Here is a 57,671-nt window from a genome sequence, read left to right on the forward strand (position 1 = left end):
TCCGGCCCTGCGGTGAGCGTGATCTCCAGGCCCGACAGGTACCGGCCGGCGACCACGCCGCGGACCGGAGTGGCGATCGGCAGCGTGCGCTTGGTTTCGGCCCAGGCGCGTTCGTCGGCCGACGCGAGGTCGAGCGCTGCCCGGGTGAACTCGGCGGGCGGCCGGTAGCCGTGCCGGTCGACGTAGTGCGCGATCAGGGTCGGTGCGGCGTAGACGGCCCCGTCCGGCCCCTGCACGCGCACCTCCGCGCCGCCGAGCATCACCTCCCCCCGCTCCGCGGCTTCGAACGGCACGACCAGCGGCTCGGGATCGTCGCCGGGCTGCGGGTCGCAGAACTCGCACAGGTGGAAGCCCCTGGTGGTGTTGACCGGCCGGAACACCGCGAGCGCCAGCAACGCCGCGACCAGTCCCGGCTCGGGCTCTCCCACTCCGAACCGCGACCCGCGGCCCAGCCACCCGACGTTGAGCAGGGTGGGCGGGTCGCCCTCCTCCCGGAGGTAGGAGTACGGCGTCAGGTCTTCGAAAACGGCCACGTCGACAGCTCCTCAGCAGATGAACTCACGGCACGCGGCCCAGTGCGTCATACCCATGTCCGGGATGAGCAGCTCGCTGAGCGGCGTGGACCTGCCCACTGTGTACGAACCGCTCGCCAGGACCAGGTCACCCCGCGAGGGACCGAGTGTGTAATTCGGCACACGCATGCCGGGGCCGAACACCTCGACCGGCACGCCGCCGGTGCCCAGCTCGACGGCGAGCCCGGCGCTGTCCTTGATCCGTTCCCCCTCGTGGACGTACATGGCGATCGACGTGCCCTCGGGGACGGTCACCTCGCCCGCGCCCGGCCTCAGGACGCCGTGGCCCGCGAAGACGGTCTGGTTGTCCGGCCTGCCGCCCAGCTCGACCTTCTTCGCCGTGCTGTGCCCGGCCGCGTTCGAGATGGCCACGGACCCGCCGCCGCGCGAGGCGCCACGCGTCGCAACGCTCACCACGCCCTTGGCCAGCGGGCCGGCCACCAACGGGCCGAAGCCCATGATGCAGTCGCCGACCGCGCCCTCGCGCAGGCAGTTGACGATCTTGTCGGCGCCGGTCAGGCCGACCAGCAGGTCGCGGATCTGCTCGCGCATCGGCTTCTGCGCGGGCGTGGGCCTGGGCGGCGGGTGCGCCTTGTTGTAGGCGGCCCGCTCGGCGCGCGTCAGCGGGTCCGGTCCGACCGAGGGCCCCTTGGGCTTGGGCGGGACGCAGTTCGGCATCCAGGTGAACCAGATGGTGATCAGCACCGCGGGGATGTAGATCGGGATCTGCGGCCCGATGAACCACGGCACCCAAACCTTGACGTAGCCCCACTGGATGAAGATGTGCGCCTGCTGGTAGCGGCGCTTCGCGGTCACCTGGATGTCGTGCGCGGTCCCCAGCGCCTCGGCGATGCCGCCCTCGCCGACGCCGATGATGGTGAGCATCCCGGACGGGTCGCTGCGGGTGATCGGGTTGTTCTCCGCGTAGCTGTAGCCGCAGAGCTGGTCGGGGTTGCTCGGGTCGAGGATCGGGTCCACCGAGATGAACCTGCCGGTGGCGCTGTCGTACTTGCGCGCGCCGATGTCGGTCAGGCCGGTGTCCGCGCTGACCGGTTTGCCCAGGAAGCCCCGCGAGTCCGGCCAAGGCCCGTTCTCGACCGCGCCGATCTGGTTGCCGTACGGGTCCATCACGCGCCGGACGACGGCGAACGTCACCGAGTCGACCACGACCGTGGAGGTGCCGTGCTGGTCGGACACCACGTACTGCGGGTTGGTGTTGCCGACCCGCAACGCGACGACGACCCCGTTGTGGCTGTAATAGCGGGTGCCGGTGACGGTTCCGGTGTTCGTGTCGCGGCTCAACTCCTGGCCGGGCAGGTACAGCGTCACCTTGCCGGGATCGCTCCGGACGAGCTGGGCGCCGTCCGCGTCGTACAAGTAGCTCGTGGTGCCCCTGGGCGTCTTGACGGACTCCAGGCGGTTGTTGCGGTCCCACTTGAGCTCTTGCGCCCCCGACGGGACTTCCCGCGTGGTGGTGTTGCCGGACGCGTCGTAGCCGAACGTCGAGATGGTCGTGCCACCCGGTCCGGTGGTCGTCGTGCTCGCCAGCGCGTGCGGCTGGGCGCTCCCGCTGGTCGGGTAGTCGTACGTCGTGGTGGTGTCACCGCCGGTCGCGCCTGGCAGCGCGTGCCGGGTCTCGCTCTCCCGCAGCCCGCCTGGCTTGAACGTCCACGACGTCCAGTACGCGGTCGGACCGCCGACGTTGGCGCTCCCCTGCGTGTTCGACGGCGCGGCGGCGCAGCTGTCGGTCGCCGTCCACGCCTGTGACAGACGGCTGAACGCGTCGTAGGTGAAGCACTGGGTGCGCACCGGCGCCGAGTCCGGCTGCCCCTGCGTGTTGACCGACCTCGTGATGTTCCCCGCCGCGTCGTGGCTGTAGCGGGTGTCGTCGATCTGCGGGAACGCCTTCTGCGCCGACAGGTTGACGTTGGTGAGCCTGCGGGTCTGGGCGTCGTAGTCGTAGCTCAGCCACGCCGAGCTGGTCGACGGTCCCATCGTGAACTGGGAGTTCTCCCCGTACGGCGTGTACTTCGACGCGCTGACGTAGGCGTTGTAGCCCTGCGTGGTGACCGGTTTGCCGAACTTGTCGTTGGTGATGCCGATGACCTCGCCGGGCAGGCCGCCACCGGACGCCGGCTGGAACGTCGAGAGCTGACCCGTGCTGGTGTAGCCCATCAGCGTCGTGTAGTTGCCCGCCAGACCGGTCTCACCGGCCGGCACCTGGGTGATCAAACTGCTCGGCAGCCCCAGGCCGTTGTAGAGGCTCACCCCTGACACCCAGTTGCCGGTCGGCGTGTGCCGGGTCGAGTAGAAGAGCTTGCCCACGCCGCCCTGCGCACCGTCCCACACCCACGACGCGAGCTTCCTGCCCGCGGTGGATCCCTCGAACTCACCGGTCTTGCGGCCGAGTTCGTCGTAGGTGAAGGCGAGCACCTGCCCGCGCGCGTCCGTGGTGGACGTGACCAAACCGGTCAGGTCGTAGGTCGTGGAGGTGGTGCCGGAGTCCGGATCGGTCTGCCTGGTCCGACGACCGAGGAAATCGAAGCCGTAGGTCCAGGTGTTGCCTGCCGGGTCCGTCAGCTTTTCCGCCAACCCGATGTCGGTGAAGTGGTACCGCGTCGTGTCGTGCTGCCCGCCCGACACGACGCTGCCGTTCACCGTCGGCGGCGTGCTGTAGCGGTGCAGCTCCACGGTGCGGCCACGGATGTCGGTGACTGCCGTGGTGGTGACGGCGCCCTTGGGCGGGATCTCGGTCACCCGGTCGCCGCCGTAGACCGTGCGCGTCGCCCAGGTCTTCGTCAGTCCCTTGTACGCCTCGGACAGCACCGGCCGGCCGACACCGTCGTACGTGGTGACCGTGCGGTCGTCGACCGCGCTCGCGGCCACCGACACCAGCGACGTCGAAGGGGTGCCCGTGGTCAGGTAGCGGTTGTTGGTCACCCGCTCGCGACCGAGCGAGTCGTAGAACACGTCCTTGACCAGCCGTCCACCGTCGGTGGCATCGGTCTGGGTCTGCCGGAGCTGGCCGAACGAGTCGCGCAGCTCGACCGAGGTGACGTAGTTGGTGCCCGTGCCGTAGTCGACCAGCGCCTTGCTCGTGATGGCCAGCGGCCCGTCGGCGCGCAACACGTACTCGTGCAACGAGGACGCGGGGGTGCTGCCCTTGATCCGCCCCGGCTTCCACGCCGCGACCAGCCGGCCGAGCGCGTCGTAGTCGGCGTCGGTGCGCCGGCCCGCAACGTCGATCATCGTGGTCGTGTTGCCCCGGGCGGGCTCGACCTCGACGGTCTCCTTGTGCGCCTTGGCGTTCGTGGTGACCACCTTGGCGAGCACACCGCCGTCGGGCGGCGTGTACGCGACGGTGGAGCTGTACCCGCGGGCGTTGGTGGTGGTCAGGGAGCGGCCGGAGGCGTCGAACGTCGATTTGCCGGTCGTCTCGAAGACCAGCGTCCCGCTCTGGTTCGCGGTCGCGGTGTCGATGCGGGTCGCGTTGCCGGGGCCGGTGACGACGCCGAGGTCGGCGGAGCCGTCGTAGTAGGTGCGTACGGCGGCGACGATCTTCGTGGCGGTCGGGTCGCCTGTCGGGCACGCCTCGGTGGAGGTGGTGACCTGCTTGGCCCTGTCACGGACCCACGACGTGGTGTTGTCGGCGTACTGGGTGTGGACGCAGACGTCGGCCACACCGTCGCCGGAGTCGGTCTTGGCGACCAACCGACCCAGGTCGTCGTATCGGTTAGTGGTCGACGTCATCCGCGTGCCGCCCGCGGCCAGGTCGGTGATCTTGCGCTCCCGACCGGTCTTGACCACGTTCGCGGTGAGCGGGGGCAGGCCTGTGCGGTTGCGGGTGGCGGTGGTGGCCACCTTGACCGGGTCGTTGATCGCGGCCGAGACGCGGGGTCCTCCGTCGCCGTTGAACATCTGCGTCTCGCGGACCGAGCCCGCGAACACGTTGTCGTCCACGACGGAGTCGCCGAGGGAACTGCTCACCGACACCGAGCGGCGCCCACCGTTGGGCAGCGTGTCGCCGTCCATGCCGCGGAAGTACTTGGTGTGCACCAAGGTCCTCGCGTCCGGCACGCCGTCGATGGTGTGCGCCGTGTCGCCGGTGCGGGTTTCGACCTCGGCGTAGCCGCGGAACTGGCCGTAGGTGCGGTACTTCGGCTTGACGACCTCGTTGTCGTCGTAGTGCCACGCGGGCGCGCCGACGTAGTTGTAGTCGGTGACCTGCTTGGGGGCCAATGCGTTCGCGTCCTGCACCTCGACCCGCGTGATGACGTACTTGTGGAAGTAGTCGAGGATCGGGTCGCGGTTCAGCGGCAGCGTCCACCACACCGGGTAGCAGCGCTTGCCGTTGTCGGCCAGGTCGTTGTCGTTCGGCATCGAGCCGACGGCGCAGTCCGGCGTGCTGTAGGTGACCGAGATGACCGAGCCGGTGTCGGTGGTGATGTTGGTCAGCCGCCAGTGGGCCATCGCGGGCTGGTTGTTGTAACCGCTGACCCGGTTGGCGTACACCTGGCCGGTGAACTTGATCGGCGGCACCGCGATCGACGTGGTGCCCTGGTGCCCGGTGCGGGTGATCGAGTCGAGCCACAGCTCCTTGTCGGCGGCCGTGGGGAACTGTTGCGCCAGGTCGTAGGTGTCGACCTTCACCGGCCCCGCGCCGGTGTTGTACTGCGTGGTGATGTTCGTCAGCCGCTTGGTCGACCAGAACGTCGGGGCGTGGTTGTCGCACGGCTTGCCCGCGAGGCACTGCTGGTCCTGCGGGGTGTCGGGCCAGTGGCTGGCGTTCGCGGCGGTGAACTGCGCCGGGTCGCACGTGATCGCGCCGGACGGCGTGCAGCGCTCGGCTACCCCGAAGACGACCTGACCGGGCACGACCGCGCCGTACACGCTGTTGTTGGTCCTGCGGAGGCCGTAATCGATGCGCTTGAGCGTGCCGCCGCGCGTGTAGGCCACGCCCGTGGTGCCCTTGTTCGCGCCGTAGTGGTTGGTCTCGGGGCTGTAGTAGTAGGCGGTCGCGTTGCCGTGCGGGTCCTCGACGTAGTCCAGGTTCCAGCGCCAGGCCTGCGTGCACGACGACTGCGCGAAACCCGCCGGGTTGTGGCAGGGGTCGCCGGCGCGCGGTCCGTACACGGGCGCCGTCCACGCCGAGTTCGTCTGCTCCTGGTTCGTGTGGCCCGGCAGGCGGTTGAGCCCGAAGAAGTACTGGACGCCGTCGGTGGTAGTGACCTTCCAGTGCTCACCGTCGCGCGCGCCGTTGACCGCGTTCGACAGCTTCTCCACGCGCGCGCCGTTGTCGTTCGCCGAGCGCCAGGTCTTCTTGCCCTCGTCCCACACCAGCGCGGCGGTCTGGCCGCCGAGGCTCATCGTCAACACCGGGCCGGCCCAGCAGAGGTCGCCGGTCTGACTGGCCGCAGGCAGGTCCTTGTCGTCGGCGCACGCGCGGTAGGTGCGTTCGATGAAGCCCGGCTCGTAGTCCCAGCCCTGGCCGATCCACGACGACTGGTTGTTGGTCGCGGCGGTGCGGCCGTCGACGGCGGCCGAGTTGTAGCCCAGCGTGACCTTGGGCTCGATCGCGGAACCGGCCGAGGCGGGCGGCAGCTCGATCGGGTACGACCAGGTGAACGCGCCGGTGTTGCCGGTGACCGACCAGCTGCCGGACGGGGCGAGCGAGCTCGCCGCGAACTGACCGCCCGCGCCGCCCGAGTCGGCGACCGCGGCCAACACCGAGGCGGCCGATGTGACGTCGGCCGTGACCACCTGCTTGGCCCCGTCGTTGGTGGACGGCAGCGGGGTGCGGACGCGGCACTCGTCCCGTTCCGGCGTGGTCAGCGCGCAGGCGGGCAGTTCGACCAGGCGCAGCCGTGACCCGAACCCCGCGCCGACCGCGTCGCGGAACGTCGAGTAGTCGACGCCGACGGTCAACGGCCCGTCGCCCGAGCGGTCGGGTGTCACCGACAGCAGCACGCCGGTGACACCCGCGCGCTGGGCGGCGGCCTGGTCCGCCACCCGGACCCGCACCTTCGTGGCGTCACGCTTGCCGCGGGCGGCCACCTGCACCGGCAGCCCACCGGCACGGGTGCCCCCCGCGGCCAGCCGGGCGTCGGCGTCGCGCGAGGTCACCGGCGGCGTCGCGGCGGCCACCGCGACCTCGGCCTCGCCCGCCGAGGGCCAGGTGGTCGCGGTGGACGGCGCGCTCTGGGGCATCGACGGCGCCGCGACCCGCTCCAAGCGGTGTTCGGAGGTCTCCACGACCTTCGTCGGCGGCACCGCCGGCGCTCTCACCGGATCGGCGAGAGCGGGCGTGGCGGCCAACACGGACGCGGACAGCACGATCGCGACGCCCACGGCGGTGATCCGCCGGGAAAAGGGCGCGCGGGACCACCGCTCGGTGCGTGACAAGGCGATTCCCCCCAAGAAACCTGTGACCCACCTGAGAGCGGGCCCGCGAAAGGTAGCCAGGGAATCTTGTGGCGCGGAAGACGCCATTCGTCGCAGTCGCACCGCGATGGCGGCTGAGCAGGCCTTTCAAGGGAGAATCAGGTGATGGTCACGCTCGCATGCGGGCAAGGTGGTAAGCGGCGGCGCCGATGAGTTCCAGCGAGATCTGGAGGCGGTCCGGGCTCACGTTCTGGGCGATCGTGTCCTCGGGCGTGTGGTAGAGCGGTTCGAGCTGGTGGGGACCGCCCTCGCCGCGCCAGCTGAAGTTCGCGGCGGCGATTCCGCGCTCGTGGAACGGCACGTGGTCGCTGCTGCCGCGCGGCACGGGGCCGTGGACCTGGGCGCCGTAGCCGAGTCGGGTGGCGGCTGCGGCCACCTGCGCGGTGGTGGCGTTGTCACCGCCGTCCACGGACAGGAGCCAGTAGGCGGACGCGGGGCCGTGGCTGGTGGCGACCATGTCGTTCTGGAACACGCCCGCGATGCGCGCGGCCTCGGCGTCGGACAGCTGGTTGACGTAGTAGCGGGAGCCGAGCAGGCCCTGTTCCTCCGAGCCCCACAGCGCGAACCGCAGCGCCTTGTGCGTCGGGAGGTGGCGCAGCACGCGGGCCAGTTCGAGGGTCAGGACCGTGCCGCTGCCGTCGTCGTTCGCGCCGGGCGAGCCGGGGACGCTGTCGTAGTGCGCGGTCACCATGACCACGCCGTCGTCCTGGCCGGGGAACGTCGCAGGCCGGTCGGCGATGACGTTGTACGAGGTCAGGCCCGCGAGGTGGGTGGTGGACACGGTCACCGTGACGGCGCCGGCCGCCCGCAGCCGCTCCACGTGCACCTGCGCGACGCCCAGCACCGGCACGGCGACGTTCGCGGTCAACGCGGGCGAGAACGCGCCCGTCTTGCCCGCCGGCGGGACGGACACCCGGCCCACCAGCACGGCCGCCGCGCCCAGCCGCACCGCGTCCAGCACCGCGGTCGAGCCGGTCGGCAGGTTCACCAGCAGCGCGACCTTCCCGGTCAGGTCCTCGGGCAGCGTCGCGCCGTTGTCCAGGTCCACCACGGGTCCGGTGGCGGTGGCGCCGAGCGCGCCGAAGCGCGACGCGGCGGCGTTCCAGGTGTCCGACCCGACGGTCAGCGTGGACAGGTACTTGTCCGGCACGGTGAACGGCTGGAGCGTCACGTCGTACCGGAGGCCGCGCAGCACCGACGCGAGGTAGTCGCGGGCCCGGTGCTCGGACTCGGTGCCGCCGATGCGCTGGCCGATCCCCTCGCTGAGCGCCCGCAGGTGCTCCATCGCCTTGCGCGACCGCACGCGCCCCACCACGGGGTAGTCGCCGAGGGCCAGGTCGGGCACGTCCGACGCGCCGGGCCGCTGCGCCCGCGCCGCCGGGTTCAGGCCGACCGTGACCGCTCCCGCCACTGCCGCGGCACCGGTGAGGAGTGAACGTCTGCGCATGTCCGGACCCCCAAGCTCGTAGATCACACGAACCTAAGGAGAGGCCGGCACCCCTACAAGAGTGCCGTTGGCGGACAGCCATCCGCCAACGGCACCACGACGATCAGCGCTTACGCCAACGCCCCCGCACCGGCTAAGGCCCGGCGCGGGAGCGTTCGGGTCAGCGGGTGGCCGCTCGGTGGAGTTCCCGGAGGGCACGCACGGCGGCCACGGCGTGGTCGCGGTCGACGGCCTGGACCGCCATGATCGACACGTACTCGTCGTCGGGTAGTTCCAGGCGGGCCCAGGAGGCGCCGTCCGGGAACGAGACGTGCAGGACGTCCGCCCACGCGAACCGGTGCACGGTCGCCACGTTGCGCACCTCGACGCCCTCGGCGTCGGCACGGACGCGCGGCCGGGTCAGCAGCAGGATGCCGCACGCCAGCAGCACGCCCAGCAACACCATGGCGACCTGGTCGGACGTCCGGAAGATCACGCCGGTCGGCGTGTCGCCCAGCAGCAGGCCGACCACCGTGAACACGGCGACCAGGAACACCGCGCTGGTCCCGGCGACCCACCGGATCCTCTTCGGGCGGAACTCGACGGCTTCGGCGGTCATCGCGGCCCTCACGACCCCACCCGCGGCGACCCCGGCTGCGAGGAGCCCGGGTGCAAGGAGCCCGACCGGAGCCCGCGCAGCACGAGCGCCGTGTCCAACGCCGCCGCGCAAGCCTCGAAGCCCTTGTCCTCGGACGAGTCCGGGAACCCGGCACGCGCCAACGCCTGCTCCTCGTCGTTCGTGGTCAGCACGCCGTTGCCGACGGGCGTCGCCGAGTCCAGCGCCACCCTGGTCAGCCCGGCGGTCACCGCGTCGCACACGTACTCGAAGTGCGGTGTGCCGCCCCGGATCACGACCCCCAACGCCACCACGGCGTCGTGCGTCCGGGCCAGTTCCTGGGCCACCACCGGCAGTTCCACCGCGCCCGGCACCCGCACCACCGTCGGCGACACGACACCGGCCTTCGCGGCGGCGGCCAATGCCCGCTCGACCAGGTTGTCGGTGATCCTGGTGTGCCAGCGGGTGGCCACCACGGCCACCGTCAGCCCCGCCGCGTCCGGCACGGCGACCTCCGGCCGCCCCTCGCCGCTCATTCCGCTCCCTCCGTGCTCGACACCACCGCGCCGCCCTGCCCCAGCGCCTCGTACTGCTCCAGCTGGTGCAGCTCGTGCCCCATCCGGTCGCGCTTGGTGCGCAGGTACTGCAGGTTCTCCGGGTTGGGCGAGATCGGCAGCGGCACCCGGTCCAGCACCGTGAGCCCGTAGCCCTCCAGCCCCACCCGCTTGGCCGGGTTGTTCGTCAGCAGCCGCATCGACTTGATGCCGAGCGAGCACAGGATCTGCGCGCCGGTGCCGTAGTCGCGGGCGTCCGCGGGCAGGCCGAGGCCCAGGTTCGCGTCCACGGTGTCCGCGCCGCCGTCCTGCAACTGGTACGCCTGCAGCTTGTGCATCAGGCCGATGCCGCGACCCTCGTGGCCGCGCATGTAGAGCACGACGCCGCGTCCCTGCGCCGCGACCGCCGCCAGCGCCGCGTCCAGCTGCGGGCCGCAGTCGCAGCGCAGCGAGCCGAACACGTCGCCGGTGAGGCACTCGGAGTGCACCCGGACCAGCACGTCCTCGCCGTCGCCGATGTCGCCGTAGACCATCGCGATGTGCTCGATGCCGTCGAGCTTGCTGTCGTAGCCGACCGCGGTGAACGTGCCGTGCGCGGTCGGGATGCGCGCCTCGGCGACCCGCGCCACCTGGGTTTCCCTCCGCCGCCGGTAGGCGATCAGGTCGGCGATGGTGATCAGCACCAGGTCGTGCTTGCGGACGAACAGCTCCAGGTCGTCGCGCCGGGCCATGGTGCCGTCGGCGTTGGCGATCTCGCAGATCGCGCCGGCCGGGCGCAGGCCCGCCATCCGGGCCAGGTCCACCGCCGCCTCGGTGTGGCCCGCGCGCCGCAGCACGCCGCCTTCCTTGGCGCGCAGCGGGAACACGTGCCCCGGGCGGACCACGTCCTGCGAGGTCGTCGCGGGGTCGGCGAGCAGCCGGATGGTGCGCGCGCGGTCGGCGGCGGAGATGCCGGTGGTGACGCCTTCACGGGCGTCGACCGACACAGTGAACGCCGTGCCCATCCGCTCGGTGTTGTTCCCGACCATCAGGTCGATGCCCAGCCGGTCCAGCGCCTCGGGCTCCATCGGGGTGCACAGCAGGCCGCGGCACTCGGCCATGGTGAACGCCACCAGCTCCGGCGTGGCCTTCTCCGCGGCGAAGATCAGGTCGCCCTCGTTCTCGCGGTCCTCGTCGTCCACGACCACGATGGGCCTGCCCGCGGCGATGTCCGCGATGGCCCTCTCGATGTCGGCGAAGTCGTTCACCGGGCCTCCTCGGCGGCACGCAGGTGGGTGCCCTGGAGGTGAGGCGCTGCGAGCCGCTCGACGTACTTCGCGAGCACGTCCACCTCCAGGTTGACGTGGTCGCCCGGCAGGCGCCGGCCGAGGGTGGTGAGCTCCAGCGTGGTGGGGATGAGGCTGACCGAGAACTCGTGACCGGACCGGGCAGTCGTCTCGTTGCCGGCTCCGCCGGCGTCCGACACCGACACCACGGTCAGCGAGACGCCGTCCACGGTGATCGAGCCCTTCTCCACCACGTACCGGGCCAGGTTCGGCGGCAGTCCGATGTGGACGATCTCCCAGTGCTCGGCCTTCTCGCGGGCCAGCACCACGCCGGTGCCGTCCACGTGGCCCTGCACGATGTGGCCGCCCAGGCGCTGGCCGACGGCGGCGGCGCGCTCCAGGTTGACCTGCTCGCCCTCGGCGACCTTCGCCAGGCTGCTGCGGGTCAGCGTCTCGCGCATCACGTCCGCGGTGAACACGCCGTCCGCGACGTCCACCACCGTGAGGCACACGCCGTTGACCGCTATCGAATCGCCGTGCTTCGCGTCGCTCGTCACCAGCGGGCCCGCGATGGTGACGCGGGCCGCGTCCGGCAGGTCGGCTACCGCGACGACCTCACCCAACTCCTCGACGATCCCGGTGAACACCGTTCCTCCTCAACGCGCGGGGACTGCGGAAACCCGCACGTCCGGCCCGCACATGCTTACCTGCTCCACGACCAAAGCCACCGCGTCGGTGACGGTCGACACCCCCGCGTCCCCCAGGGCTGGCGGACCCGCGCCCAGGAACTTCGGCGCGAGGTACGCGAGCACCCGGTCGATGCGGCGCGCTCCGGCGAACGCACCCGCCAGCGTAGGCCCGCCCTCCAGCAGCACGTCGACCACGCCTCGTGCGGCCAGTGCGCGGAGGACCACGTCCGCGTCGTGCGTGCGCAGGTGCAAGGTCTCCGCCTCGTCGTCCAGGACGCGTGCGCCCGGCGGCAGGTCGCCGACGCCCACGACCACCCGCAACGGCTGGCGGACCACGTCGTGCCCGCGACGGGGGCCGCGCGCGGTCAGCCTGGGGTCGTCGGCCCGGACCGTGCCGGTGCCGACCACGATCGCGTCGACCTTGGTGCGGAAGTCGTGCACCTCGGCGCGGGACTCCTCTGAACTGATCCAGCGGCTGGTCCCGTCGGCGGCGGCGACCCGGCCGTCGAGGCTCGCGGCGTACTTCCACGTGACGTGCGGGCGGCCGGTGCGGGCGTAGTGCAGCCAGGCGCGCAGCGGGCCGCGTTCGACGTCGGCGGCGAGCACACCGGACTCGACCCGCACACCGGCGGCGCGCAGCACGTCCGCTCCCCCGGCCGCCTTCGGGTTCGGGTCCGCGACGGCGTGCACCACGCGTGCCACGCCCGCGTCGAGCAGCGCCTGCGTGCACGGCGGGGTGCGGCCGTGGTGGGCGCACGGCTCCAGCGTCACGATCGCCGTTCCGCCGCGGGCTCGTGCACCGGCCTGGCCGAGCGCGACGATCTCGGCGTGCGGCCCGCCCGGCGGCCGGGTCGCGCCCTCGCCGGCGAGGACTCCGTCCGCGTCCAGGACCACGCAGCCGACCGGAGGGTTCGGGCTGGTGGTGCCCCGGACCCGCTCGCTCGCCGCGACGGCCAGCGCCATCGCCTCGTCGGGGTTCACCGGGCGCGCGTCGCCTGCGCGCGCAGCCGCTCCAGGGCCGCGCCGGGGTCCGCGGCGTCGTAGACGGCGGACCCGGCCACGAAGCAGTCCACGCCCGCTTCGGCGGCCTGTTCGATGGTGTCGGCGTTGATGCCGCCGTCGATCTCGATCACGAGCTTGAGGTGGCCGGTGTCGACCATGCGGCGCGCGGCGCGGACCTTGTCCAGCACCTCGGCCATGAACGACTGGCCGCCGAAGCCCGGCTCCACCGACATGATCAGCAGCGTGTCGTAGTGCTTGAGCACGTCCACGCAGGACTCCAGCGTGGTGCCGGGCTTGAGCGACAGGCCGGCCTTCGCGCCCGCCGCACGCAGGTCCTTCGCCAGCCGCACCGGGTCTTTCGCCGCCTCGACGTGCACGGTCACGTTGTACGCGCCGGCCTCCGCGTACCCGACCGCCCAGCGGTCCGGGTCGTCGATCATCAGGTGGCAGTCCAGCGGGATGTCCGTCGCCTTGCGCAGCGATTTCACCACCGGCAGGCCGAGGGTCAGGTTCGGCACGAAATGCGCGTCCATGACGTCCACGTGCAGCCAGTCCGCGGTCGCCACGGCGGCGGCCTCGTCGGCGAGTCGGGCGAAATCGGCGGACAGGATGCTCGGTGCGATCATCGGCTGGTGGACCACGGCTGGTGAGTCTAGGCTTCCGCGTTCGCGCGGACCCGCCGGAGGGCTCGTCCCGCCTCCCCGGCCCGTCCCGGTCCGCGCCTTCCACCTGGTCTTCTCCGACTACTCACCCAAGTAGTTCCCCTAACGGTGTGGTGGCCATTACGTTCGGCCCGGGGGCAGCAACCGGGAGCACTGGGGATGAACACCGATTTCCGACACAAGATCGCACTGGTCACCGGGGCCTGCACGCCGCTCGGCGTGGCACTGGTCGAGTCGCTGGCCGCGCAAGGAGCGCTGGTGGCGGCCGTGGACAGCGACGGGGCCGGGCTCTCGGGCCTGGTGGAACGGCTGCACGGCGAGGGTCTGCGGATCGCCGGGCGGCAAATCGACGTGACGTCGAGCGCCGCCGTCGACGCGTTGGTCGACCAGGTCGAACGGGAGTTCGGCCCGATCGACGCGCTGGTGACCACGGCGGGCGCGGTGCGCCCGGGTCCGGCGCTGTCGGTCACCGACGAGGATTGGGCGCACAGCTTCGCGGTCAACGTGGACGGCGTGTTCAACGTCTCCCGCGCGGTGGCGTCGCGGATGGTCAAGCGGGGTCGCGGGACGATCGCGATGGTGCCCGCGCAGGTGCCGTCGGCGCCCCGGTCCGGCCTCGCGGCGTACGCGGCGTCGCGGGCGGCGGCGGTGGCGTACATCGAGTGCCTGGCCCTGGAGGTCGCGGCGCACGGGGTGCACTGCTCGGTGGTCGCCCCGGCGGACGTGCTGGGGGTGGCCGACGAGGTCCGGTTTCTGATCTCGGACACGGTGTCGAGCGCCATCGGGGCCTGAGCCGACCGAACGCCGTCGAGGCCGGTGTGGACGGACGGCGTCGGTTCCTGGAGGCGCACGGGCGGATCAGGTCGTCGAGGTCCCGGCGGTCTCCTGCTCGTGCGCCCACCTCGCCAGCTCCACCCGCGAGCTGATGCCGAGCTTCTTGAAGATGCCGCGCAGGTGGTAGTTGACCGTGTGCGGGGACAGGTACAGCTGCTTGGCCACCTGACGGTTGGTCATCCCGGCGCCGACGAGCCGGGCGATGTCCCGCTCCGGCTCGGACAACCGCCGCCACTCGGCGCCGGTCGCGTCGGGCCACCCGCGCAGCCGGGCCGCCTCGCCGTCCGCGCCCATCCGCTCGAAGATCCGCAACGCCCGCTCGGTGTGCGCCGCCGCGCCTTCGGCGTCCCCGGCGTCGGCGAGCAGCGCGGCCAGGTCCTCGTTGGCGTTCGCCCTGGCCCACGGGTGGCGGTGCCGGCCACCCGCCGCCAGCAGCCCGTCCGCGTCGCCCTCCAGCAACGCCCGCGCGTGGCCGGCGGCGACGGACACCGCCGGGAAACCGGGGTTGTCGCCGGCCAGCCGCTCGGCCGTGCCGACGACGTCGCCGGCCAGGTCGAGGTCGCCGACCGCCGACGCCTGGCGCACCAGCCACGGCGCGGCGCCCGGCTCGTCGACGAGCATCCGGCGGGCGGCGGCGACGTCGGCCATCCGTTCACGGGCCAGTGCGGCGACCCGGCCCGGTCCGCCCTCGGCGTGCGCCAGCAGCAGCTCGACCCAGTCGTACTGGCCGGAGTGCAGCACCGCCTCACCCGCCGCGAGGTCGGCCCGGTAGCGGCGCACGTGCTCGGCCGCCGCCGTTACCGCGCCCCGCTGCAACGCCACCGTCGCCAGCACGGTCGACGCGAACGGCACCAGGATGCGCAGGCCTCGGTCGCGGGCGGTCGACAGGCCGTCGTCCGCCGCGACCGACGCCGAGGCCAGCTTCCCGGCCTGGGTGAGCACCCTGGCGCGGGCGATGGTCCTGGCCGTGGGCGCGCCGGTCGTCACCGCCTCGTCATCGTCGCCGGGGACGTCGTCGCGGACCAGGCGTTCGGCCTGATCGAACTCGCCCAGCGCCGACAGCTTGACCGCGAACGACACGGCGGCCTGCGACTGCCACCACGCGGTGGGCCGGTCCACTCCCCACCGGGTCGACTCGCGGCCCCAGTACAGGGCTTCGGCGAGGTTCCCGGCGCTCCACTCCAGGCACGAGTGGACGGTCGCGGCCATCACCACGTCGGCGTCGCTGCGCTCCCGCTCCCGCGCGGTCAGCACCGTCATGGCCCGCGCGCCCGCCGGGCCGCCGGTGGCGAAGTACAGCGACAGCAGGCGCCCCGCCGAGGCCAGCCGCCGCAGCGGCTCGGGCGCGCCCTCCGCGGTCTCCGCGTGCTCCATCTCGGCCGCCGCGTCGGCGGGCCGCCCGTCGGCCAGCAGGATGCCGCCCAGCACGACGTGCAGCTCGGCGCCGGCGCCCGCGGGCACGCCCTGCGCCAGGCTCTCCCGGGCCAGCGCGATGGCGGCGCCGAGCCTGCCGTTCGCGGCCGACGTGCGGACTTCGCGCACGGCGTCCGTGCCCCGGTCCTCCGCCGGCGCGTCGTCGGACGTCCCGTGCGCAACGGCCGTGTCGTGCCGCAGGGCGGGCCGCACCGAGTCCGGCGCCGAGTGCGGCGTCGAGTCCGGCATCGACTCGGCCACCGACTCGGCCACGGCCCGCCACACCAGGTCGGAGGCGAACTCCAGGCCTTCGCCGGCTCGCACCACCAACCCGCAAGCCAGCACTTCCTCCACCACCGGGCACAACGCGTCCGCGGCGTCGCCCGTCCTCGCGGCCACCTCGTGCAGCGGGATCACCCGGCCGGTCGCGGCAGCGGCCCGCAGCACCCGGATCGCGTCGGCGGACAGCACGTCGACCCGCCCGCGCACCAGCCCGCTCACCCGGCGCGGCAGCCGGCCGCCGCGCAGCCGGGCCACGCCGCCGTCCACCTCCAGCCGGCCTTCTTCGCGCAGCCCGGTGATCAGCTCGGCTGCCAGGTGCGGGTCGCCGCCCGCCGTGGCGACCAACGAGGCCAGGTCGGGGTGCGGGGTGGCGGCCAGCATGGTCGTGGTCATCAGGCCGATCACGTCGTCGCCGACCGGGCCGAGCGGCAGCACGCAGCCGTGGTCGGTCAGGGCGTGCCGCACTGCGGGACCGGCGCTGGCGCTGGTCAACGCGAGCAGCGCGGTGATCCGCGGTTCCCTCAGCCGGGGCAGCAGGGCGAGCAGGGCGGCCGGGTCCCGGTGCGCCTGGTCGACCGCGATCAGCGTGCGGGTGTCGGCGCGGTCCAGCGCGCGCGCCACGTCGGTGGACGCGGCCAGGTGCTCACCGCGGACGAGGACGACGGCGTAACCGAGGTCGCGGGCGGCGCCGGTCGCCTCGTGCAGCAGGAGCGATTTGCCGGAGCACGGCGGCGCGTCGATGGCCAGCAGGCCACCCGGTGCGGACAGGAAGCGGAGAACCGAAGCCCATTCACAATCCCGGCCGTACAATTTCGACACAATCCAGACTGCTACGCATCTCGACTGACTGTCAATTCAGCCGCGCGCGCCGTTCCCGCCGCTTTCCCGGAACGTGGCGAATGGCGCAACCCGATCCAGTTCCCCTCGCACCGACTCGGGATCCGCCGCGAGCACGACCCCGGCGGAGCGCAGCACGGCCAGGTGGCCCTGGAAGGCGGGGTGCGCGGCCTGGTCGTCGGACAGCTGCGGCAGCACCACCATCGGGGTGCGTCGGCCCAATGCCTCGCACAACACGGTCAGCGCCTGGTTGTCGCCTATCCCGAGGGCGAGTTTGGCCAGTGAATTCGCCGTCGCGGGCGCGAACACCACCGCGTCCGGCACCGGGTGCGGTTTCGGCTCGGTCGGCAGCCGCGACGTCGAGCGCACCGGCAGGTCGGTGGTGTCGGCGAGCGCCGCGGCCTGCGGCTCCAGCCAGCGGGCGACGGTCGGGGTCAGCGTGACGGCCAGCCGCCAGCCCCGCCCGGCCAACGGCCGGGCCAGGCCGTCCACCAGCCACCGCTCCACCCCGCCCGCCGCGGAGGCGACCAGTCCGAGCACCGGGCCGGTGCTCGGGCCGGTCGCGCCCCCACCCGTCACGCGGGCCGCTGGAGCAGGGCGCAGAACATCGCGTCCGTGCCGTGCTTGTGCGGCCACAGCTGCACCTGCGGGCCGTCGCCCAGGTCCGGCATGCCGGGGAAGTGCTCGCGGGCGTCCAGCCAGTCCGCGCCGGTGCGGCGGGCCACGTCGCCGACCACGCCCACCGTCTCGGACAGGTGCGGCGTGCACACCACGTACGCCACCACGCCACCCGGCCTGACCAGCGTCAACGCCGCGGTCAGCAGTTCGCGCTGCAACCGGGCCAGCGGCGCCACGTCCGACGGCTGCCGACGCCACCGCGCCTCCGGCCGCCGCCGCAGCGCGCCCAGCCCGGTGCACGGCGCGTCCACCAGCACCCGGTCGAACGACCCCTCGGGCAGGCCGGACTCACGGCCATCCGCCACGTGCACGGTCATCGGCACGCCACCCGCCGCCTTGCGGATCAGGTCCGCCCGGTGCGGCGCCTTCTCCACCGCGTCCAGCGACGCGCCGGACAGCGCCGCCAGCGCGCCCAGCATCACGGCCTTGCCACCGGGACCGGCGCACAGGTCGAGCCACCGCTCGTCCGGACCGTCCAGCGGCACCCGCGTCAACGCGACCGCGCACAGCTGGCTGCCCTCGTCCTGCACCGTCGCCAGCCGCTCGCGCACCGGGTCCAGGTCGCCCGGGTCGCCCGAGCCGGTGTCCAGGTGCACCCCGTACGGCGAGTACGGCGCGACCTCGCCGCCGGTCATCGCGGCCAGCTCCTCGGCGCTGCACTCACCGGGCCGGGCGGCCAGGTGCACGGCAGGGCGCATGTCGTCGGCGGCCAGCGCGTCGCGCAGCGGCTCGCCGCGGCTGCCCAGGGCCTCCGCGAACGCCTGCGCGATCCACCTCGGGTGGGCGTTGGCCATGGCCAGGTAGCCGATCGGGTCGGTGTCCTCGTCCGGCGCGACCTCCTCGACCCAGCCCGCCTCGTCCTGGCCGGTGACCCGGCGCAGCACCGCGTTGGCGAAGCCCGCCGCGCCCGAACCTCGGTCGGCGCGCACCAGGTCCACCGTGGACGCGACCGCGGCGTGCGCCGGGATGCGGGTGCGGAGCAGCTGGTAGGCGCCCAGCCGCAGCGCGTCGAGCACCGCGCCGTCCACTTCGGACAGCGGGCGGTCGGCGCACGCGGTGAGCACCGCGTCCAGCAGGCCCTGCGCGCGCAGCGAGCCGTAGGTCAGCTCGGTGGCGAGGGCCGCGTCCCGGCCGGTGATCTTGCGTTCCCGCAGGATGCCGGGCAGCACGAGGTTCGCGTAGGCGTCCCGCTGGCGGACGGCGCGCAGCGTGTCCAACGCGGCCTGCCTCGCCGGGTCGCCGACCGGCGGACGGGGCGGGGTGCCGGTGCGCCCGCGCGGCGGGTGCGCCCGCTGCGGCCGGGACGGCCGGGAAGACCTCTGGGTCATGAAATCCGCTCCCCCGCCTCGATCCGGGCGCCGCGCGCCCAGTCGTTCGCCGACATCCGCTTCTTGCCCTGGGCCTGCACGTCGCCCAGCTCCACCGGGTCGGTGGCCGTGCCGACGAGCACGCGCTTGCGCTCCACCCGGATCTCACCGGGCGGGAGCGGTTCCTCCGACTCGACCGGGACCACCGGGCCGAGCTTGATCCGTTCACCGCGGAACTCCGCCCACGCGCCCGGGTCCGGCGTGACCGCGCGGGCCACCCGGTCGAGCGCGGCGGCGGGCGCGCCGAAGTCCAGGCGGGCGTCGTCCACGCTCACCTTCGGCGCGTAGCTCACACCCTGGTCGGGCTGCTCCACCGCCCGCAGCGTGCCGTCCGCGATGCCGTCCACAGTGGACAGCAACAGCTTGGCGCCGGACTCGGCGAGCCGGCCCAGCAGTTCGCCCGCGGTGTCCCGCTCGCGCACCTGCTCGGTCACCACGCCGTACACCGGTCCCGCGTCCAGCTCCTTGACGATGCGGAACGTGGTCGCGCCGGTGATGTCGTCGCCGTGCCGCACGGCCGCCTGGACGGGCGCCGCGCCGCGCCACGCGGGCAGCACCGAGAAGTGCAGGTTCACCCAGCCGTGCTCCGGGATCGCCAGCGTGGACTCGGGCAGCATCGCGCCGTACGCCACCACCGGGCACAGGTCGGGCTCCAGCTCGGCCAACCGCGCCCGGAACGCCGGGTCGCCCGCCTTGGCCGGCGCCAGCACCTCGATGCCGCGCTCGTCCGCCAGCGCCGCGACCGGGGACCGCTCGACCCGGCGGCCCCGTCCGGCCGGCGCGTCCGGCCTGGTGACGACCGCCACCACCTCGTGCCGGTCGGAATCCAGCAGCACCCTCAGCGACGGGAGCGCGACCTCGGGCGTGCCCGCGAAGACCAGGCGCATGTCAGACCCCTCCGAACGGCACGTGGGGGCTTGGTCGAGACGGCCGGGTTTCTTGGACGAACACGCACTCTCCTCGCATCTTCTGCGGATACGCAGACCGCAAGTCTAGGAGAGTGCCCCCGAGCCGGCTCGCGGGCGAGCCGTCGTGTGCCGAACAGCGGCTTTCAAGCACCGAAGAGGGGGTGCGGCGACTGCTTGATCGTGGGCACGCCGCCGTCGAACCACGGCTCCTGCCGGATGGCCCTCATGGCTTCCTTGCGGGTCGCGTCGTCCAGCCGGTCCACGAACAGCACGCCGTCCAGGTGGTCCGACTCGTGCTGGATGCAGCGCGCCAGCAGGTCCGATCCCTCGACCTCGACCGGCTCGCCGTGCATGTTCCAGCCCTTGGCCACCACGTGCAGGTGACGGCGGCAGTCCCAGGACATGCCGGGGATCGACAGGCAGCCCTCCGGGCCTTCCTGGTACTCGTCGCCGACCACGTCGAACGTCGGGTTGACCAGGTGCCCGGCGAACCCGTCGCAGTGGTAGGTGAACACGCGCAGGCCGACGCCCAGCTGGGGCGCCGCGAGCCCCGCGCCGCCGGCCTCGCTCATCGTGTCCCACAGGTCCTTGACCAGCTTGCGCAGCTCCGCGTCGAAGTCGGTCACCTCGACGGCGGGCGTCCGCAGCACCGGGTCGCCGAACAGCCGGATCGGTTGGACGGTCACGCGCACTCCTCGCAGCCTGGGGAGCCCCAGTCTACGAAAGGGCGCCCAGTGCTCCAGGTCACGGCCGGCGAGGACGACGCGGGGAGCAGATCGACCGCAACGGTGGGGGCGGTTGCGGCTACCTACTGGCATGAGTACTGCGACAACGGGTCGGCGGGGGGCAGTACCGGTGCCGGACAGCGACGCGGAACTGTGGGCGCGCGGGGACGAGACGGCGTTCGCCGTGCTGTTCGACCGGCACGCGGAGTCGGTGTGGAACCACGCCTACCGGATGACCGCGTCGTGGTCGCTCGCCGAGGACCTGACCTCAGCCACCTTCCTGGCCGCGTGGCGCCGCCGGGCCGACATCACCCTGGTCCGCGACAGCGCGCTGCCGTGGCTCTACACGGTGGCGGGCAACCTGGCGCGCACCGAGTTCCGCCGCCTCGGCCGGTTCAGACGGGCGTTGCGGCGGGTGGCCGACGACGACGTGGCGCCCGATCACGCCGAGCGCGTCATCGCGGCGGTGGACGACGACCGCGCGTTGCGCCGGGTGCTGGCCGTCGTGGACTCGCTGCCCAAGGCGGAGCGGGAGGCCGTGGAGCTGTGCCTGCTGGGCGGGCTGCCCACGGCCGAGGCCGCCGAAGTGCTCGGCGTCGCCGAGGTGAGCGTGCGCTCGCGGATCTCGCGGGCCCGTGCCCGACTGCGTGCTGTGGAGGAGCGATGAGCCAGCCGACCGGGAGCGTGCCGGACCTGCCGCCACGCCGTCCCCTACCCCCCGAAGTTCGCGAACGGATGCGCCGACGAATCCTGGACGCCGAGGTCACGAGCGGTGGGGCCGTTCGCGCGCCGCTGGCCGCCGCGGCGGCCGTCGCCGTGCTGGCGGCGGGCGGGGCGATCATCGCCCAGTCCACCCAGGGCGACACGATCGCGGCCTCGCCGCCGAGCACCACGTCGTCGACGGCCGGGCCGTCCCGGCACGACGAGTCCGCCGTCTCCGTCTCGCCCGGAGCGACCCCGGACGACGTGGCGCGGTGCGCGTTCGGCGAAGCGGACGTGCGGTTCACCCTGGGCCTGGCCGGCCGCCGGATCCTCGTGGCGGCGGACAACCGCTTCTGCGAGCTGACGCACACCTCGATCTCGCACAACCGGCCGGAGGCCGGCGCGGTCCCCTTCGCGGGAGGGGCGGCGTCGGTGTTGTGGCGCACCGGCAGCGGTGTGCTCATCGGCCGCGTGCCGGTCGGGACCGTCGGCGTGGGACTGGCCACGGGCGCGCAGACCGGCTCGGTGGCGCCCCTGCCCGTCACGCTGGTGGAGGAGCTGTTCGTGGTCCCGTTCCCCGCCGCGCGGATGACGGCTGAGTTCGCCACGACGGCCGCGCCCGTCACGGGGGAGGTCGACCTCGCCGTGCTGCCCGACCAGGACGTGTGGTCGGCGGTGCGGGAGGAATTGCCGCCGGGCGACCCGGACGTGGCCCGGTGCCTGAACCTGACCCTGCTGGACGGCGCGACGTGGGTGGGCGATCCGCTGAAGTGGCGTCCCGGCGCGTTCCCGGGCCCCGCCGACCACACGTGGCTGGTGATCCACGACCAAGCGGGGACCACCGCCTACTGCCCGATCGAGAACGGTCGGGTGGACCGGGCGCGCCTCGGTGACGTGACGCCGCAGGACGGCGCGCTGGTCAAGGTTCGCTACTCGGCCACCATCGGCGGCCACGGCCCGGCCGACTCGTCGTTGGTGCTGGCCGGCACGGTGGACGCGGCCGAGGTCGGCGGCATCGAGATCACCGACGCGCTGGGGCGCACCGCGCCGGCCGTCCTGCGGGACGGCACGTTCGCCGTGCTCCTGGTGGACCAACCGCCGGGTGACGCCACGACGGAGACCAGGGACGTCCGCGCCACGGTGTTCGACCACGAGAACCGGGTCATCGCGACGATCCCGATGTAGGGGACGGCAGGACCACCCGGGCGGCGCCTCCGCCACGCCGTGACGTCTCCGCCGCCGCACGCCAGCGCCCGTCCGGCAGGCGCTCGACCGCCGTGACGGAGCCGATCTCGTTGGCCGACGAGAAGCGGTGGCCCAGCAGCCGCAGCGCCTCGGCTTCCGGCGTGGCGAGGAAGGCGACCTCGGCCTGCGTGGTGGCGGCGTTGCGCTGGGACGCGCGAGGTGCGGCGATGGCCTGCACGAGCGGCAGGCCGCGGTCGATCCGCCGGGTGAGGACCTGCAGCACGGTGGTGATGATGCTCGCGCCGCCGGGTGAGCCGAGCGCCAGCACCGGCCGGCCGTGGTCCAGCACGATCGTCGGCGACATCGAGGACCGCGGTCGCTTGCCGGGACCGGGCAGGTTCGGGTCCGGCACGCCCGGCGTCACCGGGGTGAACGAGAAGTCGGTCAGCTCGTTGTTGAGCAGGAACCCGCGGCCCGGCACCACGATGCCGCTGCCGCCTTCCTGCTCGATGGTCAGGGTGTAGGCGACGACGTTGCCCCAGCGGTCGGCGACGGTGAGGTGCGTGGTGTCCGTGCCCTCGTACGGGGTGGCGGCGGGTTCGGCGGACGTCGCGCACGGGACCGGGTCGCGCGGGTCACCGGGTGCGACCGCGCCGGTCATGGCCACCGTGGGCGAGATGAGGCAGGCCCGGCTGTCGGCGAAGCGCTGGGAGAGCAGCTCACGGGTCGGCACGTCGCTGAACGCCGGGTCGCCCAGCCAGCGGTTGCGGTCGGCGAACGACAACCGGCTCGCCTCCAGGAACCGGTGCAGGTACTGGACCGGGGTCTCCCGGGCGAGGTCGGTGGTCTCCAGGATGTTCAACGCCTCGCCGACCGTGGTGCCGCCGGATGACGGCGGAGCCATGCCGACCACGTCGAGACCGCGGTAGCGGGTGCGGGTGGGCTCGCGCAGCGGGGCGTCGTACCCGGCGAGGTCCGCCGGGGTCATCCCCCCGGGCCGGATCTCGCGGGTGGCGCCGGGGGTGACCGGTGGCCGGCGGACGGCTTCGACCAGGTCGCGGCCGACGTCACCGCGGTAGAACGCCGACACGCCGTCCTCGCGCAGCTCGCGGTAGGTGTCGGCCAGGTCGGGGTTGCGGAACGTGCTGCCGACCGCCGGCGGCGTGCCCCCGGGCAGGTAGAGCGCGCTGGTCGAGGTGAAGTCGGCGAACCGGGCGGCGTTGTCGGTGACCTGGCGGTGGAACGTGGCGTCGACCGTGAAACCGCGGCGCGCCAGCTCCTCGGCCGGTCGGACGGCCCGGTCCAGCGACCACGTCCCCCACCGCCGCAACGCCTCCTGCCACGTCTGCGGCGTGCCCGGCACACCCACCGACAGGCCGCTGGTGACGGCCTCGGAGAACGGGATGGGCGCGCCGTCCTCCACGAACAGGTCGGCGCCGGCCGCCGCGGGCGCCGTCTCCCTGCCGTCCAGAGTGGACACCCGGTGCGCGCGGGCGTCGTAGTGGACGAAGAACCCGCCGCCGCCGATGCCCGCGGAGAACGGGTCGGTGACGCCGAGGGCCGCGGCCACCGCCACCGCGGCGTCCACGGCGTTCCCGCCGCGCCGCAGCACGTCGACGCCGATCTGCGAGGCGTCGGCGTCCACGCTGGACACCACCCCGCCGAAGCCCACGGCCTCGGGGACGCGCGGCGCGTCGGTGGTGGCAGGAGGAGCGGCGGCGGGTGCGGCGGCGGGCAGGAGCGGGACGAGGAGGAGGGATGCGAGGGCGCTGGCGACCTTCGACCGGAGCATCGTTCCCTTGTACTCCACCCCGGACGAAAGCAGAACCGCCTGCTCGGGGGACGGCGTCAGAGGACTTCGAGGGGGTCGAGCTTCACCCGCACCACGTCCGGTTCTTTCCGGGCGCTGCGCACGGCCAGCACGTCGGCCAGCATCCCGGCCAGGGCGCGGCCTTCCGCCCTCGGCACCCGGACCAGGGCGCGCTCCTTGTCCTCGGACAGCGGTACCGGCCCCAGGACCTGCCCGTTCGGTGGCAGGTGCAGCTCGTCCAGGACACCGGCCAGCGCGTCCGGGGAGCCGTCCACGGTCGCCATCCGCACGGCCGGCGGGAAGCCCAGCTCGGTCCGCGCCGCCAGCTCCTGGCTCGCGTGCCACACCGGGTCCCAGCGGACCAGGGCCTGGACCGGCGCCAGCGAGGACTCGGCCACCACGACCACCCGCCCCGCCGCGTGGACCAGCGCCGCCGCCGTCATCCACCGGCGGAGGGTCTCCTCGGCGGCCCTCAGGTCGGCCCGCCCCAGCAACGCCCAGCCGTCCAGCAGCAGGGCCGCGCCGTACCCCCCTTCGGCCACCGGTTCCGCGCCCGGCGTGGCCACCACCAGGGACGGGCCACCCGGGACGGTGGCCAGCACCTCGTCACCGCCGGACGTCCGCACCGGCACCCCGCTGAACGCCCGCCCCAGCTCCTCCGCCGTGCGACGGGCGCCGATGACCTGACCGCGCAGCCTGCGGGAGCCGCAGTTCGAGCAGCGGAACGCCGCCTCCGTCGCACCGCACCACCGGCAGTACGCGGGCCTCGGCACGCCGTCCTGGGTGCCTCCCGGCAACGCCAGCGGCCCCGCGCAACGGCGGCAACGCGCAGGCGACCGGCACTGGCCGCACGCCAGGGCGGGCACGTAGCCGCGCCGGGGCACCTGGACGAGCACCGGGGTGCCCGCCGCCAAGGCCGCTCGCGCCGCGTCGAAGGCGATGGACGGGAGCCGCGCCGACCGGGCCGCCGCGTCCTTCACCTCCTGCCACTCGTGGTCGCCCACGGCCGCCACCCGCGGCGCCACCGCCCGCAGCGTGTCCCTGGCCGCGACGACCTCGTGCGCCCAGCCGCTGTCGACCAGCAGCTGGGCCTCGGCCGTGCGGGCGAAGCCGCCGATCACCAGGGACGCGCCGGTGAGGTGGGAACGCTGCACCAGCACGTCGCGCACGTTCGGGTAGGGCATCCTCGGCTCGGAGTGCAGGTCGTCGCCGTCGTCCCACACCACCACCAGACCCAGGTCGCGCACCGGCGCGAAGGCCGCCCCGCGCGTGCCGAGCACCACCCGCACCACGCCGCGCCGCACCGCCAGCCACCGCTTGTACCGCTCGGACGGCCCGAGGTCGGCCGACAGCGACACCACGCCCGCCTCGCCCACGAGCGCCGCGCACGCCTGGTGCACCCTGGCCAGGTCGCGGTGGTCCGGCACGACCACCAGCGCGCCCTTGCCGGTCGAGGCCGTCGACGCCACCGCCTCGGCCAGGCGGGCCGGCCAGTCCTCGGCCGGCAGCGCCTGCCACACGGCCCGCGCGGCGCGGCCGGAGCGCAACGCGTCCAGCAGGTTCGGCCCGAACGGGTAGCGGGACCACCCCTCGTCCGACGGCGCTTCGGGCACGGGGGCCGGTTCACCGGAGGGCTTGGCCTCGACCCGCGCGTGCCGGGGCGGGATCGCCATCCGCAGCACGTCGATCAGCGACCCCGCGTACCGGTCCGCCACCGCCCGCGCCAGCTCCGCCACCTCCGGCGACAGCACCGGCTCCGGCGAGATCACCCGGTCCAGGAACGTCAGCTTGCGCCCGTACTCCGACGACTCGACCCGGTCCAGCAGGTACCCGTCCACCAGCTGCCCGGCGAACCGCACCCGGACCCGGCAGCCGGGCACCGCGTCCGCGTCCTGCTCGGTGGACACCTGGTAGTCGAACGCCCGGTCGAGGTGCGCCAGCGGCACGTCCACGCAGACGCGGGCGACCGGCAGCGAGGCGGCGGGAACCTGCTCCCCGCGCCTGGTAGTCGCCTTGCCCGCCACGGGTGGAGGTCTACCAGAGACCGGCGGGAACGTTCATCGGACCTGGGGTCACGACACCAGTATCGAACGCCTGTTCGAGGTTTGCAAGATCACTGTCGGGTGACCGCCGGCGCCACGCCCTCCCGGCCGTTCTCCACGTGCCCCGCCAGCCTGCGGTGGAAGGTCCCGGCGGACACCGTGAGGTCGTACCAGCCGTGCCGGAACCCGGTCAGCCACGGCACCAGCCGCCGCTTTCCCGGCCGCACCGCGACCTTGAAGTCCCGCCCGTCACCCACCACGGAGAACGTCACGTCCGACGGCCCGGAGTTCGCCAACGTCACCGACAACACCCGGCTGTGCCCGTGCACCGACGACTCCACCGCCGCGGACTCGCCCCGCGCCCCGGCGAACTCGCGCCGGAACCCGTTCGGCCCGACCACGGCGAACCGGTACTCCCCCTCGAACGGCACCACGAACTCGGCCGAGGACCGCACGTCGAAGTGCACGGCCTCCCCCACCTGCGGGTACAGCACCAGGTGCACGCTCTCGTCCCCCGAGTTCCGCAGCCCCAACCGCACCTCGCCGCCGAGCACCGCACCGGACGCGTCCGGCTGGTAGGGCAGCGGACGGGCCGGCCGCCGGCCGGGGAGCCGGGTGCCCGGACGCCGCCGGCCGAAGTCGAAAGCCGACGTCAGGTCGCCGCACGCGGTCCGCTGCCAGGCGCTGATCCCCGGCGCCGGCACGCCCAGCCACCGCTCCACGAACCTGGCCGCGGACGAGTGGTCGAACACCTGCGAGTCCACGTACCCGCCGACCGTCCACGGCGACACCACGACCACCGGCACGCGGGGCCCCAACCCCAGCGGCCCCCACCCCGGCGACCCGGCCGCGCCCTCGTCGCAGGCGATGAACAACGCGGTCGAGTCCCACACCCCCGGCTCCGACGCCACCGCGTCCACCACCTCGTGCGCCCACGAAGCGGTGGGCGGCGGCACCAGGTACGACACCTGCGGCAACCGCCCGGCCTCGACGTCCGCCCGGAACGACCCGACCTCCTGGTAGACGCGCCACGACTTGCCCGCGTCCCCGAGGTGCTCGGCGTAGGTCGCCCACGGGTACTCGGAGCCGTGGAAGGCGTCGCACACCGTGAAGGTGTCCGCCAGGTCGTCGCAGCGGCCGTTCTCCCGCATCAGGAACACGACGTGCCGGATGGCGGCCAGGCCACCGCGCCGCGGCTCACGGGCCAGCGCCTCGCGCACCCGAAGCGGCGGCGTCGTGCGGCGGGAAACCGGCATGACGTGGTGTCTAACGCGCGCGGGTGAACTCAGGAGGTCCTGCGGACCAAGCCGGTGAAGCCGGCGACGGACAACGCCACGAAGCCGCGCCGGATCCCGGGAACGACCGCGTCGCCGACCCGGGAGCCACGCTGATCGAGTTGATCGGTCAGCGTGGTCCCGGATCGGCGACGTGGATGACGCGGCGCCACCGGAGTCGCGGCCTCGCCGCGGCTCAGGCGTCCGGTGGAACGGTCACGCGCCCGCGGCGGCGCGGAGGGCGTCGGCGCGGTCGGTGCTCTCCCACGGCAGGTCGATGTCGGTGCGGCCGAAGTGGCCGTACGCGGCGGTCGGCGCGTAGATCGGGCGCAGCAGGTCCAGGTCCCGGATGATCGCGGCCGGGCGGAGGTCGAACACCTCGCCGATGGCCTGCTGGATCTTGGTCGGGTCCACCGTCTCGGTGCCGAAGGTCTCCACGAACAGACCCACCGGGGCGGCCTTGCCGATGGCGTAGGCCACCTGGACCTCGATGCGCGTGGCCAGACCGGCGGCCACCGCGTTCTTCGCCACCCAGCGCATGGCGTACGCCGCGGACCGGTCCACCTTCGACGGGTCCTTGCCGGAGAACGCGCCGCCGCCGTGGCGGGCCATGCCGCCGTAGGTGTCGACGATGATCTTGCGGCCGGTCAGGCCCGCGTCGCCCATCGGGCCGCCGATGACGAACCGGCCCGTCGGGTTGACCAGCAGCCGCACGTCGGCGGTGTCCAGGCCGAGCGCGGCGACCTCGGGTGCCACCACGTGCTCGCGGATGTCGACGCCGAGCAGCTTCTCCAGGTCGATGCCGTCCGCGTGCTGCGTGGACACCACGACGGTGTCCAGCCGCACCGGCTGGTCGCCCGCGTACTCGATGGTGACCTGGGTCTTGCCGTCGGGACGCAGGTACGGGACCGTGCCGTCCTTGCGGACCGCCGTCAGCCGGCGGGACAGCCGGTGCGCCAGCGCGATCGGCAGCGGCATCAGCTCGGGGGTGTCCGTGCAGGCGTAGCCGAACATCAGGCCCTGGTCGCCCGCGCCCTGCTTGTCGATCTCGTCCTCGGTGCCCTCGACCCGCTTCTCGAACGCGGTGTCCACGCCCTGCGCGATGTCGGGCGACTGCGAGCCGATGGCCACGTTCACGCCGCACGAGAAGCCGTCGAAACCCTTGGCCGACGAGTCGTAGCCGATCTCGACGATCTTGTCGCGGACGATGGACGGGATGTCCGCGTAGGCCTCGGTGGTGACCTCGCCGGCCACGTGCACCTGGCCGGTGGTGACCATCGTCTCCACCGCGACGCGTGAGCGCGGGTCCTTCGCGAGCAGCGCGTCGAGGATCGAGTCGCTGATGGCGTCGCAGATCTTGTCCGGGTGCCCCTCCGTCACCGACTCACTGGTGAACAGCCTGCTGCTGTGCTCGCTCACGACGCTCCCTAACTGTCCGATCTGCGAATGCCTGAAGAATACTGAGCGCCTGGGCGCGTCCGGTCAAAGTCGGAAGGCAGGTGCCACCGCGTCCCACATGGTGGACGCCAGCCGGGACTTCGAACCGTGCGGGATCGGGGTCTCGCCGCCGTCGGCGGACAGCAGCCAGCCGGCGTTGTCCTCGACCTCGAACGCTCGGCCGTCGCCGACCGCGTTGACCACGAGCCAGTCGCAGCCCTTGCGCTTGAGCTTCGCGCGACCGTACTCCAGGACGCTGGTCGCGCCGTCCCCGGTCTCGGCCGCGAAACCGACGATGACCTGCCCCGACCGCCGTGCGGCGACCAGTTCGGCCAGGATGTCGGGGTTGCGGGTGAGCGCGACCGGTTCGGGGTCCCGCTCGGATTTCTTGATCTTGTGCTCGACCGCGGCCACGGGCCGGAAGTCGGCGACCGCGGCGGCCATCACGACGACGTCGGCCGTCGCGGCCACTTCGTGCATCGCGGCGCGCAGTTCCAGCGCCGAGGCGACCCGCACGACGTCCACCGCGGCGGGCGCCGCCAGGTCGGCGGTGTGCGCGGCGACCAGCGTCACCCGCGCGCCGCGCTGGGCGGCGACCCTGGCCAGCGCGTAGCCCTGCCGGCCGGACGAGCGGTTGCCCAGGAAGCGCACCGGGTCCAGCGGCTCGCGGGTGCCGCCGGCGGACACGACGACGTGCACGCCCTCCAGGTCGCGCGGCAGCGCGTCGGGGCGCGCCAGCAGCAACCGGGCCAGGTCGACGATCTCGCTCGGCTCGGGCAGCCTGCCCTTGCCGGTGTCCTTGCCGGTCAGCCTGCCGCTGGCCGGTTCGGCGACGATCACGCCGCGGGACCGCAGCAGCGCCACGTTCGCCCGCGTCGCCGGGTGCTCCCACATCTCGGTGTGCATCGCCGGCACGAGCAGGACCGGGCAACGCGCGGTCAGCAGCGTGTTGGTGAGCAGGTCGTCGGCCAGGCCGTGGGCCGCCTTGGCGATCAGGTTCGCCGTGGCGGGCGCGACGACCACCAGGTCGGCGGTCTGGCCCAGCTTCACGTGCGGCACGGCGGGGACGTCCTCGAACACGCCGGTCTGCACGGGCTGACCGGACAGCGCCTCGAACGTGGCGGCGCCGACGAACTTCAGCGCGCCGTCCGTGGGCACGACGCGCACGGAGTGGCCGGACTCGGTGAGCCGGCGCAGCACCTCGCACGCTTTGTAAGCGGCGATGCCCCCACCGACCCCGAGGACGACCCTCGGGACGACAGGGGCGTCAACGGCCTCGGTCACTCGCCCTCGGTGTGCTCGAGCAGACCCGCGTGGATCTCCCGGAGCGCGATCGACAGCGGCTTCTCGCGCGGGCCCGGCTCGACCAGCGGGCCGACGTACTCCAGCAGGCCCTCGCCGAGCTGGGCGTAGTAGTCGTTGATCTGCCGCGCCCGCTTGGCCGCGTAGATCACCAGCGCGTACTTCGAGCTGACCTGCTCGAGCAGGTCGTCGATCGGCGGGTTGGTGATGCCCTCCGGGGCACCCGAAAGCGGGCCCAGCTCGGTGTGCGTGGTCACTCGTCAACGCTCCTGCGGTCGGTGTGTCGTGCCCGGTCGGTCGTACCGCCCGGCTTCTCAGCCAACACGGTTGTTCGCCGTGGAGTCGTCCCGTGCCACTCGACGCGCGCGATCACGCGCCGGGCACCGGGCCGACCACCAAGTTTAGCAAGCTCGCGGCGGCGGACTTCACGTCGTCGTTCACCACGACCTCGTCGAACTCCGGTTCGGCCGCCAGTTCCTCCCTGGCGATCTCCAGCCGGCGGGCCACCACGGTCGGGTCTTCCGTGCCGCGGCCGGTCAACCGGTCGACCAGGTCCTCCCATGACGGAGGTGCCAGCATGACGAGCTGTGCGCCCGGCATCGCGAGCCGGACCTGCCGCGCGCCCTGCAGCTCGATCTCCAGCAGGGACGGCGTGCCTGCCGCCAGGGCCCGCTCGACCGGCGCCCTGGGGGTGCCGTAGCAGTTCCCGGCGAACTCGGCGTGCTCCAGGAGCTCGCCGTTGGCGATCATCTTGCGGAACTCGGGGACGTCCACGAAGTGGTAGTGGACCCCGTCGATCTCGCCCGGCCTCGGCTTCCGGGTGGTCACCGAGACGCTGAAGTGGATCTCCGGCCCCATTCGGCGCAGCTCGGCCAGCACGCTGGACTTGCCTACGCCGGACGGGCCGGACAGAACGGTGAGGCGGGGCCGGACGCGGACGTCCGACCCCACCCCGGTGCCATCACTCACTCGCCGCTGAACTCGGTGAGCAGCGCCTTGCGCTGCCGCTCACCCAGACCGCGCAGCCGACGGCTCGGAGCGATCTCAAGGCGCTCCATGATCTGCTGCGCACGCACCTTGCCGACGCCCGGAAGGGCCTCAAGCAGCGCGGACACCTTCATCTTGCCAAGGACCTCGTCGCTCTCGGCGGCCTTCAGCACGTCCGTCAAGGTCGTGCCGCCACGCTTGAGGCGCTCCTTGAGCTCAGCCCGAGTGCGACGAGCGGCAGCAGCCTTCTCCAGCGCTGCGGCCCGCTGCTCCTCGGTAAGCTGGGGAAGGGCCACGATTTCCTCCGTGGTGTGGGAATTTCAATTCTGGATCGGTGCCGCGACCGTACCGAGCGCAATTGCCTGGGTACAACGTGGGTCCCAGTCAGGTGAATCTTTCAGCGCTGGAGTTGGAAGCGGCGGGTGGTAGTAGTACCAACACCCTCCGACTGGTCCAGCACCCGCCACCGGTAACGCCCTGCGCACAGCCTGTGTGGTATGCGCTTGGCGGGTGCTGGACCTGCCGGTGGCCAGGACCGTACCAGGGACCGTTTGCGCAGGTGAGCGGACCGGGCAAAGCGCGTCGGGATTTGATCGCGATCACAGGTCCAGGGACGCCCGGACCGCGTCCACCGCAGACCGCAATGATGCGGTCCCGGGGCCGTGCCCGAGCACGTCCCGGGAGGACGTCGGGAGCACTCCGCGCAGGTCCGACCCGAACAGCGCACGCAGGTCCGCGACCGTTGCGCCCTGCGCCCCGAAACCCGGCGCGAGGACGGGTCCGCGCAGGTCAGAGAGGTCGACGCCGAGGTCGCCCAGGGTCGCGCCGACGACCAGGCCGACGTCGCCGAACGGCTCCGCGCCGACGTTCGCACGGGCCGCCGCGTCCACGATCGACTGCGCCACCGAACGCCCGTCGGAGCCCACCGCGCGCTGCACGGAGGCGCCTTCGGGATTCGAAGTCAGGGCGAGCACGAATAGTCCGCGACCGCTCGCCGCGGCGGCTTCCAGCGCCGGGTCGAGCGATCCGAACCCGAGGTACGGCGACACGGTGACCGCGTCGCCGGCGAGCGGCGAGCCCTCGGTGAGGTAGGCCGCCGCGTACGCGGCCATGGTCGAGCCGATGTCGCCGCGCTTGGCGTCGACCAGGACGAGCGTGCCGCTGTCCCGGAGGTCGGCGACGACGCGTTCGAGCACCGCGACGCCCCGCGAGCCGTGCGCCTCGAAGAACGCCGCCTGCGGCTTGACCACCGCGACCCGGCCGCCGAACGCCTCCACGCAGGTCAGCGCGAACCGCTCCAGCCCCGCGGCGTCCTGGGAGAGCCCCCAGGACGCCAGCAGGCCCGGGTGCGGGTCGATGCCCACGCAGAGCGGTCCGTGCTCGGAGATCGCCTTGGAGAGGCGCGCGCCGAACCTCACGCGTCACCCCGCAGCGCGGCCTGGAGCGCCTGGAGGGGCCGCACGCCGATGTCGCCGCGGATGGCGGCCTCGATGCCGTGCACGGCCGCCGCCGCGCCCTGGATCGTGGTGACGCACGGGATGTCCTTGGCCACGGCCGCCGTGCGGATCTCGTAGCCGTCGATGCGCGGCCCGTTGTTGCCGTAGGGCGTGTTGATGATCATATCGACGGTGCCCGCGAGGATGGCGTCGACGATGTTGTCGGCGCCCTCGAAGTGCTTGCGGACGATCGTGCAGGGGATGCCGTTGCGGCGCAGCACCTCGGCCGTGCCGGCGGTGGCCAGCACCTCGAAGCCCAGGTCGGCGAGCCGCTTGACCGGGAAGATCATGGCGCGCTTGTCCCGGTTGGCCACCGACACGAACACCCGGCCCGACGTGGGCAGGGAGCCGTAGGAGGCGGTCTGAGACTTGGCGTAGGCCATGCCGAACGACACGTCGATGCCCATGACCTCGCCGGTCGACTTCATCTCCGGGCCGAGCAGCGAGTCGACGCCCTTGCCCTCCGGCGTGCGGAACCGGTGGAACGGGAGGACGGCCTCCTTGACCGCGACCGGAGCGTGCGCGGGCAGCTTGGCGCCGTCGCCGGTCTTGGGCAGCATCCCTTCCGCGCGCAGCTGGGCGACGGTCGCGCCGAGCATGATCCGGGCGGCGGCCTTGGCCAGCGGCACCGCCGTGGCCTTGGAGACGAACGGCACCGTGCGGGAGGCGCGCGGGTTGGCCTCCAGGACGTAGAGCACGTCGTCCTTCAGCGCGTACTGCACGTTGAGCAGGCCGCGCACGCCGATGCCGTCGGCGATGGCCAGCGTGGACCGCCGGACCGCCTCGACGTCCGACTCGCCCAGGGTGATGGGCGGCAGCGCGCACGCCGAGTCGCCGGAGTGCACGCCGGCCTCCTCGATGTGCTCCATCACACCGCCGATGAACACGTCCGTGCCGTCGTAGAGGGCGTCGACGTCGATCTCGATGGCGTCGTCGAGGAACCGGTCGACCAGCACCGGGTGCTCCGGGCTGACGTCGGTCGCGCGCTGGATGTAGCCGCGCAGGGACTCCTCGTCGTAGACGATCTCCATGCCGCGCCCGCCGAGCACGTACGACGGCCGCACCAGGACCGGGTAGCCGATCTCGTCCGCGATGGCCTTGGCGTGCGGGAACGACGTCGCCATGCCGTACTTCGGCGCGGGCAGCCCGGCGTCGGTGAGCAGCTGGCCGAACGCGCCGCGGTCCTCGGCGAGGTGGATGGCGTGCGGCGGGGTGCCGACGACCGGCACGCCCGCGTCCGCGAGCCGCCGCGCCAGGCCCAGCGGGGTCTGGCCGCCGAGCTGCACGATCACGCCGACGACCGTGCCGGAGCGCTGCTCGGAGTGGAACACCTCCAGCACGTCCTCGAACGTCAGCGGCTCGAAGTAGAGCCGGTCGGACGTGTCGTAGTCGGTGGAGACCGTCTCCGGGTTGCAGTTGACCATCACGGTCTCGTACCCGGCCGCGCGCAGCGCCATGGCCGCGTGCACGCACGAGTAGTCGAACTCGATGCCCTGGCCGATCCGGTTCGGCCCGGAGCCGAGGATCAGCACCTTCGGCTTGTCCCGCTGCTCGGTCACCTCGGTCTCGGCGTCGGGGTCCAGCTCGTAGGCCGAGTAGTGGTACGGGGTCTTGGCGGCGAACTCGGCGGCGCACGTGTCGACCGTCTTGAACACCGGCCGGATGCCCAGCCGGTGGCGCAGGGTGCGGACGCCGTCCTCGCCGGCCAGCTCGGAGCGCAGCGCGGCCACCTGCCGGTCGGACAGCCCGGCCCGCTTCGCCTTGCGCAGGAGGCGTTCGTCCAGCACCGGCGCGTCCTCGATCTCGCGCCGCAGCTCGACCAGCCAGGCCATCTGCTCGATGAACCACGGGTCGATGCGGGAGGCCTCGTGCACCTGCTCGATGCTCGCGCCCATCCTCAGCGCGCGGTCCACCGTGTACAGGCGGCCGTCGTGGCCCTTGCGCAGGGCGTCCAGAGTGGACTCCAGCGTCTCGTCCGGGTCCGGTGTGGTCCAGAAGCCGGCGGCCTTCGTCTCCATGGAGCGCAACGCCTTGCCGAGCGCCTCCACGAAGCTGCGGCCGATCGACATGGCCTCGCCGACGGACTTCATGGTCGTGGTGAGGGTGCTGTCCGCGCCGGGGAACTTCTCGAACGCGAACCTCGGCACCTTCACCACGACGTAGTCGAGGGCCGGTTCGAAACTGGCCGGCGTTTCACCGGTGATGTCGTTGCGGATCTCGTCGAGCGTGTAGCCGATGGCGAGTTTCGCGGCGATCTTGGCGATCGGGAAACCGGTCGCCTTCGACGCGAGCGCGGAGGAGCGGGAGACCCGCGGGTTCATCTCGATGACGACCATGCGGCCGTTCCCGGGGTGGATGGCGAACTGGATGTTGCAGCCGCCGGTGTCCACCCCGACCTCGCGGATGACCGCGATGCCGACGTCGCGCATGTGCTGGTACTCGCGGTCGGTGAGGGTCATCGCCGGGGCCACGGTCACCGAGTCGCCGGTGTGCACGCCCATCGGGTCGATGTTCTCGATGGAGCAGACGACGACCACGTTGTCGTTGCGGTCGCGCATGAGCTCCAGCTCGTACTCCTTCCAGCCGAGCACGCTCTCCTCGATCAGCACCTCGGTGACCGGGGACTCCGCGAGGCCGGACGCGGCCAGCCGCTCCAGCTCCTCGGGGGTGTGCGCCATGCCCGAGCCGAGGCCGCCCATGGTGAACGACGGCCGGATGACGACCGGGAGCCCCAGGTCGGCCACGGTCGCGCGGACGTCCTCCATGGTCTTGCAGACCGCGCTGCGCGGCACGTCGGCGCCGATCCTGCGGACCAGGTCCTTGAAGATCTGCCGGTCCTCGCCGCGCTGGATGGCGTCGATGTCCGCGCCGATCAGCTCGACGTCGTACTTCTGCAGCACACCGCGCTCGTGCAGCGCGATGGCCGTGTTCAACGCGGTCTGGCCGCCCAGCGTGGCCAGGACGGCGTCCGGCCGCTCGGCCGCGATGACCTTCTCGACGAACTCCGCGGTGATGGGCTCGACGTAGGTGGCGTCGGCGAACTCGGGGTCCGTCATGATCGTCGCCGGGTTGGAGTTGACCAGGGAGACCCGCAGGCCCTCCTCGCGCAGCACCCGGCACGCCTGGGTGCCGGAGTAGTCGAACTCGCAGGCCTGACCGATGACGATCGGGCCGGAGCCGATGACCAGAACGTGCTTGAGATCTGTCCTCTTCGGCATCAGCGACCCTCGCCCATCATCGTCACGAACTCGTCGAACAGCGGTGCGGCGTCGTGCGGACCGGCCGCCGCTTCCGGGTGGTACTGCACGCTGAACGCGGGCGCCTCCAGGGCTCGGACGCCCTCGACCGTGCCGTCGTTCGGGCAGTAGTGGCTCAGCAGCACGCGGCCGAAGTCGGAGGTGAACTCCTCGCCCGGCTCGCCCTCCAGCGCGAAGCCGTGGTTCTGCGACGTGATCGCCACCTTGCCGGTGGACACGTCGATGACCGGGATGTTGATGCCCCGGTGGCCGTAGCGCATCTTGTACGTCTCGCGCCCCAGCGCGCGGCCCAGGATCTGGTTGCCGAAGCAGATGCCGAACAGCGGGATGCGCCGGTCCAGCACGCCCCGGGTCAGCTCGACCGCGTGCGCCTGGGTGGCCGGGTCGCCGGGGCCGTTGGACAGGAACACGCCGTCCGGCTTGAGCGCCACCAGGTCGTCCACGGTGGAGGTCAGCGGCAGGACGTGCACCTCGATGCCGCGGGCGGCCATCATCCGCGGGGTGTTGGACTTGATGCCCAGGTCCAGCGCGGCGACGGTGAACCGGCGCTCGCCGACGGCCTCGACCACGTACGGCTCGGCCGTGGTCACGTCGCCGGCCAGGTCGGCGCCCTTCATCGCGGGCGCGCTGCGGACCCGTGCCAGCATCTCCTCGGCGCTGCCCAGGTCGTCACCGGAGAACACGCCCGCGCGCATCGCGCCCTGCTCGCGCAGGTGGCGGGTGAGCATCCGGGTGTCGATGCCGGCGATGCCGACGATCCCCTGGTTCACCAGCTCCTCGTCCAGCCCGCGCCTGGACCGCCAGTTGGACGGCACCCGCGAGGGGTCGCGGACGACGTACCCGGCGACCCAGATGCGGCCGGACTCGTCGTCCTCGTCGTTCCAGCCGGTGTTGCCGATCTGCGGTGCGGTCTGCACCACGATCTGGCGGTGGTAGGACGGGTCGGTCAGGGTCTCCTGGTAGCCGGTCATGCCGGTGGAGAACACCACTTCGCCGAGGCTCGCGCCGATGGCGCCGTAGGCCTCGCCGCGGAACACGCGGCCGTCTTCCAGGACCAGTGCCGCGTCGGTCTTGCCCAGGTCGATCATGCGGAGTCTCCCAGCGCTTGCACCCACTGCTCGTACACGTCCTTGTCGTCGCCCCGGAACCCGGTGTCGAGCACCTTGTCCCCGAGCTGCCAGCGCACGACCAGCAGGCCGTCCGCCGTCATCACCTTGCCCGCGAGGCCGCGTGCCGTGCGGGCGCCCGTGACCTGCTCCACCGGGATCCACAGCGCGCTCGCGCCCGTTCGCTCGACCAGCACGCCGTTCTCGGTGAGCCTGAGCGTGGCCTCGGCGCGGTGGCCGATGTCGCCGACCGCGACCCGGTCCTGCCAGTCGTCGCCGAGGGTGGTGCCGACGTAGACGCCGGTCGTCTCCAGCATCGTCGCACCGGTGTCGGCGGGCGGCCGGGGGAACTCCGGGAGCACCTCGGCCTGCCGGCGGGCACGGCGCTGCCAGCCGCGCCACATGCCGTACAGGCACAGCAGGAAGATGGCCAGCAGGCCCAGGGACAGCAACAGCCGGATCATGCCGGGATCCTTCCGCCGACAGCCGTCACGCGCCCGCGCAGCAGCGTCGCCACCACCGCGCCCGGCAGCTCCATGCCCTCGAACGGCGTGTTGGCCGCGATGCTGGCGAACGCCGCGCCGCGCACGGTCCACGTGGCGTCCGGGTCGACCAGCGTCAGGTTGGCCGGCTCGCCGACCTCGATCGGACGGCCGTGGTCGGGCAGTCCCGCGATCTCGGCGGGCCGCTCGCTCATCACCCGCGCCACGCCGCGCCAGTCCAGCAGGCCGGTCTTGACCATGGTCTCGACCACGATCGACAGCGCGGTCTGCAGCCCGAGCATGCCCGGACGGGCGGCGGACCACTCGCAGTCCTTGTCCTGCACGGCGTGCGGGGCGTGGTCGGTGGCGACGCAGTCGATGACGCCCTCCGCCAACGCCTCCCGCAGCACCTTCACGTCGGCCGCCGTGCGCAGCGGCGGGTTGACCTTGTTCACCGGGTCGTAGGTGCCCAGCCGGTCGTCGGTCAGCAGCAGGTGGTGCGGCGTGACCTCCGCGGACACCTCCGTGCCGCGGGCCTTCGCCCACCGCAGGACGTCCGCCGTGCCGGTGGTGGAGACGTGGCAGACGTGCAGCCTGGCGCCCGCGTGCAGAGCCAGCAGGCAGTCCCGCGCCACGATCGACTCCTCGGCGGCGGCCGGCCAGCCCTGCAGGCCCAGCCGGGACGCCTGCTCGCCTTCGTGCGCCTGCGCGCCGACGGTCAGCCGGGGCTCCTCCGCGTGCTGCGCGACGACGACGTCCAGCGCCTTGCTGTACTCCAGCGCCCGCCGCATGATCAGCGGGTCGTGCACGCAGTGGCCGTCGTCGGAGAACACCCGCACGCCCGCCTTGGCCATCGTGCCCAGCTCGGCGAGCTTCACGCCCTCCAGGCCCACGGTGACCGCGCCGACCGGGTGCACGTCGACCAGGCCGACTTCACGGCCCCGGCGTGCGACGTGCTGGACGATGACCTCGTTGTCCGCGACCGGGTTCGTGTTGGCCATGGCGAAGACGGCCGTGTAGCCGCCCAGCGCGGCGGCGGCCGAGCCGGTGGCGATGGTCTCGGTGTCCTCGCGGCCCGGCTCGCGCAGGTGGGTGTGCAGGTCCACGAAGCCGGGAAGCAGTACCGCGCCGTTCCCCTCGACCACTTCCGCGTCTTCTGCTTCGACGGACCCCACCTCGGCGATCACGCCGTCGCGGATCAGCACGTCGACCGGGTCACCCTCGCCGTACGGTCGTACTCCCTTGAGGATCAAAGGGCTCTTGGGCTTGCTGGTGTTCATCGGTTCGGTCGCGAGCTCCCTCACGCGGTTTCCTCCTCGTGGGCAAGCAGGTGGTAGAGAACGGCCATGCGCACGTGCACGCCGTTGCGCACCTGGTCGGTGATGGCGGCGCGGGGCGAGTCGGCGACCGCCGAGGCGATCTCCATCCCGCGCAGCATCGGACCGGGGTGCAGCACGACCGCGTGCTCGGGCAGCAGCTTCAGCCGGTTCTCGCTGAGGCCGTAGGCGATGGAGTACTCGCGGGCCGACGGGAAGAACCCGCCGTGCATCCGCTCGGCCTGCACTCGGAGCAGCATGACCGCGTCCAGGCTGGGCAGTTCGGCGTCCAGCTCGTGCGAGACCGTGACGGGCCAGCTCTCCACGCCCGTGGGCAGCAGGGTCGGCGGCGCGACCAGCGTCACGTCCGCGCCCAAGGCGGTGAGCAGGTGCACGTTCGACCGGGCGACCCGGCTGTGCAGCACGTCGCCGACGATCGCGATCCGGCGGTCCCGCAGGTCGCCGAGGCGTTCCCGCAGGGTGGCCGCGTCCAGCAGGGCCTGGGTGGGGTGCTCGTGCATCCCGTCACCCGCGTTGACGACCGACGTGCCGGCCTCCTTCAGCCAGCCCGCCAGCCGGTGCGCCGCGCCGGACGCCGGGTGCCGCACGATGACGCAGTCCGCGCCCGCCGCGGCCAGGGTCAGCGCGGTGTCCCGCAGCGACTCGCCCTTGCTGACGCTGGAGCCGGAGGACGAGACGTTCACCACGTCCGCGCTCATCCACTTGCCCGCGATCTCGAAGCTCACGCGGGTGCGGGTGGAGTTCTCGAAGAACATCGTGATGACCGTGCGACCGCGCAACGTCGGGAGTTTGCGCACTTCACGGCCTTCGAGGGCCTGCTTGAGGCTCGCCGCGGTGTCCAGGATGGCGGTCGCCTGGGTCGGGTCGATGCCCTCGGTGGTGAGCAGGTGCTTCACCGCAGCACCACCCCGTCCCGCTGGTCGAACTCCTCCAGCAGCACGTGGACCTCCTCGGTGCGGGCCGTGGGCACGTTCTTGCCCACGTAGTCCGCGCGGATCGGCAGTTCGCGGTGGCCCCGGTCGACCAGGACGGCCAGCTGGACGGCCCGCGGGCGGCCGTGGTCGCGCAGGGCGTCGAGCGCGGCGCGGATCGTGCGGCCGGAGAACAGCACGTCGTCCACCAGGACCACGAGCTTGTCGTCGACGCCGCCCTCGGGGAGCTTGGTCGCCTCCAGCGGGCGGGTGGGGCCGCGGCGCAGGTCGTCCCGGTAGAGGGTGACGTCCAGCGTGCCGGTCGGCACCTCGACACCGGAGAACTCGGCGATCCTGACGGCCAGCCGGCGGGCCAGCGGCGCTCCCCGGCTCGGAATCCCCATCAGGACTACTGCGGGTGCGCTCGGTGCATCAAGAGCGGTCTTCTCGATGATCTGATGGGCCATTCGGGCGACGGTGCGCGCGACGTCGCCGGCCGACAAGAGCTCTCGCTCCCGGGCCGGGTCCGTCGCGCCACGTTGACGTGGCGCCACGGTTGGACCTCCTTCCCCGCCTCGCTGGACGGGTCCTTAAAGGACGTCGGACACCCGGCTGCGACCGGGCTGACCAGGACCGTATCAGGCGCGGAGGGTCAATCTTCCGGGTGGTGTGCGTGGTCTCGCCCACCTGGGCCGGCGAGATCAGCTTGACCTGGTGACCACGGAGAGCAATCATTACTCTGCGTATTGATCTAAGCCTCCCCGCGGCAGTCCCCTACCGGCTGACGGGGCGAATGAACGGAGAACCGCCACATGGGCGACTACGCCAAGGCGCTGGGGGCCAAGCTCCGCGCGATCCGCCAGCAGCAGGGCCTGTCTTTGCACGGCGTCGAGCAGAAGTCCGGCGGTCGATGGAAGGCCGTGGTCGTCGGCTCGTACGAGCGCGGCGACCGCGCCGTCACCGTGCAGAAGCTCGCCGAACTGGCCGACTTCTACGGCGTCCCGGTGGCCGAGCTGCTGCCCGAGGGCCGGGTGCCGTCCGGAGCGGAACCCGCCACCAAGATCGTCATCAACCTGGAGCGGCTGCAACAGCTGCCCGCGGAGAAGGTCGGGCCCCTCGCCCGGTACGCGGCGACCATCCAGAGCCAGCGCGGCGACTACAACGGCAAGGTGCTGTCCATCCGGACCGAGGACCTGCGGTCGCTCGCCATCATCTACGACATGACCCCCGGCGAGCTGACCGAACAGCTCATCGACTGGGGCGTGCTGCCCCCCGAGGCCCGTCCGGCCAAGGAGGACTGAACACGCGGAAGGGCCACCCGCCGGTTCGGACGGGTGGCCCCTTCGCCGTGCTCCGAGCTGCGCGTTGTGGTGCTTTCAGTGCATCTCGGCGCTTGCCGGCCTTCGGGCTAGAGGACGGCCCGGAGCTGGTCCGCGATGACCGCGATCCGGCCGAGCACACCGTTGACGAACCGCGGCGAGTCGTCCGTGGACAGGCCCTTGGCCAGCTCCACCGCCTCGTCGATGGCGACCGCGTCGGGCACGTCGGCCGCCCACAGCAGCTCGTACAGCCCGATCCGCAGCACCGCCCGGTCCACCGCCGGCATCCGCTGGAGGGTCCAGCCCTCGGCGTGCTCGGAGATGAGGTCGTCGATGCGCGAGCGGTGCGCCGTGACGCCTTCCACGAGGGTGATCGTGTAGTCGTTCACCGGCGGCACGTCCGTCGAACCGACCCGGTCCGCGAGCAGCGTCACCGGGTCGACGCCCCGCAGGTCCGCTTCGTAGAGGACGTCGAGCGCGCGTTTCCGGGCCTTGCTCCGTGCGCCCATCTCAGCCGTTCACTCGGCCCAGGTAACGGCCGTCGCGGGTGTCGACCTTGATCTTCTCGCCGGTGGTGACGAACAGCGGGACCTGGATCTCCGCGCCCGTCTCCAGCGTGGCGGGCTTGGTGCCGCCGGTGGAGCGGTCGCCCTGGAGGCCCGGGTCGGTGTGCTGGATCACGAGCTCGACCGAGGTCGGGAGCTCGATGAACAGCGCGACGCCCTCGTGCATGGCGACGATCGCTTCCTGGTTCTCCAGCATGTAGTTCGCCGCGTCGCCGACCGTCTCGGCCGGGATGCTGATCTGGTCGAACGTGTCGCCGTCCATGAAGACGAAGTCGGCGCCGTCCTTGTACAGGTAGGTCATGCCGCGCTTGTCGACGGTGGCCGTCTCGACCTTGGTGCCCGCGTTGAAGGTCCGGTCCACGACCTTGCCGGACAGGACGTGCTTCAACGTGGTGCGCACGAAGGCGCCGCCCTTGCCCGGCTTGACGTGCTGGAACGCGGTGACGGTCCACAGCTGGCCGTCGAGGTTCAGCACCAGGCCGTTCTTCAGGTCGTTGGTGGTGGCCACGGTGGTGGGCTCTCCTGTTGCGTGAGTGAGGGGGACATCGGCTCGGCCGACGGATCCGACTTCAGACGATCCGACTAACAGAGCTCCACGAGCTCTTTCATGGTCAGGGTGAGGAGCTCCGGGGCGCCTTCGCGCACCACGAGCGTGTCCTCGATGCGGACACCACCCCTCCCGGCCAGGTACACACCGGGCTCGACGGTGACCGCCATACCGGGCAGAAGTGTACCGTCACCCGCCCTGGAGAGAGTGGGAGCCTCGTGGATCTCCAGCCCGACGCCGTGGCCGAGGCCGTGCAGGAACTGCTCGCCGAACCCGGCCGCCTCGATCACGCCGCGCGCCGCCGCGTCCACGTCCCGGATGCGGGCTCCCGGCTCCAGCGCCGCCCGCCCGGCCGCCTGCGACGCCGCGACCAGTCGGTACAGGTCGCGCTGCCAGTCCGCGGCCCGGCCGACGACCAGGGTGCGGGTCATGTCCGAGTGGTAGCCGTCGACCAGCGCGCCGAAGTCCAGCTTCACGAAGTCGCCGTCCTTGACCACGGCGTCGGTCGGCCGGTGGTGCGGGACGGCCGAGTTGGCTCCCGTCGCCACGATCGACTCGAACGAAGGACCTGCCGCGCCGTGGTCGAGCATGCGGCTCTCCAGCTCGCGGGCGATGTCCTTCTCGGTGCGGCCCGCGCGCAGGCCGCCGTGCTCGACGAGGTCCGCCAGCGCCCGGTCGGCCGCCGCGCACGCCATCCGCAGCGCCTCCACCTCGGCGTCGTCCTTGACCACCCGCAGCTGCTCGACCAGGTCGGACGCGCGGACCAGCTCGACCCCGTCGCCCGCCTCGCCCAGCGCGTCCAGGCCGTCCACGGTGACGTGGTTGCTCTCGAACCCGACCCGGCCCAGGCCCGCCTTCGCCGCCCGGCCGACCAGCGCCGCGTCGCACGGCCGGTCGATGACCCGCTCCAGGTCCGGCACCTGCGCCGCGGCCTGGGTGAGGTAGCGGCCGTCGGTGCAGAACACCGCGCCGTCGTCCGGGTCGGCGTGCACCAGCAGCGCCGCGTTCGACCCGGTGAACCCGGTGAGGTAGCGGACGTTCAGCAGGTTCGTCACCAGCAGGGCGTCCAGCTCCCGGTCCCGGAGCGTGGCGCGCAGGGCGGCGCGTCGAGTGGAGTGCGGCATACAGGCAGCCTAAGGCTCGGCGACCCACCCCACACCGCCACTCGATCGGGTGAACCGTGCCGAATCGTGCGACGGCTGTCGTGACTCGCCGTGCCGCCGTGGGTGACTCCTCGTCGGCACTATGTGCGGTCGTCCGTCACCCCTAGGGTGGAACGCATGCGCGCGTGGCTGGTCCGGGGTTTCTGGATGGGGTTGTTCCACGGCGGGGTGCAGACCGGCACCTCGGCGGTGAGCGCGCACAGCCCCGAGGCCGCTTCCTCGATCAGGTACATCGCGATCGCGCTGGTCGTCGTCATCGGCCTGCTGTGGGGCGCGGTGGACGCGTGGCGGCAGCTCGAAGGGCGCGGCATGGTGTGGTTCACCGCCGCCCTGGTGGCCGGGCCGCTGGCCGGGATCGCGGGCGTGGTCGGCCGGTCGCTGGTGGACCAGACCGGCCTGGAAGCGCTCTGGCCCGCGCTGACCGGCGGGGCGGCGTTCACCGCGCTGGTGGTCATGGGAACGGCGGCGATCGGGATCGGCATCGGCAACGCCCTGCCCCAGCCGGACGCGTCGCGGCAGCCCGACGGGTCTCGCTAGCTCGCTCCGGGCTCTCAGCGGCGCAGGTCGCCGGCCTTCTCGTGCGCGTCCCACGCGGCTTTCGTCACCAGGGTCGGCTCGGAGGAGTTCAGTGCGGCGACCTCGTCCGCGGCCTGCCCCGCGCCGAGGACCCACAGCTCGTCCTGGTTTTCGCCGAGCAGCACCCCGATCTGGCCGTCGGACGACCGCAGCGCCTTGGCGCCCGCCGGGATCCGGGCGACGACCGGCAGCAGGTCCACCACCGGGGGACGCCGGTCCAGCACCTTGGCGGCCAGCCGGTCGGTCACCGAGCGGCGCTCGATCCGGACGACCTTGCCGCCCAGCACGAGGTCCATGGTGTTCTGCGGTGACGGCACGGCGTACCCGTGCAGGACCGCCGCCGACGGCTCGGTCGTGCAGCCCGGCACGCCCACCAGGTCGAGGCCGAACTGCTGGAGGTCGGTGGGCGCGGCGGCCGGTCCGTCCACGGTCGCGCGGACCACGTCCACGGCGATCCGGCCGCACGGGTCCTCGGCGGACACCGGCGCGTGCCCGAGGGCGGTGCGGACCAGGCCGGGTCCTTCCCGCCACGGGCCGGGGATGTGCACCTTGGGGTGCGGGTTGGCGGTGAACTCCTTGTTCCAGAACGTCAGGGTGGTACCCGCCTCGGTCTCGTGCGCGATGGCGAACGCCCGCAGCACGTCGATGTACATCCAGTCGGCGCTGAACGCGTCGACCACCGAGCGGGTGCGCTTGGACCGGGTGTCGGGCACGGGCTGGAAGCCGTTGGGGCCCAACGCCTGCACGCCGGAGGCGAACGTCGCGTCCTTGGAGCGCAGCACGAACTGGCCCGCGCCGTTCCACCCGGCGGCCTCACCGGTGGTGTCGGTGAACATCAGGTAGAACCAGTCCTCCACGACCAGCACCGACGGCTGGCCGGCGCCGTAAGTGTTGTCCCTGGTCTTGTCGTAGGACGGGCTCACGATCGGGTCGCCGCCCGCTGCCCGGGTCCAGTTCAGGCCGTCCGGGCTGGTGGCGACGCCGATGGCGTTGCCGTGCGCGTGGTCGCCCGCCGCGCCGGTGTAGTAGAGGAAGTACGTGCCGCCGACCTTGATCACCGAAGGGTCGCAGGTGTGCACGCCGTCGAAGCCCGTGACGCTACCGGACAGCACCGGCATGGCCGGGGTGCCGTTGGGCGCGACGAACGGGCCGGCCGCCGAGCCGCTCTCCGAGTAGAGCAGGTCGTCGCCGGCGGGCGCGGCGGCGCCGAGCTGGCTGCACCACCACATCCGGTGCCGGCCGCCCTCCAGCACGATCGTCGGGCCGTAGTTGTAGGGCGAGTCCCCGCCGCCGTGGGCCACCACGGCGGCGCTCCACCGGCCGCGGTCGGTGGCCAGGGGCACCGGCTCGGGGTTGGGCGTGCTGCTCGGCGTGCCGCCCGGCGGGCCGCTGCTCGGCGTGGACGGGCTCGACGTGGGGCTTCCGCTCCGGTCGGCTCCCCTCGCCGGGTCGGCGGCACCCGGCGCGCAGGCCGTCAGCAAGGCGACGACCAGCGCGGATCCGAGGAACCTCGCCGCTCCCCCATCGGGACTGGCCATGGCGGGGCAGATCTCCACTTCTCCGGACGGATGGACCTCGGGCGAAGGACGCGCGGCACTACGGCGCGGCACCCGGTGTCACTACAGTGTAGAGATCGACTCAACCGCTCGGGCGTCAGCCGGACGAGGCAACCAGCTCCACTTCGAAGCCGTCCGTGTTCTCCAGGTACCCGGCGTAGTGCTCCGGACCACCCGCATGGGGGTACTTGTCCGCGAACAACGGCGACCACCCGTGGCTGGTCGCCGCGTCGACCAGCCGGTCCACCCCCGTCCGGTCCGCGACGTGGAACGCCAGGTGGTTGAGGCCGGTGGCGAGGCGGTGGTGGGTGTCCAGCGCGGGCGACTGCTCGACCACCAGGTAGGTGGGGCCGAGCCGCCGGCTCACGCCCGCTGGCCAACGCTGGTACTCGGCCCAGCCCAGTTCGCCGAGCAGCCAGCCGATGCTCCGCTCGGCGCGAGCCAGGTCGGGCACCCACAGCTCGACGTGGTGCAGGTGCCCGGCCGGGGTCACAGCAGGATGCTCCCGCCCGACTTCTGCTCGGCCGCCACGGCGGAGTAGGCCGCGGCGATCAGCGCCGGGTCCGGGCCTTCCAGCCGACCGGGCTTGGCCAGGCCGTCGAGCACCACGAACCGCAGCACGCCGGACCTGGTCTTCTTGTCGGCGCGCATGCCTTCCATCAGCTGGCCGAGCGCGTCCGGGTCATAGCCGGTCGGCAGGCCGAGCGACGTGAGGATCGACCGGTGGCGGTCGGCGGTGGCGTCGTCGAGCCGGCCCGCGAGGCGCGCCAGTTCGGCGGCGAACACCAGGCCGACGCTGACCGCCGCCCCGTGCCTCCACCGGTAGCGCTCGCGGCGCTCGATGGCGTGCGCCAGGGTGTGGCCGTAGTTCAGGATCTCGCGCAGGTCCGACTCGCGCAGGTCCGTCGACACCACGTCGGCCTTGACCTGGATCTTGCGCCGGACCAGCTCCCCGATCACGTCGCCGGTCGGGTCGAGCGCGGCCTCCGGGGAGGCCTCGATCAGGTCGAGGATCACCGGGTCGGCGATGAAACCACCCTTGACCACCTCGGCCATGCCCGCGACGAGTTCGTTGCGCGGCAACGTCTCCAGCGTGACGAGGTCGACCAGCACGGCTTGCGGCTCGTAGAACGTGCCGACCAGGTTCTTGCCCGCGTCGGTGTTGATGCCGGTCTTGCCGCCGACCGCGGCGTCCACCATGGCCAGCAGGGTGGTCGGCACGTGGACCAGCTTCACGCCGCGCATCCAGGTGGAGGCGACGAACCCGGCCAGGTCGGTCACCGCGCCGCCGCCCAGGCCGACCACCGCGTCGGACCGGCCCAGGCCGATGCGGCCGAACACGTCCCAGCAGTACCCGGCGACCCGCAGGTCCTTGCCGTCCTCGGCGTCGGGCACCTCCACTCGGTGCGCGTCGATCCCCGCCTCGGCCAGCGCCTCGCGGACCGCTTCGGCGGTCTCCGTCAGGGTCGGCGTGTGGACGATCGCCGCCTTGGCCGTGCCCTTCAGGGTCTCCACCAGTTCGCCGAGCAGGCCGCGGCCCACCACCACGTCGTACGGTCGTTCCGCGGCCACGCGGATCCGCACCGGCTCGCCCATCACCACTCCCCTCGTCGGGTCACCATTCGACCACGTTCGCTTCGAGCGCCTGGGCGCCCCACACCCCGGCCAGCACGTCGGCCTGGTACTCGACCGCCACGCGCGCGGAGCCCTTCACCTTCGACCAGCCCGTGACCTGGAACGTCACCGCGCGGCCCTTGAACTCGTACCGCCACGTGCCGGCCACCCGGCCGTGCAGGACGAGGGCGCCGGGGCTGCCGACCGGTCGCCACACCCGCCGGGCCACGTCCGGGTCCGCGACCAGGTGGCGCGGGCCGAGCAGGTACGGGTCACGCGGGAACAGCAGCAGGCCGGCGGGCGGGTCCGGCGCGTCGCGCACGTCTTCGTGCGCCAGCAGCCGCTTGCCGTCGACCCGGATCGGGCGCAGTTCCGGCCAGGTCTCCTGGGGTCCGGCGCCCAGCCACTTCTCCGCGTCGGCCTTGGCGAACGGGCCGACGAGCCGTGCGTAGTCGCGCAGCAGGGTCGGTTCGCCGGGTGCTCCGGGCTCCGGTCTCGCGGGCGGGCGGCGGAACGCGAGCTTCGCGCCCAGGTGCTCCAGCTCGATGCCGGCGAGCAGCGTGCACAGGCGGAACACGTTCTCGATGACGTGGTGGGACTCGCAGCCAGGGCAGTAGGGGGTGACGACCTCCGGCAGGCGCGGGGTGATCGCGGCCGACAGCTCGCCCTTCGTGGCGGTGTCACCGGGGAACTCGCGGCGCATCGCGTCCACGACCAGGTCGACGTGGTCGAGGTCCGGCACCGGGAACGCGCCGCACCACGCGGCCAGCTGCTTCGGCGTGCGAGGTCGGAGCTGCCCTCGCAACGCGGGCAGGTCCCCGCGGCGGTGCAGGTGGGGTGCGCCGCGCAGGCTCAGCACGCGGGCCAGGTCTTCGGTGCCCGCGCGGCGGCCACGGACGGCCAGCGCCGCCGCGCCCGTCTTGCTCGGGCTGTCCACGACGCCCAGCGCGAGCACCGCGTCGGCGTCGTCCCCGTGCAGGCCCTGCACGGCGGCGCGGTGGGCGAGGACCTGCGCTCCGGTCAGTTCCACGGACCCATTTTCACCGGTCGGGTCGGTCAGGCTTGGTGGGCGAGCACGGCGTCGACCACCTGCTCCGGCGTGAGGTCGTCGGTGACGACCTCGATGGTGGCAACCTCCCGGTACAGCGGCAGGCGGGCGTCCAGCAGGGACTTGAAGGTGGCGCGCGGGTTCACCCCGGCCAGCAGCGGGCGTGCGGTGGACATGCCGGTGCGCTTCACGCCCTCGGCCATGCCGACGTTGAGGAACACCACGGTGTGGCCGGCGAGGCGGGTCCGGGTGGTCGCGGACAGGACCGCGCCGCCGCCGAGCGCCAGCACGCCGTCGTGGTTCTTCAGCCCTTCGGCGACGGCTTCCTCCTCCAGCGCGCGGAACGCCGCCTCGCCGTCGCCGGTGAAGATGTCGGAGATCGGCTTGCCCGCGGTGGCCACCACGTCCTCGTCGGTGTCGCGGAAGCCGACGCCGAGGTGTTCGGCGAGCATCCGGCCGACCGTCGTCTTGCCCGCGCCGGGCGGCCCCAGGACGACGAACCGGGGGCTCACAGGCCCTCCCAGCGGGCTTCCAGCGCTGCCAGGTAGGAGGCGACGTTGCGCTTGGTCTCGGTGATCGAGTCGCCGCCGAACTTCTCCAGCGCCGTCTCGGCCAGCACCAGCGCCACCACGGACTCCAGCACCACGCCCGCGCGCGGCACCGCGCACACGTCCGAGCGCTGGTGGATCGCGACCGCCGGCTCTCCGGTTCGGACGTCCACAGTGGCCAGCGCACGGGGCACGGTCGAGATGGGCTTCATCGCCACCCGGACGCGCAGCGGCTCCCCGTTGGTGATGCCGCCCTCCAGTCCGCCGGCCCGGTTGGACCGCCGGGTGACGCCCTTCGGCCCGACGCCCCGGTCGATCTCGTCGTGCGCCTCGCTGCCCCAGCGCTCGGCGGTGGTGAAGCCGTCGCCGATCTCCACGCCCTTCATCGCCTGCACGCCCATCAGCGCGCCGGCCAGCCGGGCGTCGAGGCGGCGGTCCCAGTGCACGTGCGAGCCGAGGCCCGGCGGCAGGCCGTACGCGATCACCTCGATCACGCCGCCGACCGTGTCGCCCGCCTCCTTCACCGCCTCGACCTCCGCGACCATCGCCTCGGTGCCGCGCGGGTCGAAGGCGCGGACCGGGCTGGCGTCGACGGCGGCCAGGTCGCCGGGACCGGGCACGGGGGCGTCGGCGGGCGTCTTGGCCTTGCCGATGGAGACGACGTGGCTGATCACGTCCACGTCGAAGACCTGCTTCAGGAAGTGCCGGGCGACCGTGCCGAGCGCGGTGCGGGAGGCAGTCTCGCGGGCGCTGGCGCGTTCCAGCACCGGGCGGGCCTCGTCGAAGCCGAACTTCTGCATGCCGGGCAGGTCGGCGTGGCCGGGCCGGGGCCTGGTCAGCGCCTCGTTGCGGCCGGTGGGCTTGAGCAGGCTCGGGTCGACCGGGTCGGCCGACATCACCGTCTGCCACTTGGGCCACTCGGTGTTCCCGATCCGGACCGCGACGGGCCCGCCCTGGGTGAGCCCGTGGCGGACACCGCCCAGGATCTCGACCTCGTCGGCCTCGAAGCCCATCCGGGGGCTGCGGCCGAAGCCGAGCCGGCGGCGCTCCAGTTGAGCGGTCAGGTCGGCAGTGGTGACCTCGACCCCGGCGACCATGCCTTCCAGCACGGCGACGAGGGCCGGTCCATGGGACTCCCCAGCGGTGATCCAGCGCAGCACGGGCCCGATCCTTTCACAGTGTGGATCCGAGCCGAGAGAGCCCAGGTGGGAGAGCACGGGACCGTCCCGCCAGGTGGACGGCCGCCGCTCGGCGGGAGCCGTCGTTCACCCCGCTGTCACGGCCACCAGCCACGTCGCCGCCAGCAGGCCCGGTCCGTGCGGAACGGTGTTGGACGGCCACCAGGCGCTCAGGACGACGGTGATCACGCTCGCCAGCAGCGCGCCCGCCGGTAACGCGAGCCAGGACACGGACGCCAGCACCGCGCCCAGTGGTCCGGCCAGCTTCACGTCTCCCCCGCCCATCGCCGATGGCGCGAGGACGCGGACGAGCAAGTGGAAGCCGCCGAACACCAGGCAGCCCGCCAGCGCACGCCACAGATCCGCACCGCACAGCCACAGCGTGAGGCCGACCACCGGGTACGCGGGCAGCGTCAGGGCGTCCGGCAGCCGGCTGTGACGGAGGTCGGTCACCGTCAGCAGCACGCCCAGCCACCCCAACAGCAGCGGCACCGGGAGCCAGTGCGGAGGGGAGAGCGAGCGGGCCGCGAGCCAGAGCACCGCTGTCGGAACCGCGCACCACAGCCAGCACACGGTGGCGCCGCGAGGAAGTCGGCGGAGCAATCCGGCGCCCAGCGCACCGGCGAGGAAACCCGAGAGGACCATGCACCCAGCGTCGTGGCGCGGACACCCCTGGTGCAACGAGAAATGCGGATGAATGGTCCATTCATCCGCATTCGCCCGTCACCGCCGAAGATCGACCCCTCAGCAGATCAACCCCGCCGGATCACCGTTGCCAGGAGAACAGCGCGTCACCCGCCACGACCGGACCACCGGCCTGGTCCAGCAGCACCTCCGGCGCCGCGTCCAAGGCGATCACCGGGCAGATCGGCGCGAACCCCGCCGCCTCCACCTCCGCCGGGTCCCACGTCACCACGACCTGCCCCGCGCGCACCACCTCGCCCTTGACCACGTGCAGCGTGAAGCCCTCGCCCTTGCGCTTCACCGTGTCGATCCCCAGGTGCACCAACACCGCCGCGCCGTCCCCGGTCGCCACCACGAACGCGTGCGGGTGCAGCGTCACCACCGTCCCGTCCACCGGGGACACCACGTCGGCGCTCACCCGGTCCGGCTCGACCGCCACCCCCGGACCGACCATGGCCTGGGCGAACACCGGGTCCGGCACCTCGGTCAGCGGCACCACCCGGCCGCTGACCGGACTGGCCACCCGCAACGTCACAGGAGGTCCTCGATGTCGCTGGCGATGGTGTCGGCCTCCGGGCCCACCACCACCTGCACGACGTTGCCCTGACGCATCACACCGTGCGCGCCCAAGCCCTTCAAAGCCTTCTCGTCCACCAGGGATCCGTCCTCCAGCTCACAGCGCAGGCGCGTGATGCACGGCTCGATCTCCACGATGTTGTCCGCACCGCCGAGCGCGGCGAGGATGCGCTCCGCCTTGTCGTCCGCCACTTGAAGTCCCTTCTCGACACCTGGCCTGAGGGTGCCACCGCTCGGGCACGGTCCCGTAACGGCGGTTGACACCCGGTTGGCGCGCGGAGCATCCTCCCCGTCACCAACTGGTCTAGACCGGAAAGTACCAATCCCGGATTACCGACGCGAGCACCGGGGAGGTGTCGTGAGCCGCAGCGAGGTCCCCACCGAGATCGTCGAAGGGCCGAAACCCAAGCACGCGCAGCTCCGCGACATCCTGCGGCGCATGGCGGAGCACGAACTCCCGCCCGGTTCCCCGATCCCGTCCGAGCGCGACCTGGCCGAGCGGTACGGGGTCTCCCGCATCACGGTTCGCGCCGCGGTCGGCCAGCTCGTCAGCGAAGGACTCCTGACCAGGGCGAAGGGCCGCGGCACGTTCACCGCCCGGCGTCGGCTGGACGTCCAGCTGTACCTGGAGTCGTTCACCGAGGACATGCGTCGGCGGGGACTCACGCCCGCGACCGAGGTGCTGGCGTGCGCCGAGGAGGTGCCGCCGGCCGAAGCGGCCACCGCGCTCGACCTGCTGCCGCGCGAACCGGCGTGCAGGCTCGTGCGGCTGCGCCGGGCGGACGGCGTGCCACTGGCCGTCGAACGCGGTTGGTACAACCCGCGGGTCGTGCCCGACCTCGACCGGCACGACCTCACCACCTCGCTCTACACCCTCATCGCCGACCACTACGGCGTGCAGCTCGACCACGCGGCGCAGACCGTGTGGGCCGAGGGCGCCGACCCCGAGACGGCGAAGCTGCTCGGTGTTCGGACCGGCAGCCCGCTGCTGGTGTTCCACCGCGTCGCCGGCTCACGAGGCAGGCCCGTGGAGGACATGACGTCCTGGTACCGGGGCGATCTCTACCAGGTGACCATGCAATTGGACCGGACCGTCCCGGAATCCGGCCCGCACCACTCCGCCAAAGGAGGTACCCCATGAGCGCCAGCGCCCCCCAGGCGACCGGCGGTCGTGAGATCAAGGGACTGGCCGGTCTCCAGCGCTTCGGACGCAGCCTCATGCTGCCGATCGCCGCGCTGCCCGTCGCCGCTCTCCTGCTGCGACTAGGACAGAAGGACATCCTCGGCGAGGACCTGCTGGGCTGGAACGCGGTCGCCAGCGTCATCGGCGGGGCGGGCAACGCTCTGTTCGCCAACCTGCCGCTGCTGTTCGCGGTCGGTGTGGCGATCGGCTTCGCCAGGCGCGGCGACGGTTCCACCGCGCTGGCCGCCGTGGTCGGCTTCGTGGTGACGGAGGCCGTGTTCACGGCGATGTCGCCGCTGGTGCTGCCGCTGCCCGAGGGCGCCGCCGAGGACGCCAAGCAGGAGATGATCAACTACTCGGTGCTGACCGGCATCGTCGTCGGTCTCATCACGGCCGTCCTCTGGCAGCGGTACCACCGCATCAAGCTGCCCGCCTACCTGGCGTTCTTCGGCGGCCGGCGGTTCGTGCCGATCATGGTCGCGGGCGTGATGATCCCCGTCGGCGTGGTCATGGGCCTGATCTACCCGTGGTTCGACGCGGGGCTGACCGCGGTCGGCGAGGCGATCTCCAACAGCACGATCATCGGCGCGGGCATCTACGGCACGATCAACCGCCTGCTGATCCCGCTCGGCCTGCACCACATCCCGAACACGTTCATGTGGCAGGTGTTCGGCGAGTACGAGGGCGCGACCGGCGACATCCAGCGGTTCTTCGCGGGCGACCCGTCCGCGGGCACGTTCATGACGGGCTTCTTCCCGATCTTCATGTTCGCCCTGCCCGCCGCGGCGCTGGCCATCGTGCACACGGCGCGTCCGGGGCAGCGGAAGATCGTCGCCGGCATCATGGGCTCCGCGGCGCTGACCTCGTTCATCACGGGTGTGACCGAACCGCTCGAGTTCGCGTTCATGTTCGTGGCGTGGCCGCTGTACGTGATCCACGCGGTGCTCACCGGCACGTCGTTGGCCATCAGCAACGCGCTGGACATCCACCACGGGTTCGGCTTCTCCGCCGGCGTGATCGACTACGGCCTCAACTTCGGCATCGCCACCAAACCCCTGCTGATCCTGGTGCTGGGCGTGATCTACGCGCTCATCTACTACTTCCTGTTCCGCTTCGTGATCACGAAGTGGAACCTGAGGACGCCGGGCCGTTCCGAGGACGAGGATCCGGAGGCCGACCAGAGCGTGGTCGAGCCCACCCGGGACACGGCCGGTGTGGACAAGGCCGACGCGGACCGGACCAGCGACGGCAAGGCCGACAAGAACGGCGGGAGGGGCCGGGACGCCACGGCGTCCTGAGCCGGCAACGGAAAGACGAGAGGACGGGTCATGCCTGAGCGACGGGTCACCGTGGCGAGCAAGGTCGGACTGCACGCACGCCCTGCCGCACTCCTGGCGAAGGCGGCGGCCGGGCAGTCGGTGAAGGTCACCATCCGCAAGGACGACGGCCAACCGGTCGAGGCGGCGAGCGTGCTGGGGCTGATGACGCTCGGTGCGATGCACGGCGACGAAGTCGTGCTGGCCGCTGACGGTGACGGCGCGGAAGCCGCGCTGGAGGCCATCGCCGAGATGATCGCCACCGACCTCGACGAGGGCTGATCCCCCTCGGCACCACGACTGGGCACTGCTCGCACCTCGCGCGGGCAGTGCCCAGTGGCGTGTCGAGGCCACGCGAGTCGTCCGCTCCGGCACCGCGAGTCGTCCACCCGCGCACCTTGGGGCCCGAAGGGCTCGCACTGCTGGAGCTCTCACAGTGCCGGAGCGGACGACTCGCGGTGCCGGAGTGGAGGACTCGCGGTTAGAGGGGGAGGGGGAGGAGGTTGGTGGTGGCGTCGCGGAGGGCGGTGCGCATGGCTTCGCGGGGGGCCGGGAGGCCGGTGAACTGCTCGGCCTGGCCGAAGGACTGGTGCAGGAGCATGTCCAGGCCCGTGGCCAGGGTGCGGCCGCGCTTCTCCACCGCGTACGCCAACGGCGTAGGCCACGGGTGGTAGATGACGTCCAGAATGGTGGGGGCCTCGGCCAACGCCGCGGCGATCGGCTCGGTGGCGGCCGGCGGCACGGTGCTGACCAGCACGTCCGAAGACGCGGCCAGCGCGGCGAAGTCGGCGTCGTCCCAGGTGACGGTGTCCAGGGCCAGACCCAGGCGGGACGCGCACGTCTCCGCCTCGGCGGCACGGGAGACCGAGCGGACCACCAGCGACACCGACCGGACCCCCACCGACGCCATCGCCACCAGGGCCGCCGTCGCGGTGCCGCCCGCGCCCAGCAGGACGGCACGCGTGCCGGACGTGAAGCCGCACACCGCCCGCAGCGCGCCCAGCACGCCGTCCACATCGGTGTTGTCCGCCCGCCAGCCGTCGACCACCGGGACCAAGGTGTTCGCGGCGCCCACCTGGACGGCCCGTTCGGTGGACGAGGTGGCCACCGCCAGAGCCGCACGCTTGTTCGGCATCGTCACCGACAGGCCGGCCCACGACGAATCCAGCCCCGCCACCAACGACGGGACGCCGGCCGCCTCGCACTCGATCCGCGTGTAAGCCCAGTCGGCCAGCCCGAGCGCCGAGAAAGCGGCGTTGTGCAGCACGGGCGACAAGGAGTGGGCCACCGGCGAGCCGATGACCGCCGCACGACGCGTCACGTCAGAAGACGCCTTCCGCGCGCGCCTTGGCCACCAGCACCAGGTGCTCCTCGTACGTGGTCGTGAAGCACGACGTGCCGTCCTTCTCGCACTTCACGAAGTACATCCACGGCCCCTCTTCGGGGTTGATCGCGGCGGCGATGGCCTTCTGGCCGGGCGAGCCGATCGGCGTCGGCGGCAGCCCCTTCACCTGGTAGGTGTTGTACGGCCCGGACGCGTCGCGGTCCTCGTCGTCGGTGGTGATCCGCGGTCGGTCGAGCTTGTAGTTGACCGTGGAGTCGAACTGCAGGATCTGGCCCTCCGCGAGCCGGCTGTAGACGACCCGCGAGATCTTGCCGAAGTCCTCGGTCAGGCCTTCCTTCTCGACCAGGGACGCGATGACCAGCACCTCGTACGGCCGGAAACCGGTCTGCGTCGTGCCGCTGGGGATGCCGTAGCCCTGCAGCCGCGACAGCGACGTGGCGATCACGCTCTTCAGCAGCTCGGTGGCGTCCGCGCCAGGCTTGAGGTGGTACAGGCCCGGCACGATGAGGCCTTCGAGCCGGTTCTCCTTGGGCGCGTTCGCCACGTCGCCCAGCGCCCAGTCCGGGATGCCGAGCGCGGCCGGGTCGGCGTTGTGCGCCGCTTCCCTCAGCTCATCGGGCGTCACGCACTTCTCCTTGCCGTCCAGCTCGACGCACGACGCGTCGGACAGCTGCGACAGGATGCCCTTGGTGATGCTGCCGTCCAGCGCGGTGATGTCGTGCAGGACGTTGCCGCCCTTGACCTCCAGCGGCACGACCTTCGACGCCGGGTCCACCATCCGCGTCACCGCGGCCTCACCCGACATCTTCGTCTTCATCAGGTAGAAGCCGGGCTGGATGGCGGTGACCCGCCCGTCGCCCGCGCCCGCCTCGGTGAACGCCCGCGAGCTCGCCACCACGCCCTGCTCCTTGAGCGTGGTCGCGATGGTGGTGACCAGGTCGCCGTCCTTGACCTCGACCACCACGTCGGCCTCGCCGACGCCCTCGAAGTCGTCGTACGAGCCGATTCCGCTCAGCGTCTGGTACCCGTAGTACGCGCCGATACCACCGCCGACCAGCACCAGCGCCACGACGACCCACAGGATCGTCGTCTTGCGCCTGCGCTTGGCCCGCCGTGCTGCGGCGTCGTTCTTGCCGCGCGTCCGCTCGTCGTGGCGCGCGTCGGGATCGGTGAACAACCCGAGGTCGTCGTTCACGAGCCGTCCTTAGCTCCGGGGGCCCGCTCCTCAGCGGCGCGGGCCACGTGTCGCGCCCGTCCGTCCAGCCACGACTGCAGGATCTCGACCGCGGCAGCCTGGTCGACGACGGCACGTTGCTTCTTGCCTCGCACCCCGCGCTCGGCGAGCACCCGGCTCGCCGTGACGGTGGTCAACCGCTCATCGGTGAGCCGCACCGGCACCGGGGTGACGCGCTCGGCCAACGCCGCAGCGTACGCCGCCGCCGCCGATGCCGCCGGCCCGTGCTTGCCGGCCAGCGTGCGGGGCAGTCCGACCACGACCTCCACGATGTCGTGCTCGGTGACGAGAGCCGCCAGGTCCGAGAGGTCCCGGCCGCTCTTCACGTCACGTGCCAGGGTAACCAGCGGTGTCGCGAGGAACGCGCCGGGATCGCTCAGCGCCACCCCGACGCGGACCGCGCCGACGTCGACGCCCAGCCTCCGACCGAGGCCGGGGTCGTCGACGCCGGGACGGTCAGCGCTGCTCAAGAGCCCTGTCCACCTCGGCGCGCAGCGCGGTGACGGCCTCGGCCACACCGTTCGGGTTCGTGCCGCCACCCTGGGCGAGGTCCGGCTTGCCGCCGCCACGACCGCCCACGGCCGGGGCGAAGGCGGGCACCAGCTTGCCGGCGGCCAGGCCCAGGTCGCGGGCGGCGGAGGTGGTGGCGACCACGAAGCTCACCTTGTCGCCGTCCCGGGCGAACAGGCCGACCACGCCGGGCTTGGCACCGAGCCGGTTGCGCACCTCGGCGGCGACGGTCCGCAGGTCGGCGCCCGACGTGCCCGCCGGCAGCTCCAAGGCGACCAGGGCCACGCCGCGCACGTCCAGGGCCTGGTCGGCCAGCGAACCCGCGTTGGCCACGAGCTGGGCGGCCTTGACCTTCTCCAGCTCCTTCTCGGCCACCCGCAGCCGCTCCACCAGCGCCTCGACCCGGGCGGGCACCTCGGCGTCGGGCACCTTCAGCAGGGCGGCGACGTTCTGCACCAGGGCCCGCTCCTGGGCCAGGTACTTGAAGGCCTCGATGCCGACGTAGGCCTCCAGGCGGCGCACGCCGGAGCCGATGGACGACTCGCCGATCATCGTGATCGGGCCGATCTGGGACGAGTGCTCGACGTGCGTGCCACCGCACAGCTCGCGCGACCACGGCCCGCCGATCTCGACGACGCGCACCTCTTCGTCGTAGGTCTCGCCGAACAGGGCGACGGCGCCCATCTCCTGCGCGCCACCCATGTCGGTGTAGACGACCTGCACCGGCAGGTCCTTGCGCACGGCGAGGTTGGAGACCTCTTCGATCTCGCTGCGGGTCTCCTCGGAAAGACCACCCGTCCAGGCGAAGTCCAGCCGCAGGTAGCCCGGCTTGTTGTACGAGCCGCTCTGCAGGGCGGACGGGCCGAGCACCTGGCGCAGGGCGGCGTGCACGATGTGCGTGCCGGAGTGGCCCTGACGTGCGCCGATGCGCCACTCGGGGTCGACCCTGGCCTCGACGTGCTCGCCCTCGGCGATCTCGCCGCTGACCACGCGCACCTGGTGCACCCACAGCTTGCGGGCCACCTTCTGGACGTCCACGACCTCCAGCTCGGCGCTGCCGGACACGATCACGCCGGCGTCGCTCTCCTGGCCGCCGGACTCGGCGTACA

At 72.6% G+C, this 57,671-nt stretch carries 53 protein-coding genes (2 of these 53 only partly in view); 8 read left to right on the plus strand and 45 right to left on the minus strand.

Annotated features, from left to right (window positions below):
* From ACRAKI_RS26055 to rpe, 9 genes are all read right to left on the minus strand, one after another.
* On the minus strand, window positions 1–533 hold the 5' portion of the coding sequence (locus ACRAKI_RS26055) for a DUF7919 family protein (protein WP_447003143.1). The gene continues 154 nt to the left of window position 1, outside the view; only the first 533 of its 687 coding nucleotides appear in the window; it begins with the start codon at window positions 531–533; its stop codon lies beyond the left edge, outside the window.
* 12 nt (window positions 534–545) lie between these two features.
* Window positions 546–6,974: a putative adhesin gene (locus tag ACRAKI_RS26060; RefSeq protein ID WP_447003144.1), complete on the minus strand. Its 6,429-nt coding sequence runs from the start codon at window positions 6,972–6,974 to the stop codon at window positions 546–548.
* A gap of 148 nt (window positions 6,975–7,122) precedes the next feature.
* On the minus strand, window positions 7,123–8,460 hold the full coding sequence (locus tag ACRAKI_RS26065) for a M28 family peptidase (RefSeq protein ID WP_447003145.1): 1,338 nt from the start codon (window positions 8,458–8,460) through the stop codon (window positions 7,123–7,125).
* Between the two features lie 160 nt (window positions 8,461–8,620).
* On the minus strand, window positions 8,621–9,058 hold the full coding sequence (locus tag ACRAKI_RS26070; RefSeq protein WP_447008513.1) for a PH domain-containing protein: 438 nt from the start codon (window positions 9,056–9,058) through the stop codon (window positions 8,621–8,623).
* Between the two features lie 8 nt (window positions 9,059–9,066).
* Entirely contained in the window at window positions 9,067–9,591 is a 525-nt protein-coding gene (ribH, locus tag ACRAKI_RS26075) for a 6,7-dimethyl-8-ribityllumazine synthase (protein ID WP_447003146.1), read from the minus strand.
* A complete protein-coding gene (locus tag ACRAKI_RS26080; protein WP_447003147.1) occupies window positions 9,588–10,856 on the minus strand; it encodes a bifunctional 3,4-dihydroxy-2-butanone-4-phosphate synthase/GTP cyclohydrolase II in 1,269 nt (422 codons plus the stop codon). The genes ribH and ACRAKI_RS26080 overlap by 4 nt, the downstream gene beginning before the upstream one ends.
* Entirely contained in the window at window positions 10,853–11,521 is a 669-nt protein-coding gene (locus tag ACRAKI_RS26085) for a riboflavin synthase (protein WP_447003148.1), read from the minus strand. Before ACRAKI_RS26085 ends, ACRAKI_RS26080 begins: the two co-directional genes overlap by 4 nt.
* Window positions 11,522–11,530: 9 nt before the next feature.
* The gene (ribD, locus tag ACRAKI_RS26090; protein ID WP_447008514.1) at window positions 11,531–12,526 is read right to left on the minus strand and encodes a bifunctional diaminohydroxyphosphoribosylaminopyrimidine deaminase/5-amino-6-(5-phosphoribosylamino)uracil reductase RibD; all 996 of its coding nucleotides are present in this window, start codon (window positions 12,524–12,526) and stop codon (window positions 11,531–11,533) included.
* A gap of 14 nt (window positions 12,527–12,540) precedes the next feature.
* Window positions 12,541–13,191 (minus strand): ribulose-phosphate 3-epimerase, encoded by a 651-nt coding sequence (rpe, locus tag ACRAKI_RS26095; RefSeq protein ID WP_447008515.1) that lies wholly within the window; start codon window positions 13,189–13,191, stop codon window positions 12,541–12,543.
* Between the two features lie 195 nt (window positions 13,192–13,386).
* On the opposite strand from rpe, the gene ACRAKI_RS26100 reads away from it, so the two are divergent.
* Window positions 13,387–14,019, plus strand: coding sequence for an SDR family NAD(P)-dependent oxidoreductase (locus ACRAKI_RS26100; protein ID WP_447003149.1), 633 nt, complete (start codon window positions 13,387–13,389; stop codon window positions 14,017–14,019).
* A 66-nt stretch (window positions 14,020–14,085) separates the two neighbouring features.
* Here the strand turns inward: ACRAKI_RS26100 and ACRAKI_RS26105 are convergent, their stop codons facing one another.
* The 5 genes from ACRAKI_RS26105 to def all read right to left on the minus strand — a co-directional run bounded on the left by ACRAKI_RS26105 (window position 14,086) and on the right by def (window position 20,232).
* The gene (locus ACRAKI_RS26105) at window positions 14,086–16,575 is read right to left on the minus strand and encodes a LuxR C-terminal-related transcriptional regulator (RefSeq protein WP_447003150.1); all 2,490 of its coding nucleotides are present in this window, start codon (window positions 16,573–16,575) and stop codon (window positions 14,086–14,088) included.
* A gap of 36 nt (window positions 16,576–16,611) precedes the next feature.
* A complete protein-coding gene (locus ACRAKI_RS26110) occupies window positions 16,612–17,172 on the minus strand; it encodes a flavoprotein (RefSeq protein ID WP_447003151.1) in 561 nt (186 codons plus the stop codon).
* The gene (locus ACRAKI_RS26115; RefSeq protein WP_447003152.1) at window positions 17,169–18,599 is read right to left on the minus strand and encodes an RsmB/NOP family class I SAM-dependent RNA methyltransferase; all 1,431 of its coding nucleotides are present in this window, start codon (window positions 18,597–18,599) and stop codon (window positions 17,169–17,171) included. Before ACRAKI_RS26115 ends, ACRAKI_RS26110 begins: the two co-directional genes overlap by 4 nt.
* Entirely contained in the window at window positions 18,596–19,525 is a 930-nt protein-coding gene (gene fmt / locus ACRAKI_RS26120; RefSeq protein WP_447003153.1) for a methionyl-tRNA formyltransferase, read from the minus strand. Before fmt ends, ACRAKI_RS26115 begins: the two co-directional genes overlap by 4 nt.
* Window positions 19,526–19,689: 164 nt before the next feature.
* Complete coding sequence (gene def, locus ACRAKI_RS26125) at window positions 19,690–20,232, minus strand: peptide deformylase (protein WP_447003154.1); 543 nt, start codon at window positions 20,230–20,232, stop codon at window positions 19,690–19,692.
* A gap of 130 nt (window positions 20,233–20,362) precedes the next feature.
* Between def and ACRAKI_RS26130 the strand changes: the two genes are divergently transcribed.
* The gene (locus ACRAKI_RS26130; protein ID WP_447003155.1) at window positions 20,363–20,938 is read left to right on the plus strand and encodes an RNA polymerase sigma factor; all 576 of its coding nucleotides are present in this window, start codon (window positions 20,363–20,365) and stop codon (window positions 20,936–20,938) included.
* A gap of 68 nt (window positions 20,939–21,006) precedes the next feature.
* Window positions 21,007–22,158, plus strand: coding sequence for a hypothetical protein (locus tag ACRAKI_RS26135; protein WP_447003156.1), 1,152 nt, complete (start codon window positions 21,007–21,009; stop codon window positions 22,156–22,158).
* Here the strand turns inward: ACRAKI_RS26135 and ggt are convergent.
* The 15 genes from ggt to pyrR all read right to left on the minus strand — a co-directional run bounded on the left by ggt (window position 22,136) and on the right by pyrR (window position 40,153).
* A complete protein-coding gene (gene ggt, locus ACRAKI_RS26140; protein ID WP_447003157.1) occupies window positions 22,136–23,950 on the minus strand; it encodes a gamma-glutamyltransferase in 1,815 nt (604 codons plus the stop codon). The two genes, ACRAKI_RS26135 and ggt, sit on opposite strands and share 23 nt — an antisense overlap.
* 56 nt (window positions 23,951–24,006) lie before the next feature.
* Window positions 24,007–25,992: a primosomal protein N' gene (locus ACRAKI_RS26145; RefSeq protein WP_447003158.1), complete on the minus strand. Its 1,986-nt coding sequence runs from the start codon at window positions 25,990–25,992 to the stop codon at window positions 24,007–24,009.
* Between the two features lie 89 nt (window positions 25,993–26,081).
* Window positions 26,082–27,266, minus strand: a complete 1,185-nt coding sequence (locus tag ACRAKI_RS26150) for a phospholipase domain-containing protein (RefSeq protein ID WP_447003159.1) — start codon at window positions 27,264–27,266, stop codon at window positions 26,082–26,084.
* Between the two features lie 234 nt (window positions 27,267–27,500).
* Complete coding sequence (gene metK, locus ACRAKI_RS26155; RefSeq protein WP_447003160.1) at window positions 27,501–28,703, minus strand: methionine adenosyltransferase; 1,203 nt, start codon at window positions 28,701–28,703, stop codon at window positions 27,501–27,503.
* Window positions 28,704–28,766: 63 nt separating this feature from the next.
* On the minus strand, window positions 28,767–30,005 hold the full coding sequence (gene coaBC, locus ACRAKI_RS26160) for a bifunctional phosphopantothenoylcysteine decarboxylase/phosphopantothenate--cysteine ligase CoaBC (protein WP_447003161.1): 1,239 nt from the start codon (window positions 30,003–30,005) through the stop codon (window positions 28,767–28,769).
* The gene (gene rpoZ / locus ACRAKI_RS26165; protein WP_051772708.1) at window positions 30,002–30,280 is read right to left on the minus strand and encodes a DNA-directed RNA polymerase subunit omega; all 279 of its coding nucleotides are present in this window, start codon (window positions 30,278–30,280) and stop codon (window positions 30,002–30,004) included. Before rpoZ ends, coaBC begins: the two co-directional genes overlap by 4 nt.
* A 112-nt stretch (window positions 30,281–30,392) precedes the next feature.
* Entirely contained in the window at window positions 30,393–30,992 is a 600-nt protein-coding gene (gene gmk, locus ACRAKI_RS26170; protein ID WP_447003162.1) for a guanylate kinase, read from the minus strand.
* Complete coding sequence (gene mihF / locus ACRAKI_RS26175; protein ID WP_033440723.1) at window positions 30,989–31,306, minus strand: integration host factor, actinobacterial type; 318 nt, start codon at window positions 31,304–31,306, stop codon at window positions 30,989–30,991. Before mihF ends, gmk begins: the two co-directional genes overlap by 4 nt.
* Before the next feature lie 303 nt (window positions 31,307–31,609).
* Window positions 31,610–32,428 carry an orotidine-5'-phosphate decarboxylase gene (pyrF, locus tag ACRAKI_RS26180; protein WP_447003163.1) on the minus strand — a complete coding sequence of 273 codons (819 nt, stop codon included), beginning with the start codon at window positions 32,426–32,428 and terminating at the stop codon, window positions 31,610–31,612.
* A complete protein-coding gene (gene carB / locus ACRAKI_RS26185; RefSeq protein WP_447003164.1) occupies window positions 32,425–35,724 on the minus strand; it encodes a carbamoyl-phosphate synthase large subunit in 3,300 nt (1,099 codons plus the stop codon). The genes pyrF and carB overlap by 4 nt, the downstream gene beginning before the upstream one ends.
* Complete coding sequence (gene carA, locus ACRAKI_RS26190) at window positions 35,724–36,851, minus strand: glutamine-hydrolyzing carbamoyl-phosphate synthase small subunit (RefSeq protein ID WP_447003165.1); 1,128 nt, start codon at window positions 36,849–36,851, stop codon at window positions 35,724–35,726. The genes carB and carA overlap by 1 nt, the downstream gene beginning before the upstream one ends.
* Window positions 36,848–37,333, minus strand: a complete 486-nt coding sequence (locus ACRAKI_RS26195) for a PH-like domain-containing protein (RefSeq protein WP_447003166.1) — start codon at window positions 37,331–37,333, stop codon at window positions 36,848–36,850. Before ACRAKI_RS26195 ends, carA begins: the two co-directional genes overlap by 4 nt.
* Window positions 37,330–38,631 (minus strand): dihydroorotase, encoded by a 1,302-nt coding sequence (locus ACRAKI_RS26200; RefSeq protein ID WP_447008516.1) that lies wholly within the window; start codon window positions 38,629–38,631, stop codon window positions 37,330–37,332. The genes ACRAKI_RS26195 and ACRAKI_RS26200 overlap by 4 nt, the downstream gene beginning before the upstream one ends.
* Window positions 38,632–38,651: 20 nt before the next feature.
* Window positions 38,652–39,584 (minus strand): aspartate carbamoyltransferase catalytic subunit, encoded by a 933-nt coding sequence (locus ACRAKI_RS26205; protein WP_447003167.1) that lies wholly within the window; start codon window positions 39,582–39,584, stop codon window positions 38,652–38,654.
* Window positions 39,581–40,153: a bifunctional pyr operon transcriptional regulator/uracil phosphoribosyltransferase PyrR gene (gene pyrR, locus ACRAKI_RS26210; protein ID WP_447003168.1), complete on the minus strand. Its 573-nt coding sequence runs from the start codon at window positions 40,151–40,153 to the stop codon at window positions 39,581–39,583. Before pyrR ends, ACRAKI_RS26205 begins: the two co-directional genes overlap by 4 nt.
* Before the next feature lie 258 nt (window positions 40,154–40,411).
* On the opposite strand from pyrR, the gene bldD reads away from it, so the two are divergent.
* Complete coding sequence (gene bldD / locus ACRAKI_RS26215) at window positions 40,412–40,900, plus strand: transcriptional regulator BldD (protein ID WP_015103676.1); 489 nt, start codon at window positions 40,412–40,414, stop codon at window positions 40,898–40,900.
* Between the two features lie 107 nt (window positions 40,901–41,007).
* Here bldD and nusB read toward each other — a convergent pair whose 3' ends face one another.
* The 3 genes from nusB to ACRAKI_RS26230 form a co-directional block, all read right to left on the minus strand.
* Window positions 41,008–41,427, minus strand: coding sequence for a transcription antitermination factor NusB (nusB, locus tag ACRAKI_RS26220; RefSeq protein ID WP_447003169.1), 420 nt, complete (start codon window positions 41,425–41,427; stop codon window positions 41,008–41,010).
* Between the two features lies 1 nt (window position 41,428).
* Window positions 41,429–41,992 (minus strand): elongation factor P, encoded by a 564-nt coding sequence (efp, locus tag ACRAKI_RS26225; RefSeq protein WP_447003170.1) that lies wholly within the window; start codon window positions 41,990–41,992, stop codon window positions 41,429–41,431.
* Between the two features lie 74 nt (window positions 41,993–42,066).
* Window positions 42,067–43,155 carry a M24 family metallopeptidase gene (locus ACRAKI_RS26230; protein WP_447003171.1) on the minus strand — a complete coding sequence of 363 codons (1,089 nt, stop codon included), beginning with the start codon at window positions 43,153–43,155 and terminating at the stop codon, window positions 42,067–42,069.
* A 156-nt stretch (window positions 43,156–43,311) separates the two neighbouring features.
* On the opposite strand from ACRAKI_RS26230, the gene ACRAKI_RS26235 reads away from it, so the two are divergent.
* Window positions 43,312–43,731, plus strand: coding sequence for a B-4DMT family transporter (locus ACRAKI_RS26235; RefSeq protein WP_447003172.1), 420 nt, complete (start codon window positions 43,312–43,314; stop codon window positions 43,729–43,731).
* 14 nt (window positions 43,732–43,745) lie between these two features.
* On the opposite strand, the gene ACRAKI_RS26240 is transcribed toward ACRAKI_RS26235, so the two are convergent.
* From ACRAKI_RS26240 to ACRAKI_RS26280, 9 genes are all read right to left on the minus strand, one after another.
* Entirely contained in the window at window positions 43,746–45,308 is a 1,563-nt protein-coding gene (locus ACRAKI_RS26240; RefSeq protein ID WP_447003173.1) for a beta-xylosidase, read from the minus strand.
* Between the two features lie 115 nt (window positions 45,309–45,423).
* The gene (locus tag ACRAKI_RS26245) at window positions 45,424–45,819 is read right to left on the minus strand and encodes a VOC family protein (protein WP_447003174.1); all 396 of its coding nucleotides are present in this window, start codon (window positions 45,817–45,819) and stop codon (window positions 45,424–45,426) included.
* The gene (gene aroB / locus ACRAKI_RS26250) at window positions 45,816–46,922 is read right to left on the minus strand and encodes a 3-dehydroquinate synthase (protein WP_447003175.1); all 1,107 of its coding nucleotides are present in this window, start codon (window positions 46,920–46,922) and stop codon (window positions 45,816–45,818) included. Before aroB ends, ACRAKI_RS26245 begins: the two co-directional genes overlap by 4 nt.
* 19 nt (window positions 46,923–46,941) lie before the next feature.
* Window positions 46,942–47,970, minus strand: coding sequence for a DNA glycosylase AlkZ-like family protein (locus ACRAKI_RS26255; protein ID WP_447003176.1), 1,029 nt, complete (start codon window positions 47,968–47,970; stop codon window positions 46,942–46,944).
* A 26-nt stretch (window positions 47,971–47,996) separates the two neighbouring features.
* Window positions 47,997–48,500, minus strand: a complete 504-nt coding sequence (locus tag ACRAKI_RS26260; protein WP_447003177.1) for a shikimate kinase — start codon at window positions 48,498–48,500, stop codon at window positions 47,997–47,999.
* Entirely contained in the window at window positions 48,497–49,696 is a 1,200-nt protein-coding gene (gene aroC, locus ACRAKI_RS26265; RefSeq protein ID WP_447003178.1) for a chorismate synthase, read from the minus strand. Before aroC ends, ACRAKI_RS26260 begins: the two co-directional genes overlap by 4 nt.
* Window positions 49,697–49,801: 105 nt before the next feature.
* A complete protein-coding gene (locus ACRAKI_RS26270; RefSeq protein ID WP_447003179.1) occupies window positions 49,802–50,359 on the minus strand; it encodes a prepilin peptidase in 558 nt (185 codons plus the stop codon).
* Between the two features lie 121 nt (window positions 50,360–50,480).
* Window positions 50,481–50,933, minus strand: a complete 453-nt coding sequence (locus tag ACRAKI_RS26275; RefSeq protein WP_447003180.1) for a PTS sugar transporter subunit IIA — start codon at window positions 50,931–50,933, stop codon at window positions 50,481–50,483.
* Window positions 50,930–51,166 (minus strand): glucose PTS transporter subunit EIIB, encoded by a 237-nt coding sequence (locus ACRAKI_RS26280; protein WP_447003181.1) that lies wholly within the window; start codon window positions 51,164–51,166, stop codon window positions 50,930–50,932. The genes ACRAKI_RS26275 and ACRAKI_RS26280 overlap by 4 nt, the downstream gene beginning before the upstream one ends.
* 247 nt (window positions 51,167–51,413) lie before the next feature.
* On the opposite strand from ACRAKI_RS26280, the gene ACRAKI_RS26285 reads away from it, so the two are divergent.
* From ACRAKI_RS26285 to ACRAKI_RS26295, 3 genes are read left to right on the plus strand one after another with little or no spacing between them, the layout of a single operon-like run.
* Window positions 51,414–52,115, plus strand: a complete 702-nt coding sequence (locus ACRAKI_RS26285) for a GntR family transcriptional regulator (protein WP_447008517.1) — start codon at window positions 51,414–51,416, stop codon at window positions 52,113–52,115.
* Window positions 52,112–53,455 carry a PTS transporter subunit EIIC gene (locus ACRAKI_RS26290; RefSeq protein WP_447003182.1) on the plus strand — a complete coding sequence of 448 codons (1,344 nt, stop codon included), beginning with the start codon at window positions 52,112–52,114 and terminating at the stop codon, window positions 53,453–53,455. Before ACRAKI_RS26285 ends, ACRAKI_RS26290 begins: the two co-directional genes overlap by 4 nt.
* 30 nt (window positions 53,456–53,485) lie before the next feature.
* Window positions 53,486–53,755, plus strand: a complete 270-nt coding sequence (locus ACRAKI_RS26295; RefSeq protein WP_447003183.1) for an HPr family phosphocarrier protein — start codon at window positions 53,486–53,488, stop codon at window positions 53,753–53,755.
* 199 nt (window positions 53,756–53,954) lie between these two features.
* Here the strand turns inward: ACRAKI_RS26295 and ACRAKI_RS26300 are convergent, their stop codons facing one another.
* The 4 genes in view from ACRAKI_RS26300 to alaS are tightly spaced (at most 1 nt apart) and all read right to left on the minus strand, a layout consistent with a single transcriptional unit that may run on beyond the window.
* Entirely contained in the window at window positions 53,955–54,794 is an 840-nt protein-coding gene (locus tag ACRAKI_RS26300) for a shikimate dehydrogenase (RefSeq protein WP_447003184.1), read from the minus strand.
* Window position 54,795: 1 nt separating this feature from the next.
* Window positions 54,796–56,013, minus strand: coding sequence for an endolytic transglycosylase MltG (gene mltG, locus ACRAKI_RS26305; protein ID WP_447003185.1), 1,218 nt, complete (start codon window positions 56,011–56,013; stop codon window positions 54,796–54,798).
* Complete coding sequence (gene ruvX / locus ACRAKI_RS26310) at window positions 56,010–56,522, minus strand: Holliday junction resolvase RuvX (protein ID WP_447003186.1); 513 nt, start codon at window positions 56,520–56,522, stop codon at window positions 56,010–56,012. Before ruvX ends, mltG begins: the two co-directional genes overlap by 4 nt.
* A protein-coding gene (gene alaS / locus ACRAKI_RS26315) for an alanine--tRNA ligase (RefSeq protein ID WP_447003187.1) crosses the window boundary here: on the minus strand, window positions 56,509–57,671 show its 3' end. Its footprint extends 1,510 nt past the window's final position; 1,163 of the gene's 2,673 nt are visible here — the last part of the coding sequence; the start codon falls outside the window, past its right edge; it ends in the stop codon at window positions 56,509–56,511. Before alaS ends, ruvX begins: the two co-directional genes overlap by 14 nt.

It is taken from the genome of Saccharothrix isguenensis, assembly GCF_052936305.1.

Bases quoted from the DNA above. Each gene is read 5' to 3' on its own strand.
- ACRAKI_RS26285 (WP_447008517.1), top strand. From the start codon at position 51,414: ATGGCGGAGCACGAACTCCCGCCCGGTTCCCCGATCCCGTCCGAGCGC.
- carB (WP_447003164.1), bottom strand. From the start codon at position 35,724: ATGCCGAAGAGGACAGATCTCAAGCACGTTCTGGTCATCGGCTCCGGC.
- ggt (WP_447003157.1), bottom strand. From the start codon at position 23,950: ATGCTCCGGTCGAAGGTCGCCAGCGCCCTCGCATCCCTCCTCCTCGTC.
- ribD (WP_447008514.1), bottom strand. From the start codon at position 12,526: ATGGCGCTGGCCGTCGCGGCGAGCGAGCGGGTCCGGGGCACCACCAGC.
- nusB (WP_447003169.1), bottom strand. From the start codon at position 41,427: ATGGGCGCACGGAGCAAGGCCCGGAAACGCGCGCTCGACGTCCTCTAC.
- ACRAKI_RS26270 (WP_447003179.1), bottom strand. From the start codon at position 50,359: ATGGTCCTCTCGGGTTTCCTCGCCGGTGCGCTGGGCGCCGGATTGCTC.
- ACRAKI_RS26115 (WP_447003152.1), bottom strand. From the start codon at position 18,599: ATGACCCAGAGGTCTTCCCGGCCGTCCCGGCCGCAGCGGGCGCACCCG.
- ACRAKI_RS26135 (WP_447003156.1), top strand. From the start codon at position 21,007: ATGCGCCGACGAATCCTGGACGCCGAGGTCACGAGCGGTGGGGCCGTT.
- ACRAKI_RS26290 (WP_447003182.1), top strand. From the start codon at position 52,112: ATGAGCGCCAGCGCCCCCCAGGCGACCGGCGGTCGTGAGATCAAGGGA.
- ACRAKI_RS26230 (WP_447003171.1), bottom strand. From the start codon at position 43,155: ATGCCGCACTCCACTCGACGCGCCGCCCTGCGCGCCACGCTCCGGGAC.
- ACRAKI_RS26070 (WP_447008513.1), bottom strand. From the start codon at position 9,058: ATGACCGCCGAAGCCGTCGAGTTCCGCCCGAAGAGGATCCGGTGGGTC.
- ACRAKI_RS26295 (WP_447003183.1), top strand. From the start codon at position 53,486: ATGCCTGAGCGACGGGTCACCGTGGCGAGCAAGGTCGGACTGCACGCA.
- ACRAKI_RS26150 (WP_447003159.1), bottom strand. From the start codon at position 27,266: ATGCCGGTTTCCCGCCGCACGACGCCGCCGCTTCGGGTGCGCGAGGCG.
- ACRAKI_RS26240 (WP_447003173.1), bottom strand. From the start codon at position 45,308: ATGGCCAGTCCCGATGGGGGAGCGGCGAGGTTCCTCGGATCCGCGCTG.
- ACRAKI_RS26195 (WP_447003166.1), bottom strand. From the start codon at position 37,333: ATGATCCGGCTGTTGCTGTCCCTGGGCCTGCTGGCCATCTTCCTGCTG.
- ACRAKI_RS26235 (WP_447003172.1), top strand. From the start codon at position 43,312: ATGCGCGCGTGGCTGGTCCGGGGTTTCTGGATGGGGTTGTTCCACGGC.
- ACRAKI_RS26130 (WP_447003155.1), top strand. From the start codon at position 20,363: ATGAGTACTGCGACAACGGGTCGGCGGGGGGCAGTACCGGTGCCGGAC.
- bldD (WP_015103676.1), top strand. From the start codon at position 40,412: ATGGGCGACTACGCCAAGGCGCTGGGGGCCAAGCTCCGCGCGATCCGC.
- carA (WP_447003165.1), bottom strand. From the start codon at position 36,851: ATGATCGACCTGGGCAAGACCGACGCGGCACTGGTCCTGGAAGACGGC.
- fmt (WP_447003153.1), bottom strand. From the start codon at position 19,525: ATGCGCCTGGTCTTCGCGGGCACGCCCGAGGTCGCGCTCCCGTCGCTG.
- ACRAKI_RS26065 (WP_447003145.1), bottom strand. From the start codon at position 8,460: ATGCGCAGACGTTCACTCCTCACCGGTGCCGCGGCAGTGGCGGGAGCG.
- ACRAKI_RS26100 (WP_447003149.1), top strand. From the start codon at position 13,387: ATGAACACCGATTTCCGACACAAGATCGCACTGGTCACCGGGGCCTGC.
- aroB (WP_447003175.1), bottom strand. From the start codon at position 46,922: ATGGGCGAGCCGGTGCGGATCCGCGTGGCCGCGGAACGACCGTACGAC.
- ACRAKI_RS26200 (WP_447008516.1), bottom strand. From the start codon at position 38,631: ATGAACACCAGCAAGCCCAAGAGCCCTTTGATCCTCAAGGGAGTACGA.
- ribH (WP_447003146.1), bottom strand. From the start codon at position 9,591: ATGAGCGGCGAGGGGCGGCCGGAGGTCGCCGTGCCGGACGCGGCGGGG.
- rpe (WP_447008515.1), bottom strand. From the start codon at position 13,191: ATGATCGCACCGAGCATCCTGTCCGCCGATTTCGCCCGACTCGCCGAC.